Here is a 55,394-nt window from a genome sequence, read left to right as displayed (position 1 = left end):
GCAGGGCTTCGGCGGGCAGGCTGCGCACCTCGAACGGGATCACCTGGTGGCCGCGGTGGGCGAGGCGGGCGTCGACGTGCCGGAGGAGTCGGGTGGTGCGGGAGGTACGGGACGGGGAACCGGAGACGGACAGGACGACGGCCATGGAGTTCACCTCGGGGCAGGGCGGCGCCGTGGGGAGGCGCCGGGCGGAAGCGGGACCGCGCACCGGCCCGTCGACGGCTCAGGGCCGTGGGCGCACGGTGGCGGGATCAGGGGGTCGCGAGAGGGTTGAACGGTGGCGAGCGGTCAGCCACGACACAGCGAACAGGACACACGCTGAAGGTCGACGTGCCGCCGACGCGTGAGGGTCCATCGCTGCTCCATGCCGCTCATGCAAACACGCAGCGTCTCAGCCGGTCAAGGTTCGTTCCAGCTGGTGAACATACGCCGGGACGATCCGGGATCTGCATCAAATCGGCTACAAGAGGCCTGGTCGGGCCCCCGGGGGGAGTCCTCCGCCCCGGGTTCGGGCATCCTCTCCCACATGAACACGTGGCAGGAGGGCCGCCCGGGCGGCGGTGGCGGGACCCCGTACGGCGAGGGCAACGGCCCGCAGGGGCAGGGTGGCGGAGCGGCCGAGCCGCCGCTGCCGGCGTCGCTGAACCCGCGCGGCCCGGGGGCGGCCGCGCCGCAGCGTCCGTCCCAGCAGGCCGGGTACGGGCAGCCGCAGCCGCCCGCCGGCCACGGCCCTGCGTCGTCGTACGGGCCGCCGGCCGGGTACGGTGCGCCCTCCGGCCCCGGGCAGGCTTCCTCGCACGGCCAGGGCCCCGCGCAGGGGCCGGGCGGGGTACCGCCGCAGCGACCGGGCGGGTCCGGCGGGCCGATAGGACCGGGCGGTGCGCAGCCGTCCGCAGCGCGCTCCCGCTGGCCGCGTCGCCGCAAGATCAAGGTGACGGTCCTCGCGCTGGTCGTCGCGCTGATGGTGACCACCGTCGGCACCTGGTTCTGGGCGGACTCCAAGCTCAACCACGAGAACGTGCTGGCCGACTACCCGGGCAGACCTGCGGCCGGGAAGGGCACCAACTGGCTGATCGTCGGCTCGGACAGCCGTGACGGGCTGAGCGACTCGCAGGAGAACGACCTGCACACCGGTCACGCCGGCGGCAAGCGCAGCGACTCGATGATGATCCTGCACGTCGGGGACAACGGGAACACCCTGATGAGCATCCCGCGTGACTCCTGGGTGCCGGTCCCCGAGCACCCCGGGGACAAGGGCAAGACCGTCAAGGCGAGCACCACGAAGATCAACGCGGCCTTCGCGGCGGGCGGCGGCAAGCTGCTCGCGCAGACCGTGGAGACCAACACCGGCATCCGGATCGACCACTACGCGGAGATCGGCTTCGCCGGCTTCGTGGGCATCGTGGACTCCGTCGGCGGTGTCGAGATGAACATCGAGCAGGACGTCAAGGACAAGGACTCCGGCCTCGACCTCAAGGCGGGCACGCAGACCCTCACCGGCACCCAGGCGCTGGCCTTCGTCCGCCAGCGCCACCAGATGGCCGACCAGGACCTCGGCCGGATGCGCAACCAGCAGAAGTTCCTCGGCGCGCTGGCCAAGCAGGCCGCCTCGCCGGCCACCCTGCTCAACCCGTTCACCTTCTACCCGCTGGTGAGCTCGGGCCTGGGCACCCTGATCGTGGACGAGGACGCCGGCCTGACCGACCTCGGCTCGCTGTTCCTGGCCATGAAGGACGTCAACGGCGGCGGCGGGAAGAGCATCACCGTCCCGATCGCCAACCCGGACTTCCGCACCCCGACCGGGGAGTCCGCGGTGAAGTGGGACTCGGCCAAGGCCAAGCAGGTCTTCGACGCCTTCAAGAACGACACGGCGGTGCCGGACACCAAGTAGTTCCCGCACGCGGTCCCCGTGAACGGCTGAGGGCGCCTCCTGGTGGGGGCGCCCTCGGGCGTTGCGGTGCGGTGGCCGTGCGGTGGCCGTGCTGGGTGTTACGGGAGGTTGCGGGCCATCACGATGCGCTGGATCTGGTTGGTGCCCTCGTAGATCTGGGTGATCTTGGCGTCGCGCATCATCCGCTCCAGCGGGTAGTCGCGGGTGTAGCCGTAGCCGCCGAGGAGCTGGACGGCGTCGGTGGTGATCTCCATCGCGGCGTCGGAGGCGAAGCACTTGGCGGCGGCGCCGAAGAAGGTGAGGTCCTCGTGGGCGCCGCCGTGCGAGACGCGCTGGGAGCGGGCGGCGGCGGCGTAGGTGAGCTGGCGGGCGGCCTCCAGCTTCATCGCCATGTCGGCGAGCATGAACTGCACGCCCTGGAAGTCGCCGATCGGCTTGCCGAACTGCTTGCGCTCCTTGACGTAGCCGGCGGCGTGGTCGAGGGCGCCCTGGGCGATGCCGATCGCCTGCGCGGCGATGGTGACCCGGGTGTGGTCGAGGGTCTTCATCGCGGTGGCGAAACCGGTGCCCTCCTCGCCGATCATCCGGTCCGCGGGGATCCGGACGTTGTCGAGGTAGACCTCGCGGGTCGGGGAGCCCTTGATGCCGAGCTTCTTCTCCGGGGCGCCGAAGGTCACGCCCACGTCGCCCTTCTCCACCACGAACGCCGAGATGCCCTTGGAGCGCTTCTCGGGGTCGGTGACCGCCATCACCGTGTAGAACTCCGACACACCGGCGTTGGTGATCCACCGCTTGACGCCGTTCAGCACCCAGAAATCGCCGTCGCGCACCGCGCGGGTCTTCATCCCCGCCGCGTCCGAACCCGCGTCCGGCTCCGACAGGCAGTACGAGAACATGCCCTCGCCGCGCGCCAGCGCCCCCAGGTACTTCGCCTTCAGCTCCTCGGAGCCGGACAGCTGCACCGGCAGCGAACCCAGCTTGTTCACCGCCGGGATCAGCGAGGACGACGCGCAGACCCGCGCGACCTCCTCGATCACGATCACCGTCGCCAGCGCGTCCGCCCCCGCACCCCCGAACTCCTCCGGAACGTGCACCGCGTGCAGGTCACTGCCCTGCAGCGCCTCCAACGCCTCGTGCGGGAACCGGCCCTGCTCGTCCACCTCGGCCGCGAACGGAGCGATCTTCGCCTCGGCCAGCGAGCGCACCGCCTCCCGGAGCATGTCGTGCTCCTCGGTGGTCCGGAAGAGATCGAAGTCCGCTCCTGCGCTGCTCGCCATGATGCCTCGCTCGTTTAGTTAATTACCGTTAAGTAGTTCCTCATCCTAGGGTTGCCCCCCACCCGGGCCGCACGTGACATGCACGACACTCCGTACCGGTACGGCGGCGCACCGTGGCGCCGCGGGCGGTGGACGACGGGCGGCGGGCGGCCGGGCCGTCGGCCCCCTTGTGAGGATCGGGGCGGGAATCGGTGTGGAACTCGTCGGGCCCGCGCGGCCGGTCGGCCCGGGCCGGACGGGCCACTGTGCCGCCGGTCACACCACCGGCCGCGCGCGGTACGGGCCTTGGTCACGGCGACGGTACCCGGCGAGCACGCCGGGTGAACGGAACGGGCGGATTTCCCGGTTTTGTCCCCGGCGCGACACGACCTGCTCCGCCGCTTCCGCGTGCGGATAGCATCGGTCCTTGCGTCCCGCGCACAGCGACACCCGACTGGTCCGAAATTCCGCAAAGGGGAACCCGTGGCCCTCCGCATCTCAGTGATCGGTACCGGCTATCTCGGTGCCACACACGCCGCCTGCCTGGCGGAGTTCGGCTTCGAGGTGCTCGGCCTGGACATCGACCCGGACAAGATCGCCACACTGACCGCCGGCCGGATCCCGATGTACGAACCGGGGCTGTCCGAGTTGCTGCTCAAGCACGTGGCGGGACACGAGGGCTCGTCCGGGCGGCTGCGGTTCACCACCTCGCCGCAGGAGGCCGCCGAGTTCGGCGACGTCCACTTCATCTGCGTGAACACTCCCCAGCGCAAGGGGGAGTTCGCGGCCGACATGAGCTATGTCGACGACGCCGTGGACTCGATCGCGCCGTTCCTGACCCGGCCCACGCTGGTGGTCGGCAAGTCCACCGTGCCGGTCGGCTCCGCGAGCCGCCTCGCGGAGCGGCTGGCCGCCCTGGCTCCCGTCGGGGAGGGTGCCGAACTGGCCTGGAACCCGGAGTTCCTGCGGGAGGGCTTCGCCGTCGGCGACACCCTGCACCCGGACCGGATCGTGGTCGGCACCCGCAGCGAGCGGGCCGAGGAGCTGCTGCGCGAGGTGTACGCGACGCCGATCTCCGAGGGCGTCCCGTTCGTGGTCACCGACTTCGCCACGGCGGAGCTGGTCAAGGCCGCCGCGAACTCCTTCCTGGCCACCAAGATCTCGTTCATCAACGCGATGGCCGAGGTCTGCGAGAGCGCCGGCGCCGATGTCACCCAGCTCAGCAAGGCCCTCTCCTACGACGAGCGGATCGGCGGCAAGTTCCTCAACGCCGGGCTCGGCTTCGGCGGCGGCTGCCTGCCGAAGGACATCCGCGCCTTCATGGCCAGGGCCGGGGAGCTCGGCGCCGACCAGGCGCTGACCTTCCTGCGCGAGGTCGACTCGATCAACATGCGGCGCCGCTCGCGGATGGTGGAGCTGGCCCGCGAGCAGTGCGGCGGCGGGTTCCTGGGCCGCCAGGTGGCCGTCCTCGGCGCCGCCTTCAAGCCCAACTCGGACGACATCCGGGACTCCCCCGCGCTGAACGTCGCCGCGCAGATCCAGCTCCAGGGCGCCCAGGTCACGGTCTACGACCCGAAGGCGATGGACAACGCCCGCAAGATGTTCCCCAGCCTGGCGTACGCGGACAGCCCGCTGGAGGCCGCCTACGGCGCCCATGTGGTGCTGCACCTGACCGAATGGCAGGAGTTCCGCGAGCTGGACCCGGCGGAGCTGGGCACCGTCGTGGCCGAGCGCCGGTTGCTGGACGGCCGCAACGTGCTGGACGGCGCCGCCTGGCGCGCGGCCGGCTGGACGTACCGCGCGATGGGGCGGCCGAGCTAGGCCTGCCCGCCAGGCCGGCCGGGTGAGTGATCCGCCGTCGGCCGGGCGCCGGGCCGTCCCCGCAGGACGGCCCGGGTCCGCCCCCGGATGTTCGGCGGTACATGGCCGCGTAATCTCGCGGGTGAGCGAGGAGAGCCCGTCCCGACCGTGTCGGGGCGGGCTCTCCTCTCCGGTCGCCCGGGCGGGGGGACCCTTTCGCCAAAGCCGGAATTGCCGCGGCGGCCGGTCCGTTGCAGCAGGCATGACGAGCTACGGAGACGACGCGACGGTCCGCGAGATCCTCACCGGCACGGGCGAGGTGTGGGCGGTGGTCGGCCTGTCCAACAACACCGCCCGCGCGGCGTACGGGGTGGCCCGGGTGCTGCAGCGCTACGGCAAGCGAATCGTGCCGGTGCACCCGAAGGCGGAGACCGTCCTCGGCGAGCAGGGGTACGCCACCCTCTCCGAAGTGCCGTTCCCGGTCGACGTGGTGGACGTGTTCGTGAACTCCTCGCTGGCCGGCGCGGTGGCGGACGAGGCGGTGGCCGCCGGGGCGAAGGCCGTCTGGTTCCAGCTCGACGTGGTGGACGAGGCAGCCTACGCTCGCACCACCGAGGCCGGTCTGAAGATGGTCATGAACCGCTGCCCGGCGATCGAGATCCCGCTGCTCTGAGGCCGGCCCCTCGCCCGTCCTCGGACCTATCACCAGGAGCACCAGCACGATGACGGAAGCGACTTCGCCGAAGCCGACGCTCGACCTGACGGACGCGATCTGGCTGGCCGCCCCCGGCCAGTCGGACGGCCCGCAGATCGCCTTCGTCGACGACCACATCGCCATGCGCAACGGCGCCGACCCCGAGGGCCCGGTGCTGGTCTTCACCCAGGGCGAGTGGGAGGCGTTCCGACTGGGCGCCGCCGACGGCGAGTTCGACATCGGCTACGTGCCGAAGTCCCGCTGACGGAGGACCGACCCGCCCCACGGTGGCCGCGGCCGGCCTGGCAGCATCGCCTCATGCTGACCAAGGACGAGGCGACGGCGCTGGTGATGGGGCAACTGGCCCTGGTGGAGGAGAAGTACTGGCGGAACCGGCCCGAACGTGAGCGCCCGGCCGGGCCGGAGTGCCTGTTCGCGATCAGCCGGATGGACCAGGTCTCCTTCGGCTGGATCGCCTACTGGACCCTCCGGGAGGTCGTCGAGGGCCGGGCGACCGGCCCGCGGCTCGGCGGGAACGGCCCCTTCCTGGTGGACCGCGAGAGAGGCACGGTCCACCAGGTCGGCACCGGCCGGAGCCCGAAGCACTACGTGGCCGAGTACGAGCGGGCCAGGCGTGCCGGCTGATCCGGTCCACCCCCCGGGGCGGCCGACTCACAGGCGGGGCGGCTGTCGTCCACCAGCCGCACCTGGAAGGTGCCACGCGGGGGGTCGACCGGCAGCCGGCCGGCCCCCAGCTCCGTCATCAGGGCGGTGGGATCGGTGCCGAGGCGGACGGTGCACGGCTGCCCGTCGACCTGCGCCCTGAGCAGGCCCAGGTCCAGTTCGAGGACGTCGTCCAGCCAGCTGACCCGGGGGCGGACCTGGCGCAGGTGCGCCGCGAAGGCGAAGGCCTCCTCGGTGGCGAAGAGCTGCGGCGGGCAGGCGAGCACATAGCCGTCGAGCAGTTCGCGCGTCCCGCCCCCGCCGACCGTGAGGAGCAGCAGCCGCATCGTCCAGCGGAGGGCTCCGACCAGGGCGCTGCCCCGGAACTCGGTGACGAGGTCGCGGATCAGCGCGATCGCCGGGTCCGCCGACAGCTCCCGGGCCAGCGGGGTGCCGGGCTCGCGCCCGATCGCCAGGCTGCCCAGCGCGTACTCCCACTCCTGCGGGTCCACGGTGTCGGCCGGACCGACCGGGCCGTCCGGCGGCTGCGAGCACTGCCCGGGCGGCGCCGGCGGCAGCGGACGCAGCGGCGGCAGCGGAGCGCCGGCGTCGTCCGGCCACATCGCGCGCATCCTGGCCAGCAACTCCCGGACGGCCACCGGGTCGAGCTGCGGCACCGCCGAGGAGGTCACCTCGAACAGGACGGCCCGGAGCGAGGGCAGCCGGGGCAGGATCCGTTCGGCGAGGGCGGTCAACTCCTCGTCGGGGAGGCCGCTGTGGGCGTCCAGCCAGTACCCGCGGTACTCGACGCCGCCGGCCAGGTGAACCTCCCAGACCCGCTCCAGCGGGAGGGCGGCCAGCAGGTCGTCCACACTGCCCCGGCCGTTGCGTTCGTTGGCCAGTACGTTGTGCAGGTCGAGCAGCAGGCCGCAGCCGCTGCCCTCGGCCACCCGCCGGGCGAACTCCCCGTCGGTCAGCTCCCCCGGGCGCGGCCGCAGGTAGTTGGCGCCGATCTCCACGGCGAGCGGCACCGGGAGCGCCGCCGCCATCGCCCGGACCGACCCGATCCCGCGGCGGCTGCCGCCGGGGGTGGGGCACGGCGGCAGCATGAAGCCGGTGCGGAAATCCGCTCCCCGGCCGCCGACCCGGTTGAACGCCAGGTGCTCGCTCACCCAGGGCGCGCCGAGCCGCTCGGCCAACTCCCCGACCAGGGCGGTGTGGCGGCGGTCCGGCGGTCGGCAACCCCCGACGGGGTTGCCGACCCCGTGCAGCAGCCGGGCGCCGGGCAGGTCGGCGATCCTGCGGAGCACCTCCTCGTCGAGGGTGATCCCGCCGTCGGTGCGCGACCGCCAGAGGGTCTGCGGTTCGATCTCGACGACGTCCAGCAGGTCGGCGCAGGCGTCGATGATCCGGTCGAGACCGGGTACGTAGGTGAGGCCCACGCCGAGACGCGTCATGGCCGGCTAACCGCCGAAGGAGACGCCGACGGCCTGCTGCACCTGGCCGGCCGGGTTCACCACGAAGTCCGTGGCGATGTTGATCCGCAGGTCGCGCCCGGAGTGACAGGTCGGGCAGCCCAACTGCGTCATCACCTCCTTGATGACGCTCTGCATCTGGTCGAAGTCGTTCGCGACCGACACCGGCACGGTGATGTTGACGGGCCGCCACGGGTCCGGGAGGGGCCCTCTGTTGATCACGTTCGCCATCCTGGTGCTCCGATCCGGCCGCAGTCCGCCCCGTCGGAGCCGCTGTGACTGCGCCCTCGCTGTCATGATGCAACCGAGTCGTCACGCTGAGTGAAAGGCGCGCCCGGTTGGGGCCGCGTGCACAGAACAAGCACGGTCATTCCTGGCCGAAGGAGCTTCCGATGGACCAGTCAGAGTCGGGAACGTCCCGCCGCACATTCCTGACCGTGGCCGGGGCCGCCGCCTCGGCGACCCTCCTGCAGCAGCTCATGATCGGAGCGGTGCCGGCCACCGCGGGGCCCGTCGCCTCCGCAGTGGCCGCGCCGTCCGCAGCCCGGGCGGGCGACGGGAGAACGGTGGCGATCCTCGGCGCGGGCCCCGCCGGCCTGGCGGCCGCGCTCAGGTTCACCGAGGCCGGCTACCGGGTGACCGTCCTGGAGGCCACCGGCCGGGTCGGCGGCCGCACCCTCACCGCCCGCCCGGGCGACCAGCTCACCGAGGAGTGGGCCGACGGCTCGGTCCGGCGCCAGACCTGCGGCTTCGACCAGGGCCTCTACGTCAACCTCGGCGCCGGCCGGATCCCGTACATGCACCAGCGGGTCATCGACCTCTGCCGCCGCCTCAAGGTGCCGCTGGAGCCGTACATCCACACCAGCACGGCCAACCTCTACCAGACCGACAAGGCGTGGCGCGGCGGCCCCCGGCACCACCGCCGGATCGCCAACGACACCCGGGGGCACCTCGCCGAGGCCCTCGCCGCCGTCGTCCACCAGGGGACCGAGGCCGAGGACGGGCTCACCTCGGCGCAGCGCACGCAGTACGTCGACCTGCTCACCCAGTTCGGCGCACTTCGGGCCGACCGCACGTACACCGGCTCCACCCGCTCCGGCCTGGCCAGGACCCTGACCGTCCAGCAGATGGAGGAGCCCGCCGACCCGCTGCCCCTGGCGGACCTGCTGGCCAGCGAGTTCTGGAAGCACGGCGTCCAGCAGGACTCGAACCTCTACTGGCACACCACCTCGTTCCAGCCGGTCGGCGGCATGGACACCATCTGGCGCCACGCGGCCGCCGCGCTCCCGAGCGGAACGGTCAGGACGGACGCACCGGTCACCGGTGTCCAACTGGACGGCGACGGGGTGATCGTCGGCTGGACGGAGGACGGCGCCGCCCGCACCGGCCGCTTCGACTTCTGCCTCAGCAACATCCCGATCCCGGTGCTGCGGCAGAAGGTCACCCTCCAGAACTTCTCCGAGGACTTCCGGTCGGCCGTCCAGGACACCCCCTTCGCCGCCGCCTGCAAGCTCGGCTGGCAGGCCGACCGGCGCTTCTGGGAGGGCGAGCGGTACCAGATCTTCGGCGGCATCAGCTGGATCGACCACGAGATCTCGCAGATCTGGTACCCGTCCCACGACTGGTTCTCGCCCGCCGACAACGGCACCCTGATCGGCGCCTACAACTCGTACGGGAGCGCCCGGACGTTCGGCGACCGCTCGCACGAGGACCGGCTGAGCCTTGCCCGGGCGGCGGCGGCGAAGCTGCACGCCGAGTTCGCCGGCAACGCGATCGTGCCCGACGCGCTGGGTCTGTCGATCGCCTGGCACAAGGTCCCGTACCAGTTGGGCGCCTGGGCCGACTGGAACCCCAGGGTCGTGGAGCACAAGGCGCTGTACTCGACCCTGATCTACCCGCAGGGGCAGGACACCTTCATGGTGATCGGCGACCAGGTCTCCGCCCTCCCCGGCTGGCAGGAGGGCGCCCTGATGTCCGCCGAATGGGCCTTCGACTGGATCAACAACGGCAAGCGGGCCGTCCGGCTGCCGGTCCAGCAGGTTCCGGACGCCAGGAGCCTGACCACCGGGGAAAGCTGAGGCGCCGCCGCCGTCGGGCAGGCGCTTGGCCCGGCGGCGGGCAGCCCGCACCACGGGTACCGGCGTCGGGCCACCTGCTCGACCACAAGCGTCAGTTGTCGACCCGGACGAGCGCGCCGACGCCCACGGCCCGCGCGAAGTCCGCGAAGACCTCAGCGGGGTAGCGGTGCGCGGGGCCGTCGGGGTTCTTGCTGTCACGGACGGCGGTGGCCGTACCCAAGGGACCGCACTCGACGCAGTTGTCGTTGGGGTCGCTGAAGCTCGCCTTCCTCCACTGCACGGGAAGGGCGGAAGCGGCGGGGAAAGAGGGCACGTCGGACTCACCTTCAGGAGGAGGGATCACGCCACGCATCCAGGCGTGCCCCGTCCAACCCGCGCACATGCAAGTTCCATCAGAAGAGATCGAAGTCGAACTCGCCTGTGGCAACGGCGGCAAGGAACTCTCGACGCGCACGGACATCCAGGATCAGTGCCGGGCCCTGGCTGTCCTTGGAGTCACGAACGTAGGAAAAGGATCCGACGGAAGCGATCTCCACGCAGTTGCCGTTGCCACCGCTGAAGCTGGACTTCTGCCAGGCCACGTCGAGTTCGGCTGAATTGCGGACGAAGTTGTTCACGTGAGGATGTCCTTCTGTGCGGCGATGAACTCGATGGACCTTTCGAGCGGCCAAGCATCGGCCGTGATCTCACGAAAAGCGCGGTCGTAGACCGAAACCCGGTCGGGCTCCTCCAGCCACTCGCTGGTCAGCATCCCCTCGACGAGCACCACGTCCAGGTCGCTCTCCCGGAATCCCAGTATGGTGAACGGCCCGGTCATGCCCTGGTGAGCCCCGGTCGCCGACGGCATGACTTGGATGGTGACGTTGGGCAGGGATGCGAGCTCAAGAAGCTTCTCCAACTGGCCCCGCATCGTCCGGTCCCCGCCGACTCGGCTCGCCAACGCTGCCTCGTGAATGACCGCCGAGACCTCCAGCGGCTGAGGCTGCGTAAGGACGGACTGTCGCTCACGGCGCACACGGACGCGAGCCTCGATGTCGCTGGGGGCGATGCCCAGCCCGAGCCGGGTGATGATCGCTCTGGCGTAGTCGGCGGTCTGGAACAGTCCGGGAACCAGTTGGACCTCATAGGTGCGGAAGGTCTTCGCCGAGCTCTCCAGACTGATCTGGTCTGCGAGCCAGGGTGCCATGTCCTCAAGGTAGTTGAGCCACCAACCCCGCTTGCCGCCGTCCTTCGCGATGGCGACCAGCGCTGCACACAGCTGGTCCGTACAACCGTAGACCCGCGCCAGGAGTTCAACGTCCGCCGGCTTGGCCGCCGACTTCGCGAGTTCGACGCGGGACAGCTTCGCAGCAGTCAGGCCTGTGCGCTTCTCGACATCCTCAAGCGTGAGATCAAGCGCTTCACGCAGCCGGCGCAGCTGGCTGCCGAGCTGACGCCGACGCACCGTGGGTGGCGTCACTGGCCCTCCTCGTTTCCCAGGTCTCCCTGGCGGCCAGTTTGCCCGTTGGAGCACACCCACCGCCACTTTCACCCCAAGCCGAGCGGCAGCCTGACGCCCTTGAATGAGAATTCTCATTTTTGAGACTTGCGCTGACGCTACATCAGGCATCATTCTCACTATGACGGGCGGCAACCGAACCGCTACACACTGCCACGCCATAGGGCGGAGCGGCAGCTACATGCCCTGCCCGCCTACTTCTGCCGAGACAACCGGGGCCTCTGCGGCCACCTCGCCGAACGCCACCGGCAACCTCGCCCCCGCGATCACAGCCAGGAGGACCTCCGCCATGCCCCAGAACCGCTTCCGCCTCCCCGCGTCCGAGTCGTCCGTCGCCGTCGCCCGAAGACTCGCCGTGGCCCAACTGGGCACCTGGGTGGGGGAACTGGATCCGGACGACCGGGCGGTCATCGAACTGCTGGTCTCCGAACTGGTGACCAACGCGGTGCGGTACGGCAAGACGCAGACCACCACCGTCGAACTCATCGGCACCGAGGACGGCACGGTCGTTCTCACGGTCGAGGACGCCAATCCGACCGAACCGCAGCAACAGGAGCCGGAGGCGGACGACGAGGGCGGGCGCGGGTTGCTCCTGGTCGACGCGCTGGCGCTGCAGCGGGGCACCATCCGGCTGGACTCCGGGAAGAAGACCTGGGTCGAGGTGCGGATGGCGCCGGGGACCGCAGCTCGACTCCGCGCCCTGGCCGTGCCACGACCGGCCGCCAACTCCCTTCCCGACCTGGCCGATCGGCTGCCGTCGCAGCTCCTGGACCACCGCATCCGCGCCCTGCGGCCAAGACCGGGCGTCGGCGACCTCGATGGTCACCGCCCACCCCTCGGTCGGCATCGGTGCAGGGCGCGGGCGGCGGAAGCGACGACCGTCGGAGGCCGGCCGTGACCAGAAACAGCGCCCCGCCGCCGACCCCCGTCACCGTCGAGATCGAGGACGTGACACCGCCTGCCGCCTTCGAGCATCTCGCCGACGCCCTGGCCGCGCTGTGGGGCTCACTGCGTACGCTGCCGCTCGGCGCGACCCAGCACGACGCGTACCAGTACTTCCTCACCCGCCCGAACGCCGTGCAACGGGTGACCGAACACCTCGACCGAGACGGCGAGTTGGTCCTCTCGTTCCGGATGGAGGGTCGCCTGCACGGGGTGTCGATCCGCCCCACCAAGGGCTAGACGCCCGCTTCCAAGGGGCTTCTGCACCGCTTTCTCGCGCCCGCTCCCGCCCTCCGCCGGTCCGCTCCGCCATGCCTGCCATCCCTGCGCCCGGCCTGCAGGGCGGACCGAGTCGGCCCCTCCCTCGATCCGATCAAAGCAATAGTTAGAGGTTGTCACTGTCGCTATTGACTCTCGCCACTGATTTGCGTTACAACTTCTAACGAACGCGAAATCATCTACCGAGGGAGAGGCGATCATGAACGCCGAACGTCGCATCGAGGTCGTCCTGCCGGGTGTCGTGGCGCCGGAGGGCCTGGAGATCCGCGAGAGCGCCGTACCGCAGGCGGGCCCGGGGCAGATCGTCGTCGCCATGGAGGCCACCGGCGTCTCGTTCGCCGAGCAGCAGATGCGTCGCGGGCGGTACTACGACCAGCCGCCGTTCCCGTTCGTCCCCGGCTACGACCTGGTGGGCCGGGTGCTGACCACCGGCCGGGGCGTCGACCCGGGCCTGGCCGGTCGACGGGTGGCCGCGCTGGTGAAGGTCGGCGGATGGGCCAGCCACGTGGTGCTCGACGCCGGCGACGCGGTGGAGGTCCCGCAGGGCCTCACGGCGGCGCAGGCCGAGACCGTCGTGGTCAACGGCATCACGGCCTGGCAGATGCTGCACCGCAAGGCCCGGGTGCGGGCCGGTCAGACCGTCCTGGTGCACGGCGCCAACGGCGGCGTCGGCTCGGTCCTGGTCCAACTCGCCCGCGCGGCAGGTGCGAAGGTGATCGGCACGGCCTCCGTCCGCCACCACGACGCCCTGCGGGAACTGGGTGTCCTCCCGGTCGACTACCGCGCCGGCGACGTGCCCGCCCAGGTGCGCGAACTGGCACCCGGCGGGGTGAACGCCGTCTTCGACCATGTCGGTGGCCGCAGCGTCGTCGACTCCTGGCACCTACTCGCCCCCGGCGGCACCCTCATCTCCTACGGCAGCGCCTCCACCCGCGACGACACCGGCTCCAAGCAGTGGCCCGTCCTGAAGATCCTCGCCCGCACCTGGCTCTGGAACACCCTGCCCAACGGACGCCGCGCCCACTTCTACAACATCTGGGCCGGCCGGCCGCTCAACAAGAACCGGTTCCGGGCCCGGCTGCGCACGGACCTCACCCAGGTCTTCGCCGCCGTCCAGCGCGGCGAGGTCACCGCCCGCATCGCCGCCCAACTCCCCCTCGCCGAGGCCGCCGAGGCCCTGCGCCTGGCCGAGTCCGGCACGGTCTCCGGCAAGGTCGTCCTGGTCCCCTGACCCCCTGCCCCCTCATCTGTCACCCTCGCTCACCGCTCACCGCTCGCCCGAAGGAGCCCCGCCATGAAGTCCAGCTCACGCCGTACCCTGACCGCGCTGATCGGTACGACGGCCCTCTGCGCCGTCCTCGGCACCACCGCCGCCGCCGCGCAGCCCACCGTGCCGTCCACCGCGCAGCGCCTGCCGAAGGTCGTCACCGCATGGGCCGCCGCCTGGAACGGCAGCGACCCCCAGGCGCTCGGTGTCCTGTTCACCGCCGACAGCACCTACACGGACCAGGGCATCGGGGTCACCTTCCACGGCCGCCAGGAGATCGGCGGCTGGAAGGCCCGTACCGACAGCCTCATCGACGGCGTCCACGTCACCGTGAAGGCAGCCCACCGCGACGGCGCCCACATCACCGTCGAAGCCGTCTACTCCGGCCATCTCAAGGGCGCGCCCAAGCCGTTCGCCGTGCCGATGGCCACCCTCCTCGACCTCGGCGAGCACCACCTGATCGCCTCCGACCAGGACTACTACAGCCTCAACACCGTCCTTGCCCAGTCCGGCCTGCCCGCCGACTGGACCCCGCCCACGCACTGATCCGGTCCTCCGCACCCCCCGCCGGCCTCGGAGCGGACCCTGAACGGCCTGGCCGGCTCGACCTCCCGCCGTCGAGACTCTCGCGGGGGGCACAGGCATGGACGGCCTGGCCGGAACCGCCGTGAGACGACGCGTGTGCCAGGCTGGCGGATATGGATTGGCAGTCTGAGAGCCCGGACCTCTGGGCATTCCTGGAGTCGTTGCAGCCCGGCGAGATCCTTTCCGGCACCGTCGCGGCGATCGAGCGGTTCGGGGTCTTCGTGGCCCTGGACGACGGACCGGACCACCCCCTGTTCCCCGGCGTCGGGTTCATCACCATCCCCGAACTGTCCTGGCGGCGGAACGAAGCTCCGACCGATGCCGTCCAGGTCGGACAGCACGTCTCATGCGAGTTCCTCCAGTTCGACACGTACAACGCGGAGGCCAGGCTGTCGTTGCGCGCACTGCTCCCCGACCCCTTCCAGGCCTTCGCCGACCGCACGGCGCTCGGCCAGGCCCTGCGCGGCACGGTCGTCGACATGCTCTTCTTCGGCGCCTTCGTCGACATCGGGGACGAAGTCGTGGGGCTGGTGCCCTTCAAGGAAGTCCACGGCAGGCCCGTAGCCGGTCTGCCGGAGGCCTTCCAGGTCGGCGACGAGATCTCGGTCGTCGTCACGGATGTCGACCGGCAGGGGCGCCGGGTGTTCCTTGCCGGGCCGGAGGACACCCGGCATCCCGCGCCACCCCGCCCGGCCGGGGCCGAGCGGGGTGGCGCGGGCCGGTGAGGAGGGGCGGGCCCGGTGGGGAGGCCGGGGCGCCGCCCTCCCCACCGGCGGGCCGGGGCTACCGGCCGGTGCCTGCGGCCCGGGCGGCCTCCAGCATCCGGCCCCGGGCCGCGAGCGCGTCCGACGGGCGCCCTGCCGCGTCAAGTTGCTTCTGGTAGGCGTTCAGCGCCTTCAGCAGGACGGCCGGGCGCACCGGATCCGCCTCGTCCATCCGCTCCGCCGCGTCGACCGCCTCCACCAGCAGCGCCAGCCTCTCCGGGCCGGTACGGCCCTTGGCGTACTTCACCAGCGCCCTGGAGAGCTTGGGGAGGTAGGCCGCCGGGGCGACCGGAGCGAGCACCCGCAGCGCCCGCAGCTCCTGCACCGGGGCGATCCGGCCCTCGTCGAGCATCAACACCCGCGCCCGCAGTACCGCTTCGCTGTTCATCGTTCCCCCTTGTCCGTCCACCCGAGGCCGTACCCGCCGGCGCCAGGGCAGCGCGACGGACGTACCGGCCTCTCCGGGGGGAGAAGTCGGCACGTGGGATCGAGGTGGATGGGTCGAGTCTGAGGGGCGGCGGCGGCCCGGACAAGCTCGGACCGACGTGCTCTCGGTCCTACCGCAAGAGGCCTCTGACAAGGCATGATTGGACTCGACACGCTGCCGGAGGGTGCCCCGGAGGCAGCGCGAGGAGCACCGCCTCGACCCGTGGAGTCATCCGGGCGGGTTGCGGAGCGAATCCCGTCCAAGGCGCGGCGCAGGCTGCCGGGCGCCTGACGGCTCAGCCGGCGCCGACCACTCACCGCCGACCACTCACCGTCGACCGCGGCGCCTCGACGATGCCGGCGCGGATCGGCCCGGTCAGCAGGCGGCGCACTCGACGCCGAGTCCCCCCAACAGCGGCGGCAAGGTGTCCTTTGCTGCCTCCGCATAGCATTCACCGTCATTCCATTGCAACGCAACTCCCTCTGACGTTGCGTTAAATCGGCATCCATTGCAATGATTTTGCAGCCTTGACCTGGGATGATGCCAATCAAGCGCAATGAAGACATTGAAGGATCTTCGAACGCAACGTAGCGTTTGCGTTGTCAGAAACGCGAAGCGCAAGAGGAGACAGCGATGCTGAAGTTCGACACCCCCACCCCGATCACCACCATCCTCGACATCCCCGCCGGGCGGATCCGGTTCATCGCCGCCGACCGGGCGGACAGCACGGTGGAGGTCCTGCCGGCAGACGCCTCGAAGAGCCGGGACGTGCAGGTGGCGGAGCGGGTCACCGTCGAGTACGCCGACGGCGTGCTGCGGATCGGGGCCGCGCCGGCGAAGAACCGGATCGTCGGCCACTCCGGGTCCGTGGAGGTGACCGTCCAACTCCCGTCCGGCTCCCGGGTCGAGGCCAAGGCCGCCGCCGCCGAACTGCGGGGCGTCGGACGCCTCGGCGACGTCACCTTCGAGGGCGCGCAGGGCACCGTCAAGCTCGACGAGACCGCCGGCGCCCACCTCACCGTCCAGGCCGGCGACATCACCGTCGGCCGCCTCGGCGGCCCCGCACGGATCAGCACCCTGCAGGGCCACATCACGATCACCGAGGCGGTCCGCGGCACCGTCGAACTGCGCACCCAGGCCGGTGACATCACGATCGGCGCCGCCCGCGGGGTCAGCGCCGCCCTGGACGCCGGCACCTCCTACGGCCGGATCGACAACGCCCTGCAGAACACCGGCGCCCCCGAGTTGACCGTCCACGCGACCACCGCCCACGGCGACATCACCGCCCGCAGCCTCTGAACCCGCAGTCTCCGCCCGCCCCCAGCCTCCCGAAGGAGCGACTTCTCATGACCAACCTGGCCATCGCGGCGAACGGGCTGCGCAAGTCCTACGGCGACAAGGTCGTCCTGGACGGCGTCGACCTGGCCGTCCCGGAAGGGACGATCTTCTCCCTGCTCGGCCCGAACGGCGCCGGCAAGACCACCGCCGTCAAGATCCTCTCCAGCCTCATCACCGCCGACCCCGGCACCGGCGACATCCACGTCGGCGGCCACAACCTGGCCACCCACCCCCAGGCGGTACGCGCCACCATCGGCGTCACCGGCCAGTTCTCCGCCGTGGACGGCCTGATCACCGGCGAGGAGAACATGCTCCTCATGGCCGACCTGCACCACCTCTCCAAGCGCGAGGGACGACAGGTCGCCGCCGAACTGCTGGAGCGCTTCGACCTCACCGACGCCGCGCAGAAGCCCGCCTCCACCTACTCCGGCGGCATGAAACGCCGCCTGGACATCGCCATGACGCTGGTCGGCAGCCCGCGGATCATCTTCCTCGACGAGCCGACCACCGGCCTGGACCCCCGCTCCCGCCACACCATGTGGCAGATCATCCGCGAACTGGTCACCGGCGGCACCACCGTCCTGCTCACCACCCAGTACCTGGAGGAGGCCGACCAGCTCGCCGACCGCATCGCCGTCCTCCACAACGGAAGGATCGCCGCCCACGGCACCGCCGAGGAACTCAAGCGCCTGATCCCCGGCGGCCACGTGCGGCTGCGCTTCACCGACCCCGACACCTACCGGCGGGCCACGCTCGCCCTCCCCGACTCCGCCCGCGACGACGACGCCCTGACCCTGCGCAACCCCGGCGACGGCAGCCAGCGCCACCTGCGCGCCCTCCTCGACCAGCTCGACACCGCCGGCATCGAGGCCGACGAACTCACCGTCCACACCCCCGACCTCGACGACGTCTTCTTCGCCCTCACCGACACCGCCATCCCCACCCAGGCCGCCCGGCCCACCCAGTCCGAGGAGAACGCCCGATGAGTACTCTCGCCCTCGCCGTCCGCGACTCGAGGACCATGCTGCGCCGCAACCTCCTGCACGCCCGGCGCTACCCCTCACTCACCCTCAACCTGCTGCTCACCCCGGTGATGCTGCTGCTGCTCTTCGTCTACATCTTCGGCGACACGATGAGCGCGGGCATCGGCGGCGGCGACCGCTCCGCCTACATCGCCTACGTCGTCCCCGGCATCCTGCTGATGACCATCGGCAGCAGCGTGATCGGCGCCGCCGTCTCCGTCGCCACCGACATGAACGAGGGCATCATCGCCCGCTTCCGCACCATGGCCATCCACCGCCCGTCCGTCCTGGTCGGACACGTCGTCGGCAGCGTCCTGCAGTCCATCGCCGGCGTCGTCCTCGTCGGCGCCGTCGCCCTGGCCATCGGCTTCCGCTCCACCGACGCCACCGCCCTGGAATGGCTGGCCGCCCTCGGCCTGCTCGTGCTCTTCGCCACCGCCCTCACCTGGATCGCCGTCGGCATGGGCCTGGTCAGCCCCAACGCCGAGGCCGCCAGCAACAGCGCGATGCCGCTGATCCTGCTGCCGCTCATCTCCAGCGCCTTCACCCCGCTGCACTCCATGCCCGGCTGGTTCCAGCCCATCGCCCAGTACCAGCCGTTCACCCCCGCCATCGAAACCCTGCGGGGCCTGCTCCTCGGCACCGGCATCGGCAACAACGGATGGCTCACCCTCGCCTGGTCCGTCGCCCTCACCGCACTCGGCTACCGCTGGTCCACCAGCACCTTCAACCGCGACCCCAAGTAACCACCGTGACAGGCACGACCCACACCCGCACCACCCCGCCCCACCCCCGCCCCAGGGCGGCGCACCCGACACCATGTCGGCCCGCGCCGGCCCGGGGCGGACGGCTGTCCGGAGGCAGGAACGTGACGGGGCGGTGACCCGTCACCGGCTTCGCCCGACGGCCGCGTCAACCGGTCCGTGCTTCGCCGTCGTTGTGCTCGGGCCGGTAGACGTAGGGGGTCGTGGTGCTCAGCACCGCGAACCCGAGCCGTTGCAGGACGGGGCGGCTCTCGTCGGTCGCTCCGCGCCGACCTGCCGCACGACATCGCCGTCACGTTCGATCCGGGCACCGGGCCCGTCAGCCTTCGCGTCGCGCCTCAACCGGCGGTCGAACAGGGCAAGCAGTTCTTCGTGATCCATCCGCCCACTCCGGCACGGGGCGGTCAACCGTGCCATGGAGTTTCGACCGTCGCGGCCGGGTGGTGCAGCAGTTCGAGTCCTCGTCGAGGGCCCGGCGACGCAGCGGGACGATCGGCCGTTGCCCGGGATTCCGGGTCAGTCCGTGGCCTTCGGGTGGCCGGCTCCCGCGTAGCTGATCCAGGCAGTGGGGTTGGTGTCGTCGACCAGGTACCAGAGACGTCCGCCGCCGGTGACCTCGTACTGCCACCGTTCCACGTTCTGCCCCTTGAACAGGGCGGAGCCGAGCTTGCCCTTGAGCCGGTGCTGCCGCTCAGGGTTGTCGCCGGCCCTGGGTGCGGTCCGGATCCGCTCGAAGGCGCGACGCAGGTTGCCCGGGGCCTGACGGCTCAGCTGCTCCCAGCCGTCGGCGGCCTCGGTGTTGGCGAACCGGAGGTCGGCGAACACGGGGGCTGAAGTCAGGAGCGGGGCGCGCCGGGCGACCGGCGCGCCCCCGCCCGGGATCAGTCCGTGCCCGGGCCGTCCAGCTGCTCGATGGTGGCGATGGACGGGCGGCGGGTGCGCTGCAGTCCGCGGGCGACGTCCTCGGCATCGCGCAGGACGCGGACGGCGTTGTGCCAGGTCAGCTTGGCGAGGTCGGCCGGTGACCAGCTCCGGTGGAGGAGCTCGGCGATCAGGTTCGGGTAGCCGGCGACGTCGTCCAGGCCGGCCGGGACGAACGCGGTGCCGTCGAAGTCGCCGCCGATGCCGATGTGGTCGATACCGGCCACCTCGCGCATGTGGTCCAGGTGGTCGGCGACGGTCGCGGGGGTGGCGACCGGGCGGGGGCTGACCGCCTCGAAGGCGCGCTGGCAGTCCATCGCGGCCGGGGTGGTCTCCAGGGCGTGGAAGCCGTGGGCGCGCATGTTCTCGTCGGCGGCGAGGGTCCACCGGATGGCGGCGGGCAGGATGAACTTGGGGACGAAGGTGGCCATCGCCAGGCCGCCGTTGCCGGGCAGCTGGGCGAGCACGTCGTCGGGGACGTTGCGCGGGTGGTCGCAGACCGCGCGGGCGGAGGAGTGCGAGAAGATCACCGGCGCCTCGCTCACCCGCAGGGCGTCCCGCATGGTGTCGGCGGAGACGTGCGAGAGGTCGACCAGCATGCCGAGGCGGTTCATCTCGCGGACGACCTCCTCGCCGAAGCGGGTGAGCCCGCCGGCCACCGGCTTGTCGGTGGCGGAGTCGGCCCACGGCAGGTTGTCGTTGTGGGTGAGCGTCAGGTAGCGCACGCCGAGCTGGTGCAGGGCGCGCAGGGTGGCGAGCGAGCAGTCGATGCTGTGGCCGCCCTCGGCGCCCATCAGCGAGGCGATCCGGCCCTCGGCGCGGGCCGCCTCCATGTCGTCGGCGGTGAGGGCGAGCCGCAGCCGGTCCGGGTAGCGGTCGGTGAGCGCCCGGACGAAGTCGATCTGCTCCAGGGTGGCGCTGACGGCGTGGTCGCCGGCCAGGTCGGAGCGGACGTAGACCGACCAGAACTGGGCGCCGACCCCGCCCGCGGCGAGGCGGGCGAGGTCGGTGTGCAGCCGTACCCGCTGGTCGGCCGCCAGGTCGATGGCGTCCAGGTCGTACCCGGCCTGGGCCCGCATGGCCCAGGGGAGGTCGTTGTGACCGTCCACCACCGGCGCCTCGCGGAGCAGGGCCCTGGCGCGGTCGACGAGCTCGGGGGCGGGCCCGCCGGCCGGGGCCGGTCCGTCGTGCTGCCGGTCGGCCTGCCCAGGGATCTGCTCAGAAGTCATATGACCTCTTGTATCCCGAAGAGCTACTTTCCGAAACCGAAGGCGGTGGAGCCCGCCACCTTGGCGCGCAGCTTCTTGCCCTTCTCGGTGGCCTGGCTGTTCAGCTCGGCCTGGAAGTCGGTCATCCGCTCGGTCAGCTCGGGGTCGAACGCGGCCAGGATGCGGACGGCCAGCAGACCGGCGTTGCGGGCGCCCGCGACCGAGACGGTCGCCACCGGCACGCCGGCCGGCATCTGCACGATCGACAGCAGGCTGTCCATACCGTCCAGGTAGCGCAGCGGCACCGGGACGCCGATCACCGGCAGCGGGGTGACCGAGGCGAGCATGCCCGGCAGGTGGGCGGCGCCGCCGGCGCCCGCGATGATCGCCTTCAGGCCGCGGGTGTGGGCGTTCTCGCCGTAGGCGACCATCTCGCGCGGCATCCGGTGCGCGGAGACGACGTCCACCTCGTACGGGATCTCGAACTCGTCGAGCGCCTGGGCGGCGGCCTCCATCACGGGCCAGTCGGAGTCCGAGCCCATGACGATGCCGACGACGGGAGCAGCGGGGTTGGTCATTCGGTGATCGTTCCTCGCAGGTAGGCGGCCGCGTGGCGGGCGCGCTCGCGGACGTCGTCGAGGTCGTCCCCGAAGACGTTGACGTGGCCGACCTTGCGGCCGGGCTTCACGTCCTTCCCGTACATGTGGATCCGCAGCCCGGGGTCGCGGGCCATGCAGTGCAGGAATGCGTGGTACATGTCCGGGTAGTCGCCGCCGAGGACGTTCACCATGACGGTCCACCGGGCGCGCGGGCGGGGGTCGCCGAGCGGCAGGTCGAGGACGGCCCGCAGGTGGTTCTCGAACTGCGAGGTGACCGAGCCGTCCTGGGTCCAGTGGCCGGAGTTGTGCGGACGCATCGCCAGCTCGTTGACCAGGATCCGGCCGTCGCGGGTCTGGAACAGCTCCACCGCGAGGTGGCCGGTGATGTCCAGGTCGCCGGCGATCCGCAGGGCCAGCGCCTGGGCCTCGGCGGCCATCGCCGGGTCGAGGTCCGGCGCGGGGGCGGTGACCTCGGCGCAGACGCCGTTCTCCTGGACGCTCTCCACCACCGGGTAGGCGACGGCCTGGCCGCTGGGCGAGCGCACCACGTTGGCGGCCAGCTCGCGCAGGAAGTCGACCTTCTCCTCGGCCAGCACCGGGACCCCGGCCAGGAACGGCGCGTGCGCCTCCTGCTCGTCGCCGACGACCCAGACGCCCTTGCCGTCGTAGCCGCCCCGGACGGTCTTCAGCACGACGGGGTAGCCGGCGCCCTCGTTCGCGAAGGCGGTCACGTCCGCCGGGTCGGCGACCAGGCGGTGCCGGGGGCAGGGCACGCCGATGGAGTCGAGCTTGGCCCGCATGACGCCCTTGTCCTGGGCGTTGACCAGCGCGTCCGGGCCGGGCCGCACGGCGATGCCGTCGGCCTGCAGCGCCCGCAGGTGCTCGGTGGGGACGTGCTCGTGGTCGAAGGTGACGACGTCGCAGCCGGCCGCGAAGCGGCGCAGGGTGTCCAGGTCGCGGTAGTCGCCGAGGACGACCTCGGAGACCACCTGCGCCGCGGAGTCCTGGGGGGTGTCGGCGAGAAGCTTGAAGCGCACACCGAGCGGGATGCCCGCCTGATGCATCATGCGGGCCAGCTGCCCGCCGCCGATCACGCCCACCACTGGAAAATTCGCCTTGCCCGGGAAAGTCACCCTGCAAGGATATCCGGGCCGGTGAGGGCCGATGGACAGGTCGCCCGCGGGCCCTCCCGGCCGGTCGTCCGGGCGGTCCCCGGCCGAGGCCCTGCTGAGCCAACTGGCTGAAGCGAGTAGCCTGGATCGCTGGGTCCCGGAGCACGCTGATCGGATCATGTGTGCGGTGGGTTCACGGAGTGCTGCGCGACCGCGCAGGTACCTCTCGTCCGCAGGTACAGGAGACAGCCGGGTATGACGACGACCGCCCCCTCGCGACCTTCCCTCGCCGAGCGGCTCAGCGGCATCCGAGGTGAAGTGGTCAAGTTCGGCATCGTCGGCCTGATCGGCGTCGTCGTCAACTTCGGCGTCTCCAACGCCGTCCTGCACCTCACCGGCTGGGCACCCGTACGCTGCTCGGTGATCGGCACGGCGGTCGCCATCGCGGCCAACTACCTCGGCTACCGCTACTGGGTCTACCGCGACAGCGACGCGGCCTCGCGCCGCCGCGAGATCACCCTGTTCCTCATCTTCAGCGGCATCGGCATGCTGATCGAGAACAGCACGGTCTGGTTCTCCACCTACACCCTGGGCCTGCACGGCACGCTCGCCTACAACGTCTCCAAGGCCTTCGGTACGGGCCTCGGCACGCTGTTCCGGTTCTTCTCCTACCGCACCTGGGTCTTCAAGGCGATCCCCGAGATCCCGAAGCCCGAGGACGTGCAGCTGCCCGGCCCGCAGGACGGCACCGAGGGCCAGGCCGCCCCCACCGCGTCGCCCGCGGCCGCTTCCGTCCCCGCTCCCGCTCCCGCCCCCACCGAGCGGGTCGCGGCGCGCTGAGCCGTCCGGCACCGATTCACCCGCAGCACCCGAGGTCCGGTTCGCGAGGAGCGAGCCGGACCTTCGGCGTCGACCCGACCCGGCGTCGACCCGGCGTCCCGGTCGGCCCGACCCGGCGTCCTAGTCGTCGTCCTTGTGACTCCGCCCCAGGAAGAGCGCGAACACCGGCGGCCGCAGCGAGAGCAGCTCCAGCCGGCCGCCGTCCGCCTCCGCGAGGTCCCGGGCCACGGCCAGGCCGATGCCGGTGGAGTTGCGGCCGCTGACCGCCCGCTCGAAGACCCGGTTGCCCAGCTCCGGCGGGACGCCGGGCCCCTGGTCCTGGACCTCCACCACGATGGTGGTGCCGGACGGCCGGACCCGCAGGGTGATCATGCCCGCGCCGTGCATCAGCGAGTTCTCGATCAGCGTGGCGAGCACCTGGGCGACCGTGCCCGGCGTGCCGACCGCCGCCACCCCGCGCAGGCCGTCCACCTCCAGCAGCCGGCCGGTGCCGCGCAGGGACGGCCCCCACTCCTCCACCTGCTGCTTGATCACCTCGTCCAGGTCGAAGGAGACCGCGGCCGGACTGCGCGGGTCGCGCTGGTTGGTCAGCAGCCGCTGCACGACGTCGGTGAGCCGCTCGACCTGCTGGAGGGCGATGGTCGCCTCCTCCTTGACCGTCTCCGGGTCCTCGGCGACCGAGGTGATCTCCTCCAGCCGCATGGAGAGCGCGGTGAGGGGGGTGCGCAGCTGGTGGGAGGCGTCGGCGGCGAGCCGGCGCTCCGCGGTCAGCATCCGGGCGATCCGCTCCGCACTGAGGTCGAGCACCTCGGCCACCCGGTCCAGCTCGGGTACGCCGTAGCGGCGGTCGCGCGGGCGGGGGTCGCCCGAGCCGAGCCGCTCGGCGGTCTCGGCGAGGTCGGTGAGCGGCCGGGCCAGGCGCTTGGCCTGCCAGACCGCGAGGGCGACGGCCGCCTGGACGGCCAGCAGGGCGACCACGCCGAGCAGCAGCAGCATGTTGGCGATCTCGTGGTCGACGTCCGCGCGGGACTGCTCGACGATCACCGTCTCGCCGCTGGCCCCCTTGTCGACGGCCTTGAGCACATGGTCACCGGCCGGGCGGGTGCCGGTGGAGACGACCGCCTGGCCGGGGATGTCCACCTCGACGTAGCTGCCGTCGGTGACCTGGTTGGCGAACTTGTCGCCGGAGACCGGCTCCCCCGCCGCGAGCCGGTCCTCGACCAGGGCCAGCACCCGGGCCGCGGTGGCCTCCACGCGGTCCTGGGCGGAGTTGACGATGGTGCGCTTCTCGACCAGTGCGAGCGGCACGCAGAACACCACGACCACCACCAGGACCACGCCCAGCAGCGAGTTGATCATCCGGCGTTTCACGCTGCTGCTCCTGATGTGGTCCGGACCGGCCGGCCCGGGCTCGTACTCGTTCGTTCCGGTCCTGCGGCCGGGGCCCGGGGCCGGGCCCCGGCGGGCGGTCAGTTCTTCTCGAACCGGAAGCCCACGCCGCGGACGGTCGCGATGTAGCGGGGGTTGGCCGCGTCGTCGCCCAGCTTCTTGCGCAGCCAGGAGATGTGCATGTCGAGGGTCTTGGTCGAGGTCCACCAGGTGGTGTCCCAGACCTGGCGCATGATCTCCTCGCGGGTGACCACCCGGCCGGCGTCCCGGACCAGCACCCGCAGCAGCTCGAACTCCTTGGCGGAGAGGGTCAGCTCCGCCTCGCCGAGCCAGGCCCGGTGCGACTCGATGTCGATCTTGACGCCGTGGGCGCCGGTGGTCAGCTGGTCGACGTTACCGCGGCGCAGCAGGGCCCGGACCCGGGCCAGCAGCTCGGCGAGCCGGAACGGCTTGGTGACGTAGTCGTCCGCGCCGGCGTCCAGGCCGACCACGGTGTCCACCTCGTCGGCGCGGGCGGTGAGCACCAGCACGGGGCAGCTCTTGCCGTCGGCGCGCAGCCGGCGGCAGACCTCCAGGCCGTCCATCTCGGGCAGGCCCAGGTCCAGGACGACGAGATCGACCTCCTCGGTGAGGCCGGCGGCCAGCGCGGCGGGGCCGTCCTCGCGGACGAGCACCTCGTAGCCCTCGCGTCGCAGGGCCCGGGCCAGCGGTTCGGAGATCGCCGGATCGTCCTCGGCGAGAAGCACACAGGTCATGGGGCGATCGTAGTCCGCCCGGCACTGCGCGTTGACCCTGTGAGGTGTTTCACAGAGAGTGATCATCTCGCGGAGCCCGCTCACGGTCGGGCAGGGCGGCACCCTTCGGTCCTTCGTCGAACATTTTGTGATTTGATCTTGATTTCTAAGGAAGATTCTCGCATTTACCATTGATAGGCGATGCGAGGCGCTCGGGGGCTTTGCCTTCTCCATACCTTTCCGGCGTGATTTGTCAGCCGATGTCGCCAAAAACGCACACGTACAGTGGTTTGGTCCCCGTCCAGTCCACCACCCTCGGCGGACGGGTCCCCCGCAGCAAGGAACCTCTACTCATGGCGTCATCGACCCTGGACGTCGGCGTACAGCGCCCGACGTCCCCCGGCGGCAAGACCTTCCTCGGCCACCCCCGAGGCCTTGCCACCCTCTTCATGACCGAGATGTGGGAACGCTTCAGCTTCTACGGAATGCGCGCCCTGCTGGTGCTCTACCTGGTCGCAGGCACCTCCGAAGGCGGCCTGGGGTACACCGCCGCCGTCGGCGCCGCGATCTACAGCGTCTACAACGCGATGCTCTACCTGCTCGCCCTGCCCGGCGGCTGGCTGGCCGACCGCTTCTGGGGCGCCCGCAGGACGGTGGCCGTCGGCGGCGGCATCATCATGGTCGGTCACTTCCTGCTGGCCGTGCCGGCCACCGCGTCCTTCTTCGCCGGTCTGGCCCTCATCGCGGTCGGATCCGGCCTGCTGAAGGCCAACATCTCGACGATGGTCGGCCACCTGTACGACGGGCCGAACGACCCCCGTCGCGACGGCGGCTTCACCATCTTCTACATGGGCATCAACCTCGGCGCCTTCCTGGCCCCGCTGGTGATCGGCACCGTCGGCCAGAACATCGGCTGGCACTTCGGCTTCGCCCTCGCCGGCGTCGGCATGGCGATCGGCCTGGTCCAGTACCTGCTGGGCACCCGCCACCTGAGCGCCCGCAGCGACGTGGTGGCCTCGCCGATCACGCCCGCCGAGAAGACCGCCGTGCTCCGCAAGGCCGCGCTCTGGGCGGCCCTGGCCGTGGTGTTCTTCGGCGTCGTGACGCTGTCCGGCCGGATGTCGGTCGACTGGGTCATCTGGCCGCTGTCGATCGCGGGCATCGCCGTCCCCGTCGTCTACTTCGCCCGGATCAGGCGGGACAAGGACCTCGACGAGGCCGAGCAGTCCAAGATGAAGGGCTTCATCTGGTTCTTCGTGGCCGCCGCCGTGTTCTGGATGATCTACGACCAGTCCGGCTCGACGCTCAACATCTTCGCGACCGACTCGACCGCCTCCACGCTGTTCGGCTTCGACTTCCCGTCCAGCTGGTTCCAGTCGCTCAACCCGCTCTACATCATGGCGCTGGCCCCGGTCTTCGCCTGGCTCTGGGTCTGGCTCTCCCGCCGCGGGAAGAACCCCAGCACCACCATGAAGTTCGCCTTCGGCCTGCTGCTGATCGGCGCGTCCTTCCTGGTCATGATGCTGGCGATGGGCGCGGCCGCCGGCGGCGCCAAGGTCTCGCCGCTCTGGCTGGCGATGGTCTACCTGATCCAGACCGTCGGCGAGCTGACGCTCTCCCCCGTCGGCCTGTCCGTCACCACCAAGCTGGCCCCCGCCAAGTACGGCAGCCAGATGATGGGCCTGTGGTTCCTCGCCGTCACGGCGGGCGACTGCGTGGCCGCCATCATGCAGCTGCTGGTCGGCGACGCGACCGGCTCCACCTGGTACTTCGCCTCGCAGGGCGTGCTCGCGGTGATCGCGGGCATCGCGCTCACGATGTACCGCAAGAACGTGGTCCGGATGATGGGCGACGTGCACTGACGGCACGCGCACCCGCACATGCGTGAGGGCCGGTACGGATTCGTCCGTACCGGCCCTCACGCATGTGCGATCCCAGGCGCGGCGCGCCCGCGGATCAGAGCTCGCGCACCCCGGCCCGCCAGACGGCGGCGGTCAGCGGCACCCCCGGCCGGTAGGCCAGGTGCACGTGCGAGGGCGCGTCCAGCAGCAGCAGGTCGGCCCGGGCGCCCGGGGTGATCAGGCCGACGTCCGAGCGGCGCAGCGCCCGGGCGCCGCCGGCGGTCGCGGCGTGCACGGCCTCGTCCGGGGTCATCCCCATCTCGCGGACCGCCACGGCGATGCAGAAGGCCATCGAGCTGGTGAAGCTGGAGCCCGGATTGCAGTCCGTGGACAGCGCGACGGTGGCGCCCGCGTCGAGCAGCCGGCGGGCGTCCGGGTAGACGGCGCGGGTGGAGAACTCCGCGCCGGGCAGCAGCGTGGCCACCGTCGCCGAGCCGGCCAGCGCGGCCACGTCCTCGTCGGTCAGATGGGTGCAGTGGTCGGCGGAGGCCGCCCCCAGCTCCACCGCGAGCTGCACGCCCGGGCCGTACGACAGCTGGTTGGCGTGCACCCGGGGGGTGAGGCCGCGCGCCACGCCGGCCGTCAGGACGGCCCGGGCCTGGTCGCCGTCGAAGGCGCCCTTCTCGCAGAACACGTCCACCCAGCGGGCGTACGGGGCGCAGGCGTCCAGCATCTCGCCGGTGACCAGGTCCACGTAGCCGGCCGGGTCGTCCGCGAACTCCGGCGCGACCACGTGCGCGCCGAGGTAGGTGGTCTCCGGGGTGTGCCCGGCCGCGATCCGCAGCGCCCGGGCCTCGTCCTCGACGGTGAGGCCGTAGCCGGACTTGCACTCCAGTGTGGTGGTGCCCTGGTGCAGCGCCTCGCGGACGAAGCGGGCCAGGTTGGCGTCCAGCTCGGCGTCGGTGGCCGCGCGGGTCGCGGCGACCGTGGTGCGGATGCCGCCCGCCGAATAGGCCTGCCCGGACATCCGGGCGTTGAACTCGGCGGTCCGGTCGCCGGCGAAGACCAGGTGCGCGTGCGAGTCGACGAAGCCGGGCAGCAGGGCGCGGCCGCCCGCGTCGAACCGCTCGTCGGCGGCCGGCGCCGCGCCGGCCGGGCCGACCCAGACGACGGTGCCCGCGTCGATCACCACGGCCGCGTCGGTGAGCAGCCCGAGCGGGCCCGTCCCGTGCGCGGTGTCGTTGGTGACCAGGCTGCCGATGCCGGTGATCAGGGTGCTCGGCGACGCCGGGGAGCCCGGCGCGGTCGGGGTGCTCTGGGTGCTCACAGGAGCCCTTTCGAGGTGGTGGCCCCGGGGGCGGGCGGCGGGATCAGCCCCTGCGCCCGCCCCCGGGGAGTCTTCAGGAGCTCAGCGCCGCGATCGAGTCGCGCAGCGCCGCCGGTACGTCCGGCACCAGCTGGTGCACGCCGTCCCGGACGATCTGCCGCCCGCCGACCACCACGTGCCGCACGTCCGCGGCCGAGGCGGCGAAGACCGCGGTCTCGGCGCCGAGCCGGGCCGGCGGGCCCGCGGTGCGGACCGAGTCGAGCGCGAGGACGGTGAAGTCGGCGAGGGCGCCCACCTCGATCCGGCCGGCCTCGGGCCAGCCCAGCGAGGCGTGGCCGTCCTCGCTGCCGGCCCGGAGCAGCGCGTTGGCCGTCCAGTGGCCCCTGGTCCGGGTCCGCAGCCGCTCGTTGAGCTCCAGCGCGCGGGCCTCCTCGAACGGGTCGATCACCGCGTGGCTGTCGCTGCCCAGGCTGACCGGGCAGCCGGCCGAGGCGAGCCGGCGGGCCGGGCCGATGCCGTCCGCGAGGTCCCGTTCGGTGGTCGGGCACATGCAGATGGTGGTGGAGGAGTCCGCCAGCAGCCGGACATCCTCGTCCGTCAGGTGGGTCGCGTGCACGGCCGAGGTGCGCGGGCCGAGCACCCCGTGGTCGGCGAGCAGCCGGGTCGGGGTGACGCCGTGCGCGGTGAGGCAGGCGTCGTTCTCGGCGGTCTGCTCGGAGAGGTGCACGTGCAGCGGCGCCCGGCGCATCGACGCCCAGTGCGCGATGGTGCCCAGCTGGTCGGCCGGCACCGCCCGCACCGAGTGCACCGCCGCGCCGATCCTGGCGTGCTCGCGCGGCTTCAGCGCCTCCGCGCGGGCCGCCCAGGCGTCCGCGTCACCGTCGCTGAACCGCAGTTGCGGCTTGGTCGGCTCGGTGCCGAAGCCGGAGGCCAGGTAGCAGGTGTCCAGCAGGGTGATCCGGATGCCGGCCCGGGCGGCGGCCTCGATCAGCGCCTCGCCCATCGCGTTGGGATCGTCGTAGCGGTCGCCGCCGGGCGCGTGGTGGAGATAGTGGAACTCCCCCACCGCGGTGATCCCGGCCAGCGCCATCTCGGCGTACACGGCGGTGGCGAGCGCCAGGTAGCTGTCCGGGTCGAGCGCCCCGGCGAACTTGTACATGGTGTCGCGCCAGGTCCAGAAGGTGCCGGAGCCGACCTGGACGGTGCCGCGCAGCGCCCGGTGGAAGGCGTGCGAGTGGGCGTTCGCCTGGCCGGGCACCAGCAGCCCCTCCAGCCGGACGGCACCGGGCGGGCAGGGCCCGCTGTCCGGCGTGACCTTGGCGATCCGGCCGCCGTCCACGGTGCCGATCAGCACGTCCTGCTCGACCACCGGGCCGTTGACGTGCGGGAGCCAGGCGTACTGCGCCCAGAAGGTTACCGACACGCCAGGTCCTCCAGTACGTGTGCCAGCGCGGCCACCCCGGCGAGGCAGTCGGCCTCCTCGGCGTGCTCGGACGGGGAGTGCGAGACGCCCGTGGGGTTACGTACGAACAGCATGGCGGTCGGCACGGCCGATGCCAGGATTCCGGCGTCGTGTCCCGCGCCGGTCGGCAGTACCGGCACCCCGCCGAGGGTGCCGGCGAGTCGGTCGCGCAGCGCCTGGTCGAACTCGACGACCGGGGTGAACGACTCCCGGGTCAGCTCGACCCGGACGCCGTCGCGCAGGCCGTGCTCGGCGGCCGCCGCCCTGATCTCCTCGACCACCCGCTGCAGGGTGGCCTCGTCGGCGGCCCGGGAGTCCAGCCAGCCCCGGACGAGGGAGGCGATCGCGTTGGTGCCGTTCGGCTCGATCGCGACCTTGCCGAAGGTCGCCAGCGCGCCCGCCGACCGGGCCCGCTCGCGCGCGGCGAGCACCGTGCTCGCGTAGCTGAGCATCGGGTCGCGGCGGTCCTCGATCCGGGTGGTGCCGGCGTGGTTCGCCTCACCGTGGAAGTCGAACCGCCAGCGGCCGTGCGGCCAGATCGCGCCGGCCACGCCGACCGGCTGGTCCTCGGTCAGGTAGCGGCCCTGCTCGACGTGCAGTTCGACGAACGCGCCGACCCGGCCGAGCCGCTCGGCGTCCGCGCCGATCGCGGCCGGGTCGTAGCCCGCCTGCTCCATCGCGTCGGGCAGCCGGGTGCCCCGGGCGTCGCGCAGCTCGAAGGCCTGCTCCCTGGAGAGCACACCGGCGCTCAGCCGGGAGCCGATGCAGGCGACGCCGAACCGCGCGCCCTCCTCGTCACCGAAGTTGACGATGGCCAGCGGCCTGCGGAACTCCGCGCCGCGCGAGCGCAGTTCGTCCAACGCCGCGAAGGAGGAGACCACGCCGAGCGGGCCGTCGTAGGCGCCGCCGTCCGGCACCGAGTCCAGGTGCGAACCGGTGACCACCGCGTCGCCGGCCTCCGGGTCGCCGAGCCAGGCCCACTGGTTGCCGTTGCGGTCCAGTTCGTACGCCAGGCCGCGGCTGGTGGCCTGCTCGCGGAACCACTCCCGGCACTCGGCGTCGGCGGAGTTCCAGGCGTGCCGGCGGTACCCGCCGGAGGCGGCGGAGCGGCCCACGGGGAGCAGCTCCGCCCACATCCGGCGGAAGGAGTCCTCGCTCACAGCTCGTTCATGGGGACGCGGACCCCACGCTCGCGTCCGACCTCGTCGGCCCGGTCGTAGCCGGCATCGACGTGCCGGATGACACCCATGCCCGGGTCGTTGGTGAGCACCCGGCGGATCTTCTCGCCGGCCAGCTTCGTACCGTCGGCGACGGTGACCTGGCCCGCGTGGATGGAGCGGCCGATGCCGACGCCGCCGCCGTGGTGGATGGAGACCCAGGACGCGCCGGAGGCCACGTTGACCATGGCGTTCAGCAGCGGCCAGTCGGCGATCGCGTCCGAGCCGTCCAGCATCGCCTCGGTCTCGCGGTACGGGGAGGCGACCGAGCCGCAGTCCAGGTGGTCGCGGCCGATCACGATCGGCGCGGCGAGCTCGCCGGACGCCACCATGTCGTTGAACCGCTCGCCGGCCTTGTCCCGCTCGCCGTAGCCGAGCCAGCAGATCCGCGCCGGCAGGCCCTGGAAGTGCACCTTCTCCTGGGCCATCTTGATCCAGCGGTGCAGCGACTCGTTCTCGGGGAAGAGGTCCAGCACGGCCTTGTCGGTCTTGGCGATGTCCTGCGGGTCACCGGAGAGCGCCGCCCAGCGGAACGGGCCCTTGCCCTCGCAGAACAGCGGCCGGATGTACGCGGGGACGAAGCCGGGGAAGGCGAACGCCCGGTCGTAGCCGGCCAGCTGGGCCTCGCCGCGGATCGAGTTGCCGTAGTCGAAGACCTCGGCGCCGGCGTCCATGAAGCCGACCATCGCCTCGACGTGGCGGGCCATCGACTCGCGTGAGCGGGTGGTGAACTCGGCGGGCTTGGCGGCCGCGTAGTCCGCCATGTCGTCGAAGGCGACGCCGACGGGGAGGTAGCTCAGCGGGTCGTGGGCGCTGGTCTGGTCGGTGACGATGTCGATCGGCGCGTCCATCGCGAGCAGCTGCGGGAAGACGTCCGCGGCGTTGCCGAGCAGGCCGATCGAGAGCGGCTGCTTCTTGTCGCGGGCGTCGGTGGCGAGCTCCAGCGCGTGGGCGAGGCTGGTCGCCTCGACGTCCAGGTAGCGGTGCTCGATCCGGCGCGAGATCCGGGACGGGTCGCAGTCGACGCAGATCGCCACGCCGCCGTTCATGGTGACGGCCAGCGGCTGGGCGCCGCCCATGCCGCCGAGGCCGGCGGTGAGGGTGATGGTGCCCGCCAGCGTCCCGTTGAACTTCTTGTTGGCGACGGCGGCGAAGGTCTCGTACGTGCCCTGGAGGATGCCCTGGGTGCCGATGTAGATCCAGGAGCCGGCCGTCATCTGCCCGTACATGGTGAGCCCGAGGCTCTCCAGCCGGCGGAACTCCTCCCAGTTGGCCCAGTCGCCGACCAGGTTGGAGTTGGCGATCAGCACGCGCGGCGCCCACTCGTGGGTCTGCATCACACCGACCGGGCGCCCGGACTGGACCAGCATGGTCTCGTCCTGCTTGAGCGTCTGCAGGGTGCGGACCATGGCGTCGTACGAGCGCCAGTCCCGCGCGGCCTTGCCGGTGCCGCCGTAGACGACCAGCTTGGACGGGTGCTCGGCCACCTCGGGGTCGAGGTTGTTCATGAGCATCCGCAGGGCGCCCTCCTGCTGCCACCCCTGGGTGGTCAGGCCCGTCCCGCGTGCGGCACGCACCTCGCGCGGACCACTGCCCGTCTGCTGCTGCACCATGCTGCCGGCCTCCTTGCGGATGGATTCATTCAGGGTTGATAAGACTGAATATATCCAAACATCCGGGTGGCGGCCAGACATGCACGGGGATCGGCACTGAAGAGCCCTCTTCAGGCGGCGGCCGGGCCCGGTGCGCGGTCAGCCCGGCGGACCCGCGGACGGCGGGGGCGCGGACGGCGGGGGCGGCGGGGGCACGGGCGGAGGCGCCGGCGGCGGGGCCCCGCCGCGCAGGGCGGCCACCCTGAGCCGGTACTCGTCGACGTCGATCTCGCCGGACGCCAGCCGGCCCGCGAGCACCTGCTCGGGCGTGGGCGGCGCGGCGGCGCCCTGCCAGTGCGGCGGCGCGGCGACCGGGCCCGCGGCGCGGTGCGTGATCGCCCGCCACAGCAGCACCAGGACGCCGATCAGCACCAGCCCGAACAGCAGCGTGAAGATCCCGGGCACGATCCATGTCCACGCCGTGCTGTGCCCGTCATGCCAGTAATGCCTCATCTTGCTCACCTGTCACAGACCGTGGGTCAGGTGGATATCCGCACGATCCAGTGTGCGCCCGCAGCGCTGTGCTGCGCATAAGGGCGGCCGGGCGCCGGGCGCCCGCGGGACGGCCCGGGGCACCCGGCCTGCGGGCGGCGCTACGCCGCCGTCTCGCCGTCCCAGTCGATGCCGATCTCCGCGAGCCAGCGGCGGTCGTCGGCGTGCGGGGCGGGCCGGGCCGGCTGGTCCTGGCGGGCCGCCGCCGGGGCGGCCGGGTCCGGCGTCCGGGGTGAGCGCGGGATCTCCTGGATCGGGCCGAGGCCGTAGCGTTCGGCGGCGGCGGTCGAGGCGGCGTCGGGTTCGATCACGCCGACGTGGACGGCGCTCTCGTCTCCGGGGTCGAGGACGATGAGTTCGGGCTCGGGCAGCCTGCGCAGGGAGACCCGGCGGCCGCAGGTGGGGCAGGTCCACTCGTCGGCGCCCGTACCGAGCCGGCCGACCAGCTTCATCTCGTGGATCACACGCATGTCGTGCACTCCCCCAGCCATCGGCGAGGGAGACCCCGCCGTTCTGGTGGCCCCGTCAACAGGGCCTGTGGAGGGGATGCCCGGGTTTGGGTGGACTCACTCCCGGCGGGGCCGGTCCGGGGCCGCTCTACACCGAACTGTGCCCGGTGCGGCCGCCGCCGGCCCCTACCCGCCTCCCGCGCCGCCCCGGTGACGGTGACTCCGGCCCCACCGCTCCCACCGGTCACTCCCGGCGGGCCCTCCCGTCAGGACTCCCGCGACTCACTCCAGGAACAGCCCGCGGGCCGTCGCCGACTGTTCGAGGCCCTCCAGCCGGGCCTCCGCGCCGGGCAGTTCGTCGCACATGGCCTGCAGCAGCACCCGGCCCAGCATCATCGGGGCGCAGGCGGTGTCGAAGACCAGGCCGGTGCCCACGGCCGCCGGCAGCAGCATGTCGGAGAGCTTGGCGACCGGCGCGAAGGCGCTGTCCGCGACCGTGAGAACGGTCAGCCCGCAGTCACGGGCGGCGGTCAGAGCGTCCATCAGTTCGCGCGGGTAGCGCGGCAGGGCGAAGCAGAGCAAGGCGCTGGCCCCGGCCGCCGCGGCCTGTTCGAGACGGTCGGCGAGCATCGAGCCGCCCTCGTCGATGAGCCGGATGTCCGGGTGCACCTTGGCCGCGAAGTAGGCGAAGCCGCGCGCCTGGGCCGAGGCGGCGCGCAGGCCCAGCACCGGCAGCGGCCGCGAGGCGGCCAGCACCCGGGCGGCGCGCAGGATCGGCCCGGGGTCGGCGAGCAGCTCGGCGAGGTGACGCAGGTGGGCGATCTCCGCGAGGACCGCCTGCTGGTGCTCGTTGCGGACGGCGTCGTCCGGGCTCTCCGGCGCGGCCGGCTCCCCGGCGCCCAGCTCGCGCAGCTGCTTGCGCAGCGCGGGGTAGCCGTCGTAGCCGAGGGCGACCGCGAAGCGGGTCACCGAGGGCTGGCTGACCCCGGCCAGTTCGGCGACCTCGACGCTGGAGAGGAAGGGCGCCTCGGGGGCGTGCCGGACCAGCGAATGGGCGATCCGGCGCTGGGTCGGGGTGAGCCGGTGCCCCTCGAACAGCTGGAGCAACCGGGCGGAGGGGCCGACGGTGCCGGCGTCGTCGGTGGCGGTCATCGGCTTTTCCTCCGGATGCGGGCTGTTCGGACGACTGTGCAGCAGTCTCGCCCCGTGGGCAAAGACGTCTCGACCGCCGGGACGGCAGCGGCCTCGGGGTGACCCTGATTTCTCCCTGATCCACCCCCGAATCCGGCCCCTTCCGGTGGACCCTGACGATCCGCCGACCCCAGAGTGGCCGGTATGGACACTCGCCAGGACGAACTCAAGAAGGACCTCGACGCCGCCGTACAGGCCCGCAAGGAGCTCGGGAAGGAGTTCGAGTCCGAGCTCGTCGACTCCTTCCTCGCCCGGATCGACGCGCGACTGGACGCCCGGGTCGAGCAGCGGGTCGCCGAGCGGCTCGGCGGGTACGGGCCGGCCGGGGCGTACCCGCAGGCCGACGCGTACGCGCAGGGCGGGCCGCACGGGCACCCCGGCCGGCGCCGGGGCCGGTTCGGCGGCGCGGGCCGGATGCCGACGCTGTCCCTGGTGATGGGCGTGCCGCTGTCCGCCATCGCCGCCGGCACCTCCGGATTCATGGGCCTGCTGGTGTGCTGGGCCGGCATCGTCGGGGTGAACTTCGCCGCCGTGCAGGCCGAGAAGCGCGAGGAGCAGAACGCCAAGGGGACCGCCCGGAGCGAGTGGGCCTGACCGACGGCCGGTACCGCGGCCGGCCCACCCGCTCCCGGGCGGATCAGGCCAGCGGCCCGGTGACGCGCTCGACGGCCCGCACCAGCTCGCCGGAGGCGACCAGCTCGGCGGCGGCCTCCAGGTCCGGCGAGAGGAAGCGGTCCCGGCCCGCCCCGCCCACGCCCGCCGAACGGGCGGCGGCGAGCGCGGCGGCGGTGGCGGGGGCCAGCGGCCCGCTGCCGTCGGCCTGCTGGCGGATCTCCAGCGCGCGGGCGGCGGCGGTCAGCTCGACCGCGACGATCCGGCCCAGGTTCTCCACGGCCTGGCGCAGCTTGCGGGCGGCCGACCAGCCCATCGACACGTGGTCCTCCTGCATCGCGGAGGACGGGATCGAGTCGACCGAGGCCGGGACGGCCAGCCGCTTGTTCTCGCTGACCAGCGCCGCCTGGGTGTACTGCGCGATCATCAGACCGGAGTCCACGCCCGGGTCGTCGGCCAGGAAGGCCGGCAGGCCGTGCGAGCGGGCCTTGTCGAGCAGCCGGTCGGTACGGCGCTCGGAGATCGAGCCGAGGTCGGCGGCTGCGATGGCGAGGAAGTCCAGCACGTACGCGACCGGGGCGCCGTGGAAGTTGCCGTTGGACTCCACCCGGCCGTCCGCCAGCACCACCGGGTTGTCGACCGAGGCGGCCAGCTCGCGGGAGGCGACCAGCTGGGCGTGCGCCAGGGTGTCGCGGCCGGCGCCGGCCACCTGCGGGGCGCAGCGGATCGAGTAGGCGTCCTGGACGCGCGGGGCGTCGTCCTGGTGGTGGCCGGTGAGGCCGGAGCCCTTGAGCACGGCGAGCATGTTGGCGGCGCTGAGCGCCTGGCCCGGGTGCGGGCGGATCGGGCCGTGCAGCTCGGGGGCGAGCACCTTGTCGCTGCCGAGCAGGGCCTCCAGCGACATCGCGGCGGTGATGTCGGCGGTGGTGAACAGGCGGGACAGGTCGGCGATGGCCATCACCAGCATGCCGAGCATGCCGTCGGTGCCGTTGATGAGGGCCAGGCCCTCCTTCTCCAGCAGCTCGACCGGGGTGATGCCGGCCTCCGCGAGCAGTTCGCCGGACGGCCGCTCGGCACCGTCCGGACCGTACGAGACGCCCTCGCCCATCAGGGCGAGCGCGCAGTGCGAGAGCGGTGCGAGGTCGCCCGAGCAGCCGAGCGAGCCGAACTCCCGGACGACCGGGGTGATACCGGCGTTGAGCAGGGCGGCGATGGTCTGCGCGACCAGCGGGCGGACGCCCGTACGGCCGGAGGCGAGGGTCTTCATCCGGAGGAACATCAGCGCCCGGACCACCTCGCGCTCCACGGCCGGGCCCATGCCGGCGGCGTGCGAGCGGACCAGCGAGCGCTGCAGCTGGGCGCGCAGCTCGGGGCTGATGTGGCGGACGGCGAGCGCGCCGAAACCGGTGGAGACTCCGTAGACGGGGCGCGGCTCGGCGGCGAGGGCCTCGATGGTGGCGCGGGCGGCCGCCATCTCGGCGAGCGCGTCCGGGCCGATCTCGACCCGGGCGTTGCCCCGGGCGACGGCGAGGACGTCCTCGGCGCTGACGTCGGCCTTGCCGACCTGGACGAGCGGCGCGTCGGGGGCCACAGCACTGTGCATATCCATATACACCATCACATCAGGTGAATGAAGATATGACAACTGGTGGCGCGACCCTGGTCGGGTGATCCGCGCCGCCACCCCGGATTACCCGGTCCGCCCCCGAGTGGCGCAGGCTGGTGGGGCAGAGCGAACGAAGGCGGAGAGCTGATGGGGCGAGCGACAGCACGGCGCCGGGTGGTCCGGCTGCGAGGGGACGCGTCCGGCGCGCGGCCGGACGCCCTGGCGGCGGAGGAACCCCTGGAGATCCGGGTCGGCGGCGAGCCGCTGACCGTCACCATGCGCACCCCCGGACACGACTTCGACCTGGTCGCCGGGTTCCTGGTCGGCGAGGGGCTGGTGCACACGGCGGACGCCCTGGCGGCCCTGCGGTACTGCGCGGGCACCGACGAGGACGGCGCCAACACCTACAACGTGGTGGACGCGACCCTGCGCGGCGCCGCCGCCCTGCCCCTCTCCGCCCACCGCAACCTGCTGACCACCAGCGCCTGCGGCCTGTGCGGACGCGACACCGTCGAGGCGGTCCGCACCCACGTCCGCTGGCCGGTCGCCGCCGACCCGCTGCTGGTCACCCCGAGCCTGCTCTACGGGCTGCCGGACCTGCTCCGCGCGGCCCAGCGGACCTTCGACTCGACCGGCGGCCTGCACGCCGCCGGCCTCTTCGACGCCACCGGCCGGCTGCTCTGCGCCCGCGAGGACGTCGGCCGGCACAACGCCGTGGACAAGGTGATCGGCTGGGCCCTGCGCGAAGGCCGCCTGCCGCTGACCGGGCACCTCCTGCTGGTCAGCGGCCGGGCCTCGTTCGAGCTGACCCAGAAGGCGGCACTGGCCGGCATACCGCTGCTGGCCGCCGTCTCGGCGCCGTCCTCGCTGGCGGCCGACCTGGCCGAGGAACTGGGCCTGACCCTGGTCGGCTTCCTGCGCGGCGAGAGCGCCAACGTGTACACCCGCCCCGACCGGGTGACGGCGGCACCGGCCCCCGATCCCGCCATCGCCCCCGATCCCGCCACCGCCACCGCTCGCGCCGCCACCGCCGCTCCCGAGCACGCTCACGGGAGCTGAGCCTCGATCAGGTCCGCCGCCCGTACGGTGCCGCCCTCCGCCCGCAGTTCGGCGCGCAGGGCGGCCAGCCGGCCCGCGACCGCGGGGTCGCCGGTGAGCTCCAGCAGCGCGGCGCGCAGCGCCGCCGGCGTGGCCCGATCGGTGTCCAGCCGGCGACCGACGCCGAGTTCGACGATCCGGTCGGCGTTGGCGAACTGGTCGGCCGCCTGCGGTACGGCGATCATCGGCACGCCGCAGTACAGGCCCTCGCCGGTACCGCCCATCCCGGCGTGCGTGACGAAGGCGTCGGCCTGCTCCAGGACGGCGAGCTGCGGCACCCAGCGGTGCACCTCGACGTTGCCGGGGATCTCGCCGAGCTCCGCCGGGTCGGTCTCCCGGCCGATCTGGAGCACCACGTGCCAGCCGGGCAGAGCGCCGAACGCCTCGACGCAGGCGCGGTAGAAGGCGGGCCGGCGGGTGAAGGCGGAGCCGAGCGAGACCAGCAGGACCTTCCCGGCTCCCGCCGGACGGGACCAGCCGCCCTGGTCGGTACGCGCGCCGAAGCACGGGCCGACGAAGGTGTACCGCTCCCGGTCGACCCGGTCGGCGTGCGGCTGCAGGGCGCTCGGGATCAGGGCCAGGGCCCCGCGCGGACGACCCAGGAACGCGGCCGGATCGGCCGGGGTCACGCCGTTCGCGGTGAGCCACCCGGCGAAGCGGGCCTGGTGCTCGGGACCGCCCGGGCCCTCCCGCATCGCCTTCAGCATCGGCGCCAGGTCCTGTTCGTAGCCCTCCCAGGCCACGAACGCCGGGGACAGCTGGAGGGCAGGTACGTCCCAGTTCTCGGCGAGCACCCGCGCGGGGCCGGCGGCGATGTCGTGGAGGAAGAGGTCGGGCCGGTCCCCGTCGAAGGCGGCCCGCAGGGCGGGCAGCATCGCGATCGCGTCGTCGAGGAAGAGGTCCTGGACGGCGATCGGGTCCTGCGGCCAGGCGGACGAGTCCCCGGCGAGCGGAAGCGTGGTGGCGTACGGGACGAGACGGGCGCCGGTGGCCTCGATCGCGGGGCCGAAGGACGGGTCGTTGGCGTAGCTGACGCGGTGTCCGCGGGCGACGAGCTCGCGGATCACCTCCAGGCTGGGGTTGACGTGGCCGTGGGCCGGGATGGAGACCATGGCGATGTGTGCGGGGCGGGTCATGTGAGGTCCTCTCCCGGGATAGCGAGACGAGACGGATCGTCTCGCAATGCTCACCATCATGACCACGCCCCGTCGGACCCGTCAAGACGAGACGGTCCGTTTCGTTGAATGCCTAGAATCGCCCCATGGCCACCCGCAGCAGCACCCCCGACCCCGCCCGCCGCAGCGAACGCTCACGCAAGGCCGTCCTCGCTGCGGCCGCCGAACTCGTCACCGAACTCGGCTACGCCAAGGTCAGCATCGAGGCGATCGCCGCCCGGGCCGGCGTCGGCAAGCAGACGATCTACCGCTGGTGGCCCTCCAAGGGCGCGGTCGTCTTCGACGCCTTCCTCGCCGCCGAGGAGGACGAGGGCGGCAGCCTCGCCGTACCCGACACCGGCGACCTGGCCGCCGACCTCAGGAGCCTGCTCCGCCCGACCGTCCGCCAACTCGCCGACCCGGTCTTCAACAACCCCGCCCGGGCCCTCGTCGCCGAGACCCAACTCGATCCGGCCCTGCTGCGCGAGTACCGGGAACGCCTGCTCGCCCCGCTGCTGGAGGTGACCAAGGAGCGTCTGCGCAGCGCCCGCCGGACCGGCGGGCTCCCCGCGGACGCCGACCTGGACCTCGCTGTCGAACTGCTCTACGGCCCGCTGTACTACCGCTGGATCCACCACCTCGGCCCGCTCGACGACGCCTACGCCGACAGCGTGGTCGAGCTGTTCCTGCGCGCGTTCCGGAGCTGACGCACCGAACGCGACCGTCCCCGGCCGCACACGGCGGACGGGGACGGGAACAGCTCCGTGCCTGCACGCGGCAGGCGTCGACCACGGACCTGCCGTCAGTCGCGGCTACGACGACGGAGCATCAGCACCACCGCGATGATCAGGGCGATCACCACCACCAGCACCACGATGCCGACGACCACGCCGATCAGCTTGCCGAAGAAACCCGACTTCTTCTTGGACTTGGACTTGGACTTCGACTTCGCCAGCTGGGTGCGCTGCTTCGCGACGGTTACGGTGCCGTCGCTCGCCGCGGCGGCCGCCGGCGCGCCCTGAACAGCCTGCGCGGCCTGCGCGGGCGCCCCCTGGACGGCCCCGACCACGGCCGTACGAGGCGCGGCCTGCGCCGGTGCCGCGGCGATCGCCGCACCGCCGAAAGCCAGCGTTATGGACAGGACCGCACTCGCCAGACGTGCTCTCATCGACTCATCTCCCCGATCCGGCCGGGCCCACATGGCCGCCGATCGCGCTCACTGTGCCATGAGCCACGACGGCGCGACAGGCCTGCGTCCCCGACTGTTCCCGGACCGCGACCTGCCCGGCACAGAGCGGTCACCGACACGCCCCGGCTACCCCGTCCGCCCCGGTCCATTCGCCGGTACGAAGCACGGCGCGGGCCACCGCGCGGCCGTCCGGCGGCCGGGGCCGAGCCGGGCGGCCCGGACGACGCGGGCCGGGCCGGGGCGCCCGGACGACGCGGGCCGGCACCGGCGGATCTCCGCGGCGGTGCGGGTCCGGGTCGCCCGAGGCTCAGGACGGCGGCGGGGAGGCCGGTCCGGAGAGGGCCACCGCGACCAGGGCCCGCATCGCGGAGGCGATCTGACCCAGCGGCAGGGTGGCGTCGTCGGCGAAGAGTTCGACCAGCCAGCCGCCCGCCACGTTCTGACCGCCGGCCGCCACCATCCCCCGGTAGCCGCTGACCACCAGCATGGCCTCCTCGGCGGGGTCGTTGCCGGCCGCCCCCGCGCGCAGGGCGAAGGAGCCGCCGCGGACGGCGCGCCGGGTGAGGGGGTAGTGGCGCAGGTCGAAGATGGCGTCCGGGGCCTCGATCTGGGCGCGCTGGGTCTCGGCCCGCGAGCTGCTGGGGCCGCTGGTCATCCGGTAGACGGCGTGCTGGACGGTGCGCATCAGGTGCGAGCCCGGCGGGACGTAGGAGATCCACCAGCCGACCGCGTCCAGCAGCCGGGCCGCGGTCTCGGCCACGCCGGCCAGCCGGCCCAGGGTGTCGGCGGGGTGGTGGGACCGCACCGCGCCGGCCTGGTCGAGGGTGGCGAGCACGGCGGTGAGCAGCTGGCCGGGGTCGGCGCTGTGAGCGGCGCCGCGGATCCGGCGGCGGTCCCCGGCGGCACGCGCGGAAGAGCCGCGGCCACGGCTGTCCGCGCGGTGGTGCGGGTCGGCCGCGTCGGCGAGCAGGACGGTCGGGTCGGGGGTGAAGCCGGGGCCGTGGCTGCGGCCGGCCACCACGGGGTGGGCGGCGCGGGCGGCCTTGGCGCGGTACTGGGCGGCGTCGGCGAGCCGGAACAGCCGGTCGGGGGTGGTGACCGGGCCGATCGAGTCGCCGGTGGAGGCGACGCCGCAGGCCACGCCCTCGCCCTCGGCCAGGGCGAGCGCCCGGGCGCAGAGCTCCTCGGCGACGGCGACCACCTCGTCGGCCTTCTGGCCCTCCGCGAGCAGGCAGAACTCGTCGCCGCCGAGCCGGGCGGCGAGGCTGCCGGGGAGTTTGGCGGCGGCCAGCGAGAGCTGGTGGGCGAATCGTTCCAGCAGCCGGTCGCCGACCTCGTGGCCGAGCTGGTCGTTGACCCGCTTCAGGCCGTTGACGTCGCAGACCACCAGCGAGACGACGGTGCTGTCCCGGTTGTGGGCCTCCAGCGCGCTCTCCAGCCGGGCGTCGACGGCGCGCCGGTTGGCCAGCCCGGTGAGCGGGTCGGTGAAGGCGAGCCGGCGCAGGTCGGCGAGCCGTTCGGTCTGGGCGAGGCCGGCCGAGATCTGGGCGGCCAGCAGGGTGGCGTAGTCGGCGTCGCCCTCGGTGAACACCGGCAGGCCGGCGGTGCGGGCCAGGTACAGCTCGCCCCAGGCCTGGCCGTGCAGCACGATCGGCGCGACCAGGCAGCACTCGCGCCCGCGCCGGCGCAGCCCGGCGGCGCGGTGCTGGCGGAACGCGCCGGCGCCCGGCTGGGCGTGGCCGGCGGGTTCGCCGCCGTCCTCGGATTCGGCCGGTTCGGCGGTCTGCAGCCAGGCACGCGGCAGCCGGCCGGTGGTCCAGCGCTCCTCCAGGTAGGTGACGATCTCGGGGAAGTCGGCCACCGGGTAGGACTCGTCCTCCGGCAGCTCCTCCTCGCCGGGCGCCAGGTCGCCGTGGTTGACCAGCACCCGCAGCCGGCCGGACTCGCGGTCCCAGACCGAGACGGCCGCCATGGTGGCGTCGAGGGCGGCGGTGGCGCGGACGGCGGCGACCCGGACGGCCTCCAGCGGGGTGAGGGCGCCGGCCATGTCCTGGGCCAGCTCGACCACCGACTGCAGCCGCAGGTCGGGGGAGGGCGCGGACTGCTCGCGCTCCGTGACGCTGGCCTCACCGCTCACCGGCTCGCCTCGATCCTGTGGTCGGTCCTGTGGTCGGTCGTGGTCGCTCCCGCTCGCGGCCTGGCGGGCCGGGCCCGCCTCGGCCGGGGCACGACCGCGGTGCCCCAAGACTAGGGCGACTCCCCGGGCGTATGCCCCATTTGTCCCGGACGACGCGTCCGACCGCGCGGCGGCTTCAGTCGTTGCGCGTACCCCGGGGGGATCCGCCGGGCGGGCGGACGGGGCCGGGTACCCGTGGAGCGCGGTGTCCCGCAGCCGCGTCCGGCCGTACCAGGCCGGCCTGCCGCCCGGCCGTACCCGCGTACCGCCCGGTCGTACCCGGGTACCGCGGCCGTACCCGCGTACCGCCCGGCGGCCGTCAGTCCGTGCGGACCCGGCGGGAGAGCAGCCAGGGCTCGACCAGGCCGAGACCGCGTACCGGGCGGCGCCACATGGGCTGCAGCCGGAACCGGTGCCCGGCGTTGACGTCCACCCCGACCGGCATCCCCGCCGCGGCCGAGATCGCGTCGGCGAGGTCCGGACCGTCCAGCTCGGCGGGCGCGACGCTGCCGTTCTGCTCAAGCACGGCCGCGAACTCGCCGTCGATCAGCACCGCGTCCTTGGGCGCGATCGAGGTGAGCCGGCTGGCCAGGTTGACCGTGGTGCCGAAGACGTCTCCCATCCGGGAGGTCACGGTGCCGAAGGCGAGGCCGACCCGCAGTTCGGGCATGGTGTCGTCGTCCGCCAGCGTCTCGACCAGGCCGAGGGCGATCTCGGCGGCCGTCACCGGGTCCTCCGAGACGTACAGGATCTCGTCGCCGAGGGTCTTGATGACCCGGCCGCCGAGGCCCGCGATCAGGTCCGAGCAGGTGTTCTCGAAGGTCTCGACCAGCTCGCCGAGCTCCTCCTCCTCCAGCCGGCGCGACAGCCGGGTGAAGCCGACCAGGTCGGCGAAGCCGACGGCGAGCCGGCCGCTGGTGATCTCGGCGTCCTCGGCGGCCTGCACCACCCGGCCGGTGACGGCCGCCAGCTGCCGGCGCCAGACGTAGACCAGGAACTGCTCCAACTCCGGCAGCAGCAGCTCGACCAGCGGGTACGCGACGTCGGCGCGGGTCAGGCCGGGCTCGACGGCCTGGGTGAGGCTGTCCAGGAAGGTGTCCATCTGCCAGCCGGCCAGCCGCGCGGTGGTCTGGCCGGTGGAGCGCGCCACCTGGATCGCCATCGACTCGCTCAGCAGCCCGGACTCCACCAGGCCGGCCAGTCGCCGCAGGGCGATCACGTCGCCGTCGGTCAGTGCCCGGGACTGCCCGATGTCCGGGAAGCCCATCGCCCGCCAGAAGCGGGTGGCCAGCTCCATCGGCACGTCGGCGGCCCGGGCGGCCTGGTACGGGGTGTAGCGGCGTGGTGCGTCCAGGATCAGCCGCTCAAGATCCAGCGCGACCGTCTGGTCGTCCGAATCGTCCTTGGCGCCGCCGTTGCCGTCCTCTGCCACCGGTCCGTCCCCGTGCGGTCGCCGCACTCGCTCATGTCCCGCCTACTCGACTACCCCGGCGGTGGCGCGCACCGCCCACCCCCAGGGGGTAGTGGCGCGCCTCACACCGCTGCCAGGTGGAATGTTCGCACGAAATCGCGTAATCCGGGGCATCCGGCCGGGGCGAGGGGGCCCGGGGGTGCCGACTCAGCCACTCTCCGGCCGTACGTGTACGACGTCCCCCGCCGCGACCGGCTGCCGCGTCCCGTCGGCCGTCCGGACCACCAGGCGGCCGTCGCCGTCGATCGCCACCGCCTCGCCCACCAGCTCGCGCCCGCCCGGCAGCTGGACCCGGACCGCCCGGCCGAGGGTGGCGCAGCGGTCGGTGTACGCGGACAGCAGTCCGCTCGCGTGCGGGTCGCCGGAGGCGGCCTTCCACTCGCCGTACAGGTCGGCGAACTCGCGCAGCAGGGCCCGCAGCAGGGTGTCGCGCTCGGTGACGGCGGCGCCGGCCAGGACGAGCGAGGCGGCGGCGGGCACCGGCAGCTCGTCGGCGCGCAGCGAGACGTTGACGCCCAGGCCCGCGACCACGGCGCCGCCGCCGAGTTCGGTGAGGATGCCGCCGACCTTGCGCTCCGTGCCGTCGATCGTCACCTGGAGGTCGTTGGGCCACTTCAGCGAGACGTCCACCTCGGCGACCCGGCCGAGGGTGCTGGCGGCCGCCACGCCGACCAGGATCGGCAGCCAGCCGTAGCGCTCGACCGGGACGGCGCCGGGACGCAGCAGGACGGAGAGGAAGATCCCGGAGCGGGCGGGCGCCGTCCACGTGCGCTCCAGCCGGCCGCGTCCCGCGCTCTGCTCCTCGGCGATCAGCACCGCCCCCTCGGGCAGGCCCTCGCGGGCGCGGGCGGCCAGGTCGGTGTTGGTGGAGCCGGTCGCGGCGACCACGTCGAGGGAGGTCCAGAGGCCGCCGGGGCCCACCAGGTCGCGGCGCAGGGCCGCGGCGTCCAGCGGCGGGCGGTCCAGGTCGGTCCAGGGGGACGGCCCGGCTCCGCCGAAGCCGCGCAGTCCGCTGCGGCGGGGGGCGGACTCGTCGGCAGGTTCGCTCAGTGACTCGCTCATGGGGCCGAGCCTAGGGCCGGCGGGTGGCCGCGGCACGCAGACCGGCGGATGCCGGTGACGGCGGGTGACGGGGGCGACGGCGGCAGGCGGGCCGCCGGGCCGGTTCCGGTGACCGCGCGTGGCGGCGGCGGGCCGGCGGGCGGCCGGGACAGGATGGTGGCGGGTGGTCGCCCCAGCGCGTAGGCCGCCCCATCGTCCCGCATAACGCCCGTTAACACACTGTGTCGCTGGCCATAACAGGAAACGGTCCGCGCTGGCTACGCTACTCAACGGTAGTTCGTTGCGCCGCCCTGCCCTCACCCAGTACTGACAGGTCGCGGCCCAGGATCAGGGAGAGCCACCGGATGACCGAGGCGTCGTACGACCCGCACACCACCGCCGGCAAGCTCGCCGACCTACGGCGCCGGCTGGACGAGGCGGTGCACTCCGGCTCGGCCGCGGCCGTGGAGAAGCAGCACGCCAAGGGCAAGCTGACGGCCCGTGAGCGGGTCGTGGAGCTGCTCGACGAGGGCTCCTTCGTGGAGTTCGACGAGTTCGCGCGGCACCGCTCGACCAACTTCGGGCAGGCGAAGAACCGCCCGTACGGCGACGGTGTCGTCACCGGCTACGGCACCGTGGACGGCCGTCAGGTCGCCGTCTTCGCGCAGGACTTCACCGTCTTCGGCGGCTCGCTCGGCGAGGTGTTCGGCGAGAAGATCGTCAAGGTGATGGACTTCGCGCTGAAGACCGGCTGCCCGGTGATCGGCATCAACGACTCCGGCGGCGCCCGGATCCAGGAGGGCGTGGCCTCGCTCGGCCTGTACGGCGAGATCTTCCGCCGCAACGTGCACGCCTCCGGGGTGATCCCGCAGATCTCGCTGATCATGGGCCCGTGCGCGGGCGGCGCGGTGTACTCCCCCGCGATCACCGACTTCGTGGTGATGGCCGACCAGACCTCGCACATGTTCATCACCGGCCCGGACGTGATCAAGACCGTCACCGGTGAGGACGTCGGCATGGAGGAGCTGGGCGGCGCCCGCGCCCACAACGCCAAGTCCGGCGTGGCGCACCACCTGGCCGCCGACGAGAAGGAGGCCATCGAGTACGTCAAGAGCCTGCTCTCGTACCTGCCCTCCAACAACCTCAGCGACCCGCCGGCCTACCCCGAGGAGGCCGACCTCACCGTCACCGACGAGGACCTCGAACTCGACACCATCGTGCCCGACTCGGCGAACCAGCCGTACGACATGCACAAGGTGATCGAGCACGTCCTGGACGACGGCGAGTTCCTGGAGACCCAGGCGCTGTACGCGGGCAACATCCTCACCGGCTTCGGCCGGGTCGAGGGCCACCCGGTCGGCATCGTCGGCAACCAGCCGATGGACCTGGCCGGCTGCCTGGACATCGCGGCCAGTGAGAAGGCCGCGCGCTTCGTGCGCACCTGCGACAGCTTCAACATCCCGGTGCTGACCTTCGTCGACGTGCCCGGCTTCCTGCCCGGCACCGGCCAGGAGTGGGACGGCATCATCCGGCGCGGCGCCAAGCTGATCTACGCCTACGCCGAGGCCACCGTCCCGCTGATCACCGTGATCACCCGCAAGGCCTTCGGCGGCGCCTACGACGTGATGGGCTCCAAGCACCTCGGCGCCGACCTCAACCTGGCCTGGCCGACCGCGCAGATCGCCGTGATGGGCGCCCAGGGCGCGGTCAACATCCTGCACCGCCGCGAGCTCGCCGAGGCCGAGGCCGCCGGGCAGGCCACGGAGAAGCGCGCCGAGCTGCTCGCCTCCTACGAGGACACCCTGCTCAACCCGTACCTGGCGGCCGAGCGCGGCTACGTGGACGCGGTCATCGCGCCCTCCGAGACCCGCCGCCACATCGTCCGCGGGCTGCGGGCCCTGCGCGGCAAGCGCGAGACCCTGCCGCCGAAGAAGCACGGCAACATTCCGCTGTAAGCAGCTTTGGGAGAGGATTGAGCATGGCCCCGATCCACGTGCTGCACGGGCAGCCGACCCCCGAGGAGCTGGCCACCGTCCTGGCGGTGGTCTCAGCCCGGGCCGCCGCCGCGCAGGCCGCCGCCGTGGCGGCCCGCACCGGCGCCGGCCCGGCGACCCCCTGGAACGACCGCGCCCGGCGCCTTCGTACCACCCCGAAGCCGGGCCCCGACGTCTGGCGCACCTCGGGCTGGGCCCACTGACCCGGCCCGTCCCACCGCGCCCACCCAGGGGACACGGGTGCGCGCGGTCCGGGCCGGATGGCCCGGATTGCCCCGAAACCTGAGTACGGATACTCAGGCGCCCCGCGGGCCGCGCGGGGCACCCTGGAGAAGTGCTCTGGTCAGACCCCCGCGACGAGCCCTCCCCCGACACTCGTCAACTGCAGGAACGGCTGCGCCGTGCCGGACCGCTGCTCGCGGCCCTCGCGCTGGTGATGGCCGTCCTGCTGATGCTCTGAACCGCTGATGCCCGGAACCGCTGATGCTCTGAGCGGGCCGTGCGCCCCCACCGGCGCGGCCGGCGGCCGGCCGGCACCCCCTACCCTGGTGCCCATGACCGACCGCCGCACCCTCGTGCTCGCCTCCGCCTCCCCCGCCCGGCTCGGACTGCTGCGTCAAGCCGGCCTCGACCCGCAGGTGGTCGTCAGCGGGGTCGACGAGGACGCCGTCACCGCCGCCACGCCGTCCGAGCTCGCCCTGGTGCTCGCCGAGGCCAAGGCCAAGGCCGTGGCGGCCGAGCTCGCCGGCGGGGAGCTGGTGATCGGCTGCGACTCCGTGCTGGAGCTGGACGGCGAGGCGCTCGGCAAGCCCGCCGACGCCGCCGAGGCACTCGCCCGCTGGCAGTCGATGCGCGGCCGCGCCGGCGTACTGCGCACCGGGCACTGCGTGATCGACACCGCCACCGGCCGGCAGTCCTCGGCGACCGCCTCCACCACGGTCCGCTTCGGCACTCCGGACGACGCCGAGATCGCCGCGTACGTCGCCTCCGGCGAGCCGCTGCACGTGGCCGGCGCGTTCACCCTGGACGGCCGGTCGGCGCCGTTCGTCGAGGGGATCGACGGCGACCCGGGCAACGTGATCGGCCTGTCGCTGCCGCTGCTGCGCCGGCTGCTCGCCGATCTCGGGGTACGGATCACCGACCTCTGGGTCTGACCCGCCCCGGGCGGCCGCCGGCCGCGGCACCGGAACACATCCGGGCTGCCCCGGCCCTGCCGATTCCGACAGATACCCGGCCGGACATCTGTCCCGGTGATCCAGCCCCCGTGGCCGGGCCGCGCCGATAGGCTGGCCGGGCCGCCGACCCGGAGAGGACATGCAGGGATGACCGACAGCGTGCTCAACGTGGTGCTCGGCCTGGTCGCCACCGCGATCAGCGCCTCGCTCGGCTGGCTCGCCCAGAACCTGCGCCGCCGGCGACGGCTCGGCCGGGTCCGCGAGTTCTTCGGCATGCCCGGCGGGACGGAGTGCCTGCTGGTGGTGAACCGCCATGCGGCGTCCTCCAGTTCGAAGAGCGTCTCGCGGGGCGACGTGTTCGCCCTGATGGAGCTCTCCGCCCTGGTGCGCGAGTGCGGCGCGCGGGCCGAGCTGGTCGGCCACGACGAGGTACGCCAAGGGCTCGGTCACAAGGCCGAGTTCTGCCTCGGCGGGCCCGCCAGCAACGACCGGACGGCCGCCCACCTGATCTCCTGGCTGCCGGGCGTCTCCTTCGTCCAGGACCCGGTCAAGCATCACGAGATGCGCCTCACCGTCGGGTCCGAGGAGTACCGCTACCAGAGTCCGTCCGAGACCCCGGGCGGCCGGGTCTACATGCTGCTGGCCCGGATCCGGACCGGGCACGGCGGCCGGCCGGCCTTCCTGATCGCCGGGCAGACCGCGACCTCCAACCACGCGGCCGTGCGCTACCTGGTGGCCAACCACCGGAAGCTGGCCCGCAAGTACGGCACGGACGGGACGTTCGCCCTGGTGCTGGAGCTGATCAACTCCAGCGCCTACGGGCCGGACCTGGTCGAGCCGGTCGCGGACGTCACCCGCCAGGCCCTCGCCCGACCGGACACCGGCGCCACGCCGACCGTCGTACCGGCCCAGGCCCCGGCGCCCTCGACATGATGTGGCGAAGGCCACGGCACGGCGGGGCGGCGGCACGACCACCCCGCAAGGCCCAGGCCTGACACTGTCACCACCCACGACCTGCGGAGCGTCCCGTTCCGTGCCCGACCGGTCACGCAATCGCGTCACCCTCCGTGTGGGATAGCTCACCACCTTGGGCTACTCGCCGGTACCACCCTGTAATCCCTAGACTCGACGAGGTTCAAGAAGGGAGCCATTGTGCGCAAGGTGCTCATCGCCAACCGCGGAGAAATCGCCGTCCGCGTCGCCCGGGCCTGCTCGGATGCCGGTATCGCCAGCGTCGCCGTCTACGCCGAGCCGGACCGGGATGCGCTGCACGTCCGCGTGGCCGACGAGGCGTACGCGCTCGGCGGCGACACCCCCGGCACCAGCTACCTGGACATCGCCAAGGTGCTCAAGGCGGCCGCCGACTCCGGTGCGGACGCCGTCCACCCGGGCTACGGCTTCCTCTCCGAGAACGCCGAATTCGCCCAGGCCGTCATCGACGCGGGCCTGACCTGGATCGGCCCGCCGCCGCAGGCCATCCGCGACCTCGGTGACAAGGTCACCGCGCGGCACGTGGCGCAGCGCGCCGGTGCCCCGCTGGTGGCCGGCACGCCGGAGCCGGTCGCCGGCGCCGACGAGGTCGTCGCCTTCGCCCGCGAGCACGGCCTGCCGGTCGCCATCAAGGCGGCGTTCGGCGGCGGCGGCCGCGGCCTGAAGGTCGCCCGCACGCTGGAGGAGATCCCGGAGCTGTTCGACTCGGCCGTCCGCGAGGCGGTCGCCGCCTTCGGGCGCGGCGAGTGCTTCGTCGAGCAGTACCTCGACAACCCGCGGCACGTCGAGACCCAGTGCCTCGCCGACCAGCACGGCAACGTGGTCGTGGTCTCCACCCGCGACTGCTCGCTGCAGCGCCGCCACCAGAAGCTGGTCGAGGAGGCGCCCGCGCCGTTCCTGACCGACGAGCAGAACGCCGAGCTGTACCGGGCGTCCAAGGCGATCCTGCGCGAGGCCGGCTACGTCGGCGCGGGCACCTGCGAGTTCCTGGTGTCGCAGGACGGCCTGATCTCCTTCCTGGAGGTCAACACCCGCCTGCAGGTCGAGCACCCGGTCTCCGAGGAGGTCACCGGGATCGACCTGGTCCGCGAGATGTTCCGGATCGCCGACGGCGAGGCGCTCGGCTACGACGACCCCGCGGTGCGCGGTCACTCGATCGAGTTCCGGATCAACGGCGAGGACCCGGGCCGCGGCTTCCTGCCCGCCCCCGGCAGCGTCACGCTGTTCTCGCCGCCGTCCGGCCCGGGTGTCCGGCTGGACGCCGGCGTCGAGACCGGCTCGGTCATCGGCCCGGCCTGGGACTCGCTGCTGGCGAAGCTGATCGTCACCGGCGCCAGCCGCAAGCAGGCGCTGCAGCGCGCCGCGCGTGCGCTGGCCGAGTTCAAGGTGGAGGGCATGGCCACGGCCATCCCGTTCCACCAGGCCGTGGTCGTCGACCCGGCGTTCGCGCCCGAGGTGCACGGCGGCGAGGGGCCCTTCACGGTCTTCACCCGCTGGATCGAGACCGAGTTCCGGAACACCATCCCGGCGTTCTCGGGCGCGGGCGGCGAGGCCGACGAGGCCGACGCCCGCGAGACCGTGGTGGTCGAGGTGGGCGGCAAGCGGATCGAGGTCTCGCTGCCCTCGTCCCTCGGTGTCTCGGCCGCTCCGGCCGGCGGCGCCGCGGGTGCCAAGGCCAAGCGCCGGGTCGGCGCCAAGAAGGCCGGTTCGGCGGTCAGCGGTGACACCCTGGCGTCGCCGATGCAGGGCACCATCGTCAAGGTCGCCGTCGAGGAGGGCCAGGTCGTCGCGGAGGGCGAGCTGATCGTCGTCCTGGAGGCCATGAAGATGGAGCAGCCGCTGAACGCGCACAAGGCCGGCACGATCGTCGGTCTGAAGGCCGAGGTCGGTGCGAGCGTCAGCAGTGGCGCGGCGCTCTGCGAGATCAAGGACAACTGACGCGGGATCCGCGCCGGTGGGCGGCCCGTACACCTCAGGGTGTGCGGGCCGCCCCGTCGTTCCCGGGCCCGCGCGGGGCGCTGCGACCGCGCTGCGGCGGCGTCCGCTTCCGGCCGAATTCATGCTGTCGTCACGCTCCGGCTCGGTCCGCCCCGTACCCTTCCGCTAGATTGACGGCGTGTCGTCACGAGGCCCCGGGCACGGGCTCGGCGACGCACCCGTCATCGCCGGGCGGGCGGCCACCGCGCCGCCCGGGCGATCCGCGTCCGGACGGCTGCGCGCCGCCGCGGGCCCGAACCCAGCTCGCCCCACCCGCCGGTCCCGGCGTCGGCCGGGCTCCCCGTGCCCACGGCCGAGGGGCCGGTCCGCGCCGGGTCCGCTCCTCCGGAGTCGTCCATGCCCCAGCCCCAAGGCCCCCGTCCGTACCACCGGTGCGCGGCGGCCGCCGGCACGCTCGTCCTCGCCGTCCTCTGCCTGGGCGGCGGGCCGGCCACGGCGGCGCCGGAGCGGCCGGCCCGCGGCGCCGACGGCGGCCACCGCCCGGACGTCCGGCTGCTGGACACCATCACCGTCCCGGTGGGCACCGTGCTGGACGGGGTGCCCTTCGGCGGCATGTCCGGCATCGACTACGACCCGCGCTCCGGCCGGTACGTGGCCCTCAGCGACGACCGCTCCGAGCTGGCCCCGGCCCGCTTCCAGCTCCTGCGGCTGCCGCTGGACGCCAAGGGATTCGCGGTCCGCGCCCCGCAGTGGGCCGGCAGCACCGTCCTGGCCGGCGCCGACGGCAAGCCGTTCCCCCGGCGGACGGTGGCCCCGGAGGCGATCCGCTGGACCCCCGGCGGCAAGGGCCTGCTGTGGGCGAGCGAGGGCAGCGCGGCGCCGGGCCTGCCGCCGTTCGTCCGTGAGGCCGCTCCGGACGGCGGCCACCGGCGCGAACTGCCGCTGCCGGCGGCATACCGGCCGGTGCTCGGGCCGGACGGCACACCGGTCTCCGGGGTCCGCGACAACCAGGCCTTCGAGGGGCTGACCCTCTCCCTGGACGGCTCCAAGGTGGTCACGCTGACCGAGGACCCGCTGGTCCAGGACGGTCCGGCGCCGACCGCCGGGGCCGGCAGCCGCTGCCGCCTGCTGGTGCAGGCCCGCGCCGACGGCCGCGCGCTGGGCGAGTTCGTCTACCCGCTCGGCCCGCTGAACGACGCCGGCCCCGTACCGGCCACCGCGCAGCGCGGCGCGTCGGAGATCCTCGCGGTCAACGAGACCGACTACCTGGTGGTGGAGCGGACCGCCCGGTCCGGCACCGACTTCGGCATCCGGATCTGGTGGACCACCACGGTCGGCGCCACCGATGTCAACGGCAGGCCGGCCCTGGCCGGCAGCGAGCGGACGATGCGCAAGCGGCTGCTGTTCGACTTCGCGTCCGCCGGGGTCGCCCCGGGCAACGTCGAGGGCCTCACCTGGGGGCCGGTGCTGGCCGACGGCTCCCGGTCGCTGGTACTGGTCACCGACGACAACTTCGGCGCCTTCGGCAGCCCGGGCACGGCGTTCCACCTGCTGGCCGTCCGCCCGGGACTGTTGGCCGTGCACAGCCCGGACGTCGACCACGACGGGTCCGTCGACCGGGCGGACCTGCGACGGCTGCTCCGCTCCGGCCGGGCCGGCGACCTGAACGGCGACGGCCGGACGGACGGCCGCGACATACGGCTCTGGGGCTCGTACGGCCGCACCTTCCCCTTCCCGCGCGGGGACTGACGCGCCGGCGGCACTCATCGGCGCGCCCGTGCCGGCGCCCGACGTGCCGGTGCCTCCGACCGGGCGGACCCGGCGCCGAGGCCCCGGCGTACCGGGCCCCCGGCCGACGCCGGCTCAGGGGCGCCCGGAGGCCAGCGGGCGGACGATCATGCCGCTGTGTGCGCCGGGGCGGCGCTGGCCGGGCAGCGGCGCGCCACCGGGCGGCGACGGGGCGGCCCGGCGCGGGCCGACGCCGAGCGGCGCCTGGTGCTGCACCGGGCCGGTGCCGTGCACCGGCTGCTCGACCGGCAGTCCGAGCGGGGCGACGTCGATCTGGACGCCGCAGTCGGCCAGCGCGTCCAGCTCGCGGGCGGTGAGGTCGTCCGCGGTGGCGTGCTCGTCCGTCACCAGGCGGGTGATGGCGTCGGTCGGGACGGTCTGGAACATGGTGTCCGCGCCGAGCTTGGTGTGGTCGGCGAGGACGATGACCTCGGCGGCCGACTGCACCAGAGCCCGGTCCACGCTCGCGGAGAGCATGTTCGTGGTCGACAGCCCGCGCTCGGCGGTCAGGCCGCTGCCGGAGATGAAGGCCTTGGTGACCCGCAGCCCCTGCAGCGACTGCTCGGCGCCGCTGCCGACCAGGGCGTAGTTGGACCCCCGGAGGGTGCCCCCGGTCATCACCACCTCCACCCGGTTGGCGTGCGCCAGGGCCTGGGCGACCAGCAGGGAGTTGGTCACCACCGTCAGCCCCGGCACCCGGGCGAGCCGGCGGGCCAGCTCCTGGGTGGTGGTGCCGGCGCCCACCACGACGGCGTCGCCCTCGGCCACCAGGCCGGCCGCGAGGTCGGCGATGGCGCTCTTCTCGGCGGCGGCGAGGTGGGTCTTCTGCGGATATCCGGGTTCGCGGCTGAAGCCGCCGGGGAGCACCGCGCCGCCGTGACGGCGGTCGAGGAGCCCTTCTGCCTCCAGTGCCCGTACGTCCCTGCGGACGGTCACTTCGGAGGTCTGGACGACGCGGGCCAGTTCACGGAGCGACACTGCTCCGTTGGCGCGCACCATTTCGAGGATCAACTGGCGACGTTCTGCTGCAAACACAGAACCGACGGTAACTGAATGACCGTCTGCTTTCAGGCGTTTGCTCCTGGTAACGGGAAATGCTCACACAAGGGCGGCGCGTGACCGTACACTACGCGCCGTCAGCCCCCGGGGAGCACGCCCGCCGTACGGGTGATGCGCCGGCGCGCGCAGGAGGCGGCCACCCCGCGGCGGCCGCCTCAACTGGTCGTTCCCCGCTCAGGATTCGCCCTCGGCCCGCTTGCGGATGTGCAGCTGCCGGGCGGCCTCGGCGGTGGAACCGGACACCGAGGGGTAGACCGTGAACGCACTGGCCACCTGTTCGACCGTCAAATTGGCGTCCACGGCGAGCGAAATCGGGTGAATCAGTTCGCTCGCGCGCGGTGCCACCACGACGCCGCCGACCACGATGCCGGTGCCCGGGCGGCAGAACAGCTTCACGAAGCCGTCCCTGATGCCCTGCATCTTGGCCCGCGGGTTGCCGCGCAGCGGGAGCTTCACCTCGACCGCGTCCATCTTTCCGCAGGAGACGTCGGCGGCGGTGTAGCCGACCGTGGCGATCTCCGGGTCGGTGAAGACGTTGGACGCCACCGTCTTGAGGTTCAGCGGCTGCACCGCGTCGCCGAGCGCGTGGTACATCGCGATCCGGCCCTGCATCGCGGCCACCGAGGCCAGCATGAAGACGCCGGTGCAGTCGCCCGCCGCGTAGACGCCCGGGGCGCTGGTGCGGGAGACCCGGTCGACCTGGATCTGGCCCCAGTCGTTGAGCTTGACCCCGGCCTCCTCCAGCCCCATCTCCGCGGTGTTGGGGATCGAGCCGACCGCCATCAGGCAGTGCGTGCCCCGGATCACCTGGCCGTCGGCGAGAGTGACCTCCACGTGGTCGCCCACCCGCTTGGCGCCCTCGGCCCGCGAGCGGCTCATCACGTTCATGCCGCGGCGCCGGAAGACCTCCTCCAGCACCTCGGCGG

55 protein-coding genes and 2 pseudogenes (2 of these 57 running past the window's edge) are annotated in these 55,394 nt (G+C 72.9%); 26 read left to right on the top strand and 31 right to left on the bottom strand.

The window, feature by feature from the left end; translation table 11 throughout:
- Together ssuE and OG689_RS45060 are read right to left on the bottom strand one after the other, a co-directional pair.
- A protein-coding gene (gene ssuE / locus OG689_RS25455) for an NADPH-dependent FMN reductase (RefSeq protein ID WP_266323198.1) crosses the window boundary here: on the bottom strand, positions 1 to 145 show its 5' portion. It extends 410 nt beyond the left edge of the window; only the first 145 of its 555 coding nucleotides appear in the window; its start codon is at positions 143 to 145; its stop codon lies beyond the left edge, outside the window.
- Between the two features lie 143 nt (positions 146 to 288).
- On the bottom strand, positions 289 to 366 hold the full coding sequence (locus tag OG689_RS45060) for a putative leader peptide (RefSeq protein ID WP_354536922.1): 78 nt from the start codon (positions 364 to 366) through the stop codon (positions 289 to 291).
- A 160-nt stretch (positions 367 to 526) separates the two neighbouring features.
- On the opposite strand from OG689_RS45060, the gene OG689_RS25450 reads away from it, so the two are divergent.
- Positions 527 to 1,891, top strand: a complete 1,365-nt coding sequence (locus OG689_RS25450; protein WP_266323197.1) for an LCP family protein — start codon at positions 527 to 529, stop codon at positions 1,889 to 1,891.
- A 98-nt stretch (positions 1,892 to 1,989) separates the two neighbouring features.
- Here OG689_RS25450 and OG689_RS25445 read toward each other — a convergent pair whose 3' ends face one another.
- A complete protein-coding gene (locus OG689_RS25445) occupies positions 1,990 to 3,168 on the bottom strand; it encodes an acyl-CoA dehydrogenase family protein (RefSeq protein WP_266323196.1) in 1,179 nt (392 codons plus the stop codon).
- A 462-nt stretch (positions 3,169 to 3,630) separates the two neighbouring features.
- On the opposite strand from OG689_RS25445, the gene OG689_RS25440 reads away from it, so the two are divergent.
- The 4 genes from OG689_RS25440 to OG689_RS25425 all read left to right on the top strand — a co-directional run bounded on the left by OG689_RS25440 (position 3,631) and on the right by OG689_RS25425 (position 6,286).
- Entirely contained in the window at positions 3,631 to 4,968 is a 1,338-nt protein-coding gene (locus OG689_RS25440; RefSeq protein ID WP_266323195.1) for a UDP-glucose/GDP-mannose dehydrogenase family protein, read from the top strand.
- 241 nt (positions 4,969 to 5,209) lie between these two features.
- Entirely contained in the window at positions 5,210 to 5,620 is a 411-nt protein-coding gene (locus OG689_RS25435; protein WP_266323194.1) for a CoA-binding protein, read from the top strand.
- A gap of 49 nt (positions 5,621 to 5,669) precedes the next feature.
- Entirely contained in the window at positions 5,670 to 5,906 is a 237-nt protein-coding gene (locus OG689_RS25430) for a DUF397 domain-containing protein (protein ID WP_266323193.1), read from the top strand.
- A gap of 53 nt (positions 5,907 to 5,959) precedes the next feature.
- The gene (locus tag OG689_RS25425; protein WP_266323192.1) at positions 5,960 to 6,286 is read left to right on the top strand and encodes a hypothetical protein; all 327 of its coding nucleotides are present in this window, start codon (positions 5,960 to 5,962) and stop codon (positions 6,284 to 6,286) included.
- Here the strand turns inward: OG689_RS25425 and OG689_RS25420 are convergent.
- Together OG689_RS25420 and OG689_RS25415 are read right to left on the bottom strand one after the other, a co-directional pair.
- Complete coding sequence (locus OG689_RS25420) at positions 6,247 to 7,761, bottom strand: DUF692 family multinuclear iron-containing protein (RefSeq protein ID WP_266323191.1); 1,515 nt, start codon at positions 7,759 to 7,761, stop codon at positions 6,247 to 6,249. The two genes, OG689_RS25425 and OG689_RS25420, sit on opposite strands and share 40 nt — an antisense overlap.
- Before the next feature lie 6 nt (positions 7,762 to 7,767).
- Positions 7,768 to 8,001: a hypothetical protein gene (locus OG689_RS25415; protein ID WP_266323190.1), complete on the bottom strand. Its 234-nt coding sequence runs from the start codon at positions 7,999 to 8,001 to the stop codon at positions 7,768 to 7,770.
- Positions 8,002 to 8,171: 170 nt separating this feature from the next.
- Between OG689_RS25415 and OG689_RS25410 the strand changes: the two genes are divergently transcribed.
- Positions 8,172 to 9,857 carry an FAD-dependent oxidoreductase gene (locus OG689_RS25410; protein ID WP_266323188.1) on the top strand — a complete coding sequence of 562 codons (1,686 nt, stop codon included), beginning with the start codon at positions 8,172 to 8,174 and terminating at the stop codon, positions 9,855 to 9,857.
- Positions 9,858 to 9,948: 91 nt separating this feature from the next.
- On the opposite strand, the gene OG689_RS25405 is transcribed toward OG689_RS25410, so the two are convergent.
- The 3 genes from OG689_RS25405 to OG689_RS25395 form a co-directional block, all read right to left on the bottom strand.
- A complete protein-coding gene (locus OG689_RS25405; protein ID WP_266323187.1) occupies positions 9,949 to 10,170 on the bottom strand; it encodes a DUF397 domain-containing protein in 222 nt (73 codons plus the stop codon).
- Positions 10,171 to 10,249: 79 nt separating this feature from the next.
- Positions 10,250 to 10,474 (bottom strand): DUF397 domain-containing protein, encoded by a 225-nt coding sequence (locus OG689_RS25400; RefSeq protein WP_266323186.1) that lies wholly within the window; start codon positions 10,472 to 10,474, stop codon positions 10,250 to 10,252.
- Positions 10,471 to 11,316, bottom strand: coding sequence for a helix-turn-helix transcriptional regulator (locus tag OG689_RS25395; protein ID WP_266323185.1), 846 nt, complete (start codon positions 11,314 to 11,316; stop codon positions 10,471 to 10,473). Before OG689_RS25395 ends, OG689_RS25400 begins: the two co-directional genes overlap by 4 nt.
- A gap of 328 nt (positions 11,317 to 11,644) precedes the next feature.
- Here OG689_RS25395 and OG689_RS25390 point away from each other — a divergent pair, with 328 nt between their 5' ends.
- The 5 genes from OG689_RS25390 (at position 11,645) to OG689_RS25370 (ending at position 15,153) form a co-directional block, all read left to right on the top strand.
- Positions 11,645 to 12,253, top strand: a complete 609-nt coding sequence (locus OG689_RS25390) for an ATP-binding protein (protein ID WP_266323184.1) — start codon at positions 11,645 to 11,647, stop codon at positions 12,251 to 12,253.
- Complete coding sequence (locus OG689_RS25385) at positions 12,250 to 12,537, top strand: hypothetical protein (RefSeq protein WP_266323183.1); 288 nt, start codon at positions 12,250 to 12,252, stop codon at positions 12,535 to 12,537. The genes OG689_RS25390 and OG689_RS25385 overlap by 4 nt, the downstream gene beginning before the upstream one ends.
- Before the next feature lie 238 nt (positions 12,538 to 12,775).
- The gene (locus OG689_RS25380) at positions 12,776 to 13,807 is read left to right on the top strand and encodes a medium chain dehydrogenase/reductase family protein (RefSeq protein WP_266323182.1); all 1,032 of its coding nucleotides are present in this window, start codon (positions 12,776 to 12,778) and stop codon (positions 13,805 to 13,807) included.
- A 63-nt stretch (positions 13,808 to 13,870) separates the two neighbouring features.
- The gene (locus OG689_RS25375; RefSeq protein ID WP_266323181.1) at positions 13,871 to 14,389 is read left to right on the top strand and encodes a nuclear transport factor 2 family protein; all 519 of its coding nucleotides are present in this window, start codon (positions 13,871 to 13,873) and stop codon (positions 14,387 to 14,389) included.
- Between the two features lie 152 nt (positions 14,390 to 14,541).
- Positions 14,542 to 15,153, top strand: a complete 612-nt coding sequence (locus OG689_RS25370) for a S1 RNA-binding domain-containing protein (protein WP_266323180.1) — start codon at positions 14,542 to 14,544, stop codon at positions 15,151 to 15,153.
- A gap of 58 nt (positions 15,154 to 15,211) precedes the next feature.
- Here OG689_RS25370 and OG689_RS25365 read toward each other — a convergent pair whose 3' ends face one another.
- Complete coding sequence (locus OG689_RS25365) at positions 15,212 to 15,580, bottom strand: hypothetical protein (RefSeq protein WP_266323179.1); 369 nt, start codon at positions 15,578 to 15,580, stop codon at positions 15,212 to 15,214.
- A gap of 672 nt (positions 15,581 to 16,252) precedes the next feature.
- Between OG689_RS25365 and OG689_RS25360 the strand changes: the two genes are divergently transcribed.
- The 3 genes from OG689_RS25360 to OG689_RS25350 are packed head-to-tail and all read left to right on the top strand — an operon-like array spanning position 16,253 to position 18,725.
- Entirely contained in the window at positions 16,253 to 16,918 is a 666-nt protein-coding gene (locus OG689_RS25360; protein WP_266323178.1) for a DUF4097 family beta strand repeat-containing protein, read from the top strand.
- A gap of 47 nt (positions 16,919 to 16,965) precedes the next feature.
- Positions 16,966 to 17,943 (top strand): ATP-binding cassette domain-containing protein, encoded by a 978-nt coding sequence (locus OG689_RS25355; protein ID WP_266323177.1) that lies wholly within the window; start codon positions 16,966 to 16,968, stop codon positions 17,941 to 17,943.
- A complete protein-coding gene (locus OG689_RS25350) occupies positions 17,940 to 18,725 on the top strand; it encodes an ABC transporter permease (protein WP_266323176.1) in 786 nt (261 codons plus the stop codon). The genes OG689_RS25355 and OG689_RS25350 overlap by 4 nt, the downstream gene beginning before the upstream one ends.
- A gap of 279 nt (positions 18,726 to 19,004) precedes the next feature.
- On the opposite strand, the pseudogene OG689_RS25345 reads toward OG689_RS25350, so the two are convergent.
- The 5 genes and pseudogenes from OG689_RS25345 to OG689_RS25325 form a co-directional block, all read right to left on the bottom strand.
- Positions 19,005 to 19,124: pseudogene (locus OG689_RS25345) on the bottom strand (GNAT family N-acetyltransferase); the annotation flags it as partial.
- Positions 19,125 to 19,259: 135 nt separating this feature from the next.
- On the bottom strand, positions 19,260 to 19,568 hold the full coding sequence (locus tag OG689_RS25340) for a hypothetical protein (protein ID WP_266323175.1): 309 nt from the start codon (positions 19,566 to 19,568) through the stop codon (positions 19,260 to 19,262).
- 56 nt (positions 19,569 to 19,624) lie between these two features.
- Positions 19,625 to 20,893 carry a dipeptidase gene (locus OG689_RS25335; protein WP_266323174.1) on the bottom strand — a complete coding sequence of 423 codons (1,269 nt, stop codon included), beginning with the start codon at positions 20,891 to 20,893 and terminating at the stop codon, positions 19,625 to 19,627.
- A gap of 23 nt (positions 20,894 to 20,916) precedes the next feature.
- Entirely contained in the window at positions 20,917 to 21,450 is a 534-nt protein-coding gene (gene purE / locus OG689_RS25330) for a 5-(carboxyamino)imidazole ribonucleotide mutase (RefSeq protein WP_266323173.1), read from the bottom strand.
- Positions 21,447 to 22,538, bottom strand: coding sequence for a 5-(carboxyamino)imidazole ribonucleotide synthase (locus OG689_RS25325; protein ID WP_266327424.1), 1,092 nt, complete (start codon positions 22,536 to 22,538; stop codon positions 21,447 to 21,449). The genes purE and OG689_RS25325 overlap by 4 nt, the downstream gene beginning before the upstream one ends.
- Positions 22,539 to 22,838: 300 nt before the next feature.
- Between OG689_RS25325 and OG689_RS25320 the strand changes: the two genes are divergently transcribed.
- On the top strand, positions 22,839 to 23,423 hold the full coding sequence (locus OG689_RS25320; protein WP_266323172.1) for a GtrA family protein: 585 nt from the start codon (positions 22,839 to 22,841) through the stop codon (positions 23,421 to 23,423).
- Between the two features lie 120 nt (positions 23,424 to 23,543).
- On the opposite strand, the gene OG689_RS25315 is transcribed toward OG689_RS25320, so the two are convergent.
- A complete protein-coding gene (locus OG689_RS25315; protein ID WP_266323171.1) occupies positions 23,544 to 24,794 on the bottom strand; it encodes an ATP-binding protein in 1,251 nt (416 codons plus the stop codon).
- A 98-nt stretch (positions 24,795 to 24,892) separates the two neighbouring features.
- On the bottom strand, positions 24,893 to 25,567 hold the full coding sequence (locus OG689_RS25310) for a response regulator transcription factor (RefSeq protein WP_266323170.1): 675 nt from the start codon (positions 25,565 to 25,567) through the stop codon (positions 24,893 to 24,895).
- A 332-nt stretch (positions 25,568 to 25,899) separates the two neighbouring features.
- Here OG689_RS25310 and OG689_RS25305 point away from each other — a divergent pair, with 332 nt between their 5' ends.
- Positions 25,900 to 27,408 (top strand): oligopeptide:H+ symporter, encoded by a 1,509-nt coding sequence (locus OG689_RS25305; RefSeq protein ID WP_266323169.1) that lies wholly within the window; start codon positions 25,900 to 25,902, stop codon positions 27,406 to 27,408.
- 94 nt (positions 27,409 to 27,502) lie between these two features.
- Here the strand turns inward: OG689_RS25305 and hutI are convergent, their stop codons facing one another.
- From hutI to OG689_RS25270, 7 genes are all read right to left on the bottom strand, one after another.
- Positions 27,503 to 28,714 (bottom strand): imidazolonepropionase, encoded by a 1,212-nt coding sequence (gene hutI, locus OG689_RS25300; RefSeq protein WP_266323168.1) that lies wholly within the window; start codon positions 28,712 to 28,714, stop codon positions 27,503 to 27,505.
- Between the two features lie 73 nt (positions 28,715 to 28,787).
- Entirely contained in the window at positions 28,788 to 30,137 is a 1,350-nt protein-coding gene (locus tag OG689_RS25295) for a formimidoylglutamate deiminase (RefSeq protein WP_266323167.1), read from the bottom strand.
- Positions 30,128 to 31,312 carry an allantoate amidohydrolase gene (locus OG689_RS25290; RefSeq protein ID WP_266327422.1) on the bottom strand — a complete coding sequence of 395 codons (1,185 nt, stop codon included), beginning with the start codon at positions 31,310 to 31,312 and terminating at the stop codon, positions 30,128 to 30,130. Before OG689_RS25290 ends, OG689_RS25295 begins: the two co-directional genes overlap by 10 nt.
- Positions 31,313 to 31,332: 20 nt before the next feature.
- Complete coding sequence (hutU, locus tag OG689_RS25285) at positions 31,333 to 33,006, bottom strand: urocanate hydratase (RefSeq protein WP_266323166.1); 1,674 nt, start codon at positions 33,004 to 33,006, stop codon at positions 31,333 to 31,335.
- 138 nt (positions 33,007 to 33,144) lie between these two features.
- The gene (locus OG689_RS25280) at positions 33,145 to 33,498 is read right to left on the bottom strand and encodes an SHOCT domain-containing protein (protein WP_266323165.1); all 354 of its coding nucleotides are present in this window, start codon (positions 33,496 to 33,498) and stop codon (positions 33,145 to 33,147) included.
- 140 nt (positions 33,499 to 33,638) lie between these two features.
- Entirely contained in the window at positions 33,639 to 34,007 is a 369-nt protein-coding gene (locus tag OG689_RS25275; RefSeq protein ID WP_266323164.1) for a hypothetical protein, read from the bottom strand.
- 261 nt (positions 34,008 to 34,268) lie between these two features.
- Positions 34,269 to 35,138 (bottom strand): MurR/RpiR family transcriptional regulator, encoded by an 870-nt coding sequence (locus OG689_RS25270; RefSeq protein ID WP_266323163.1) that lies wholly within the window; start codon positions 35,136 to 35,138, stop codon positions 34,269 to 34,271.
- A 183-nt stretch (positions 35,139 to 35,321) separates the two neighbouring features.
- Between OG689_RS25270 and OG689_RS25265 the strand changes: the two genes are divergently transcribed.
- Positions 35,322 to 35,771, top strand: coding sequence for a hypothetical protein (locus tag OG689_RS25265; RefSeq protein ID WP_266323162.1), 450 nt, complete (start codon positions 35,322 to 35,324; stop codon positions 35,769 to 35,771).
- A 43-nt stretch (positions 35,772 to 35,814) separates the two neighbouring features.
- Here OG689_RS25265 and hutH read toward each other — a convergent pair whose 3' ends face one another.
- A complete protein-coding gene (hutH, locus tag OG689_RS25260; protein WP_266323161.1) occupies positions 35,815 to 37,398 on the bottom strand; it encodes a histidine ammonia-lyase in 1,584 nt (527 codons plus the stop codon).
- 144 nt (positions 37,399 to 37,542) lie between these two features.
- On the opposite strand from hutH, the gene fdhD reads away from it, so the two are divergent.
- On the top strand, positions 37,543 to 38,454 hold the full coding sequence (gene fdhD, locus OG689_RS25255; protein ID WP_266323160.1) for a formate dehydrogenase accessory sulfurtransferase FdhD: 912 nt from the start codon (positions 37,543 to 37,545) through the stop codon (positions 38,452 to 38,454).
- On the opposite strand, the gene OG689_RS25250 is transcribed toward fdhD, so the two are convergent.
- Positions 38,442 to 39,629, bottom strand: a complete 1,188-nt coding sequence (locus OG689_RS25250) for a macrolide family glycosyltransferase (RefSeq protein ID WP_266323159.1) — start codon at positions 39,627 to 39,629, stop codon at positions 38,442 to 38,444. The two genes, fdhD and OG689_RS25250, sit on opposite strands and share 13 nt — an antisense overlap.
- A 125-nt stretch (positions 39,630 to 39,754) precedes the next feature.
- Between OG689_RS25250 and OG689_RS25245 the strand changes: the two genes are divergently transcribed.
- Positions 39,755 to 40,354, top strand: a complete 600-nt coding sequence (locus OG689_RS25245; RefSeq protein ID WP_266323158.1) for a TetR/AcrR family transcriptional regulator — start codon at positions 39,755 to 39,757, stop codon at positions 40,352 to 40,354.
- A gap of 95 nt (positions 40,355 to 40,449) precedes the next feature.
- On the opposite strand, the gene OG689_RS25240 is transcribed toward OG689_RS25245, so the two are convergent.
- From OG689_RS25240 to OG689_RS25225, 4 genes and pseudogenes are all read right to left on the bottom strand, one after another.
- A complete protein-coding gene (locus tag OG689_RS25240; protein ID WP_266323157.1) occupies positions 40,450 to 40,815 on the bottom strand; it encodes a hypothetical protein in 366 nt (121 codons plus the stop codon).
- Between the two features lie 1,027 nt (positions 40,816 to 41,842).
- Positions 41,843 to 42,883, bottom strand: a pseudogene (locus OG689_RS25235) (diguanylate cyclase); the annotation flags it as partial.
- Between the two features lie 448 nt (positions 42,884 to 43,331).
- Positions 43,332 to 44,444, bottom strand: a complete 1,113-nt coding sequence (locus OG689_RS25230) for an adenylate/guanylate cyclase domain-containing protein (protein ID WP_266323156.1) — start codon at positions 44,442 to 44,444, stop codon at positions 43,332 to 43,334.
- Between the two features lie 186 nt (positions 44,445 to 44,630).
- A complete protein-coding gene (locus OG689_RS25225; RefSeq protein ID WP_266323155.1) occupies positions 44,631 to 45,545 on the bottom strand; it encodes a biotin--[acetyl-CoA-carboxylase] ligase in 915 nt (304 codons plus the stop codon).
- Between the two features lie 344 nt (positions 45,546 to 45,889).
- Between OG689_RS25225 and OG689_RS25220 the strand changes: the two genes are divergently transcribed.
- From OG689_RS25220 to OG689_RS25190, 7 genes are all read left to right on the top strand, one after another.
- Positions 45,890 to 47,479, top strand: coding sequence for an acyl-CoA carboxylase subunit beta (locus OG689_RS25220; RefSeq protein WP_266323154.1), 1,590 nt, complete (start codon positions 45,890 to 45,892; stop codon positions 47,477 to 47,479).
- A gap of 23 nt (positions 47,480 to 47,502) precedes the next feature.
- Entirely contained in the window at positions 47,503 to 47,721 is a 219-nt protein-coding gene (locus tag OG689_RS25215; protein WP_266323153.1) for an acyl-CoA carboxylase epsilon subunit, read from the top strand.
- A 131-nt stretch (positions 47,722 to 47,852) separates the two neighbouring features.
- Positions 47,853 to 47,978, top strand: coding sequence for a morphogenic membrane protein MmpB (mmpB, locus tag OG689_RS25210; protein WP_266323152.1), 126 nt, complete (start codon positions 47,853 to 47,855; stop codon positions 47,976 to 47,978).
- A gap of 94 nt (positions 47,979 to 48,072) precedes the next feature.
- A complete protein-coding gene (locus OG689_RS25205; RefSeq protein ID WP_266323151.1) occupies positions 48,073 to 48,672 on the top strand; it encodes a nucleoside triphosphate pyrophosphatase in 600 nt (199 codons plus the stop codon).
- A gap of 168 nt (positions 48,673 to 48,840) precedes the next feature.
- On the top strand, positions 48,841 to 49,626 hold the full coding sequence (locus OG689_RS25200) for a hypothetical protein (RefSeq protein ID WP_266323150.1): 786 nt from the start codon (positions 48,841 to 48,843) through the stop codon (positions 49,624 to 49,626).
- 219 nt (positions 49,627 to 49,845) lie between these two features.
- Complete coding sequence (locus tag OG689_RS25195; protein WP_266323149.1) at positions 49,846 to 51,621, top strand: biotin carboxylase N-terminal domain-containing protein; 1,776 nt, start codon at positions 49,846 to 49,848, stop codon at positions 51,619 to 51,621.
- A gap of 396 nt (positions 51,622 to 52,017) precedes the next feature.
- On the top strand, positions 52,018 to 53,370 hold the full coding sequence (locus OG689_RS25190; protein ID WP_266323148.1) for an esterase-like activity of phytase family protein: 1,353 nt from the start codon (positions 52,018 to 52,020) through the stop codon (positions 53,368 to 53,370).
- Between the two features lie 114 nt (positions 53,371 to 53,484).
- Here the strand turns inward: OG689_RS25190 and OG689_RS25185 are convergent, their stop codons facing one another.
- Both OG689_RS25185 and OG689_RS25180 read right to left on the bottom strand, forming a co-directional pair.
- Positions 53,485 to 54,444: a DeoR/GlpR family DNA-binding transcription regulator gene (locus OG689_RS25185; RefSeq protein WP_266323147.1), complete on the bottom strand. Its 960-nt coding sequence runs from the start codon at positions 54,442 to 54,444 to the stop codon at positions 53,485 to 53,487.
- A gap of 198 nt (positions 54,445 to 54,642) precedes the next feature.
- A protein-coding gene (locus OG689_RS25180; RefSeq protein ID WP_266323146.1) for an NAD(P)H-quinone dehydrogenase crosses the window boundary here: on the bottom strand, positions 54,643 to 55,394 show its 3' portion. 730 nt of this gene lie beyond the right edge of the window; 752 of the gene's 1,482 nt are visible here — the last part of the coding sequence; the start codon falls outside the window, past its right edge; it ends in the stop codon at positions 54,643 to 54,645.

Origin of the sequence: Kitasatospora sp. NBC_00240, from assembly GCF_026342405.1 — a bacterium.
Taxonomy (GTDB): Bacteria; Actinomycetota; Actinomycetes; order Streptomycetales; family Streptomycetaceae; genus Kitasatospora.
Note: the sequence above shows the minus strand (reverse complement) of the source record. Positions and strands in the feature narration are given on the sequence as shown.

Bases quoted from the DNA above. Each gene is read 5' to 3' on its own strand.
- OG689_RS25450 (WP_266323197.1), top strand. From the start codon at position 527: ATGAACACGTGGCAGGAGGGCCGCCCGGGCGGCGGTGGCGGGACCCCG.
- OG689_RS25375 (WP_266323181.1), top strand. From the start codon at position 13,871: ATGAAGTCCAGCTCACGCCGTACCCTGACCGCGCTGATCGGTACGACG.
- OG689_RS25265 (WP_266323162.1), top strand. From the start codon at position 35,322: ATGGACACTCGCCAGGACGAACTCAAGAAGGACCTCGACGCCGCCGTA.
- hutH (WP_266323161.1), bottom strand. From the start codon at position 37,398: ATGGATATGCACAGTGCTGTGGCCCCCGACGCGCCGCTCGTCCAGGTC.
- OG689_RS25420 (WP_266323191.1), bottom strand. From the start codon at position 7,761: ATGACGCGTCTCGGCGTGGGCCTCACCTACGTACCCGGTCTCGACCGG.
- OG689_RS25410 (WP_266323188.1), top strand. From the start codon at position 8,172: ATGGACCAGTCAGAGTCGGGAACGTCCCGCCGCACATTCCTGACCGTG.
- OG689_RS25220 (WP_266323154.1), top strand. From the start codon at position 45,890: ATGACCGAGGCGTCGTACGACCCGCACACCACCGCCGGCAAGCTCGCC.
- OG689_RS25425 (WP_266323192.1), top strand. From the start codon at position 5,960: ATGCTGACCAAGGACGAGGCGACGGCGCTGGTGATGGGGCAACTGGCC.
- purE (WP_266323173.1), bottom strand. From the start codon at position 21,450: ATGACCAACCCCGCTGCTCCCGTCGTCGGCATCGTCATGGGCTCGGAC.
- OG689_RS25270 (WP_266323163.1), bottom strand. From the start codon at position 35,138: ATGACCGCCACCGACGACGCCGGCACCGTCGGCCCCTCCGCCCGGTTG.
- OG689_RS25350 (WP_266323176.1), top strand. From the start codon at position 17,940: ATGAGTACTCTCGCCCTCGCCGTCCGCGACTCGAGGACCATGCTGCGC.
- OG689_RS25360 (WP_266323178.1), top strand. From the start codon at position 16,253: ATGCTGAAGTTCGACACCCCCACCCCGATCACCACCATCCTCGACATC.
- OG689_RS25240 (WP_266323157.1), bottom strand. From the start codon at position 40,815: ATGAGAGCACGTCTGGCGAGTGCGGTCCTGTCCATAACGCTGGCTTTC.
- OG689_RS25275 (WP_266323164.1), bottom strand. From the start codon at position 34,007: ATGCGTGTGATCCACGAGATGAAGCTGGTCGGCCGGCTCGGTACGGGC.
- OG689_RS25225 (WP_266323155.1), bottom strand. From the start codon at position 45,545: ATGAGCGAGTCACTGAGCGAACCTGCCGACGAGTCCGCCCCCCGCCGC.
- OG689_RS25290 (WP_266327422.1), bottom strand. From the start codon at position 31,312: ATGTGGGCGGAGCTGCTCCCCGTGGGCCGCTCCGCCGCCTCCGGCGGG.
- OG689_RS25320 (WP_266323172.1), top strand. From the start codon at position 22,839: ATGACGACGACCGCCCCCTCGCGACCTTCCCTCGCCGAGCGGCTCAGC.
- OG689_RS25365 (WP_266323179.1), bottom strand. From the start codon at position 15,580: ATGAACAGCGAAGCGGTACTGCGGGCGCGGGTGTTGATGCTCGACGAG.
- OG689_RS25250 (WP_266323159.1), bottom strand. From the start codon at position 39,629: ATGACCCGCCCCGCACACATCGCCATGGTCTCCATCCCGGCCCACGGC.
- OG689_RS25245 (WP_266323158.1), top strand. From the start codon at position 39,755: ATGGCCACCCGCAGCAGCACCCCCGACCCCGCCCGCCGCAGCGAACGC.
- OG689_RS25445 (WP_266323196.1), bottom strand. From the start codon at position 3,168: ATGGCGAGCAGCGCAGGAGCGGACTTCGATCTCTTCCGGACCACCGAG.
- OG689_RS25280 (WP_266323165.1), bottom strand. From the start codon at position 33,498: ATGAGGCATTACTGGCATGACGGGCACAGCACGGCGTGGACATGGATC.
- OG689_RS25435 (WP_266323194.1), top strand. From the start codon at position 5,210: ATGACGAGCTACGGAGACGACGCGACGGTCCGCGAGATCCTCACCGGC.
- OG689_RS25430 (WP_266323193.1), top strand. From the start codon at position 5,670: ATGACGGAAGCGACTTCGCCGAAGCCGACGCTCGACCTGACGGACGCG.
- OG689_RS25205 (WP_266323151.1), top strand. From the start codon at position 48,073: ATGACCGACCGCCGCACCCTCGTGCTCGCCTCCGCCTCCCCCGCCCGG.
- OG689_RS25310 (WP_266323170.1), bottom strand. From the start codon at position 25,567: ATGACCTGTGTGCTTCTCGCCGAGGACGATCCGGCGATCTCCGAACCG.
- fdhD (WP_266323160.1), top strand. From the start codon at position 37,543: ATGGGGCGAGCGACAGCACGGCGCCGGGTGGTCCGGCTGCGAGGGGAC.
- OG689_RS25370 (WP_266323180.1), top strand. From the start codon at position 14,542: ATGGATTGGCAGTCTGAGAGCCCGGACCTCTGGGCATTCCTGGAGTCG.
- OG689_RS25200 (WP_266323150.1), top strand. From the start codon at position 48,841: ATGACCGACAGCGTGCTCAACGTGGTGCTCGGCCTGGTCGCCACCGCG.
- hutU (WP_266323166.1), bottom strand. From the start codon at position 33,006: ATGGTGCAGCAGCAGACGGGCAGTGGTCCGCGCGAGGTGCGTGCCGCA.
- OG689_RS25325 (WP_266327424.1), bottom strand. From the start codon at position 22,538: ATGATGCATCAGGCGGGCATCCCGCTCGGTGTGCGCTTCAAGCTTCTC.
- OG689_RS25215 (WP_266323153.1), top strand. From the start codon at position 47,503: ATGGCCCCGATCCACGTGCTGCACGGGCAGCCGACCCCCGAGGAGCTG.
- OG689_RS25380 (WP_266323182.1), top strand. From the start codon at position 12,776: ATGAACGCCGAACGTCGCATCGAGGTCGTCCTGCCGGGTGTCGTGGCG.
- OG689_RS45060 (WP_354536922.1), bottom strand. From the start codon at position 366: ATGGAGCAGCGATGGACCCTCACGCGTCGGCGGCACGTCGACCTTCAG.
- OG689_RS25190 (WP_266323148.1), top strand. From the start codon at position 52,018: ATGCCCCAGCCCCAAGGCCCCCGTCCGTACCACCGGTGCGCGGCGGCC.
- OG689_RS25355 (WP_266323177.1), top strand. From the start codon at position 16,966: ATGACCAACCTGGCCATCGCGGCGAACGGGCTGCGCAAGTCCTACGGC.
- OG689_RS25390 (WP_266323184.1), top strand. From the start codon at position 11,645: ATGCCCCAGAACCGCTTCCGCCTCCCCGCGTCCGAGTCGTCCGTCGCC.
- OG689_RS25335 (WP_266323174.1), bottom strand. From the start codon at position 20,893: ATGACTTCTGAGCAGATCCCTGGGCAGGCCGACCGGCAGCACGACGGA.
- OG689_RS25305 (WP_266323169.1), top strand. From the start codon at position 25,900: ATGGCGTCATCGACCCTGGACGTCGGCGTACAGCGCCCGACGTCCCCC.